The 57671-nt window shown below is 72.8% G+C and carries 55 protein-coding genes and 1 pseudogene (2 of these 56 only partly in view); 41 read left to right on the top strand and 15 right to left on the bottom strand.

Annotated features, from left to right (window positions below; all coding sequences use genetic code 11):
* The 3 genes in view from WHN02_RS03165 to WHN02_RS03155 are tightly spaced (at most 53 nt apart) and all read left to right on the top strand, a layout consistent with a single transcriptional unit that may run on beyond the window.
* Positions 1–705, top strand: partial view of an ABC transporter permease gene (locus WHN02_RS03165; RefSeq protein ID WP_434741974.1) — the 3' portion only. 492 nt of this gene lie to the left of the window's left edge; only the last 705 of its 1197 coding nucleotides appear in the window; the start codon falls outside the window, past its left edge; the stop codon is at positions 703–705.
* A 53-nt stretch (positions 706–758) separates the two neighbouring features.
* Positions 759–1067: a hypothetical protein gene (locus tag WHN02_RS03160; RefSeq protein ID WP_350900072.1), complete on the top strand. Its 309-nt coding sequence runs from the start codon at positions 759–761 to the stop codon at positions 1065–1067.
* 45 nt (positions 1068–1112) lie between these two features.
* Entirely contained in the window at positions 1113–1610 is a 498-nt protein-coding gene (locus WHN02_RS03155) for a hypothetical protein (protein ID WP_434741973.1), read from the top strand.
* Between the two features lie 113 nt (positions 1611–1723).
* Here WHN02_RS03155 and WHN02_RS03150 read toward each other — a convergent pair whose 3' ends face one another.
* Complete coding sequence (locus WHN02_RS03150; RefSeq protein WP_434743798.1) at positions 1724–2737, bottom strand: ABC transporter ATP-binding protein; 1014 nt, start codon at positions 2735–2737, stop codon at positions 1724–1726.
* 14 nt (positions 2738–2751) lie between these two features.
* Here WHN02_RS03150 and WHN02_RS03145 point away from each other — a divergent pair, with 14 nt between their 5' ends.
* The 4 genes from WHN02_RS03145 (at position 2752) to WHN02_RS03130 (ending at position 7806) form a co-directional block, all read left to right on the top strand.
* Positions 2752–3438: an ABC transporter permease gene (locus WHN02_RS03145; RefSeq protein WP_434741972.1), complete on the top strand. Its 687-nt coding sequence runs from the start codon at positions 2752–2754 to the stop codon at positions 3436–3438.
* Between the two features lie 52 nt (positions 3439–3490).
* On the top strand, positions 3491–4213 hold the full coding sequence (locus tag WHN02_RS03140) for an ABC transporter permease (RefSeq protein WP_434741971.1): 723 nt from the start codon (positions 3491–3493) through the stop codon (positions 4211–4213).
* 222 nt (positions 4214–4435) lie between these two features.
* A complete protein-coding gene (locus WHN02_RS03135; protein ID WP_434741970.1) occupies positions 4436–5440 on the top strand; it encodes a glycine betaine ABC transporter substrate-binding protein in 1005 nt (334 codons plus the stop codon).
* A gap of 218 nt (positions 5441–5658) precedes the next feature.
* Entirely contained in the window at positions 5659–7806 is a 2148-nt protein-coding gene (locus WHN02_RS03130; RefSeq protein WP_434741969.1) for a hypothetical protein, read from the top strand.
* A 19-nt stretch (positions 7807–7825) separates the two neighbouring features.
* On the opposite strand, the gene WHN02_RS03125 is transcribed toward WHN02_RS03130, so the two are convergent.
* Positions 7826–8995, bottom strand: coding sequence for an NADH-quinone oxidoreductase subunit D (locus WHN02_RS03125; protein ID WP_434741968.1), 1170 nt, complete (start codon positions 8993–8995; stop codon positions 7826–7828).
* Positions 8992–10032, bottom strand: a complete 1041-nt coding sequence (locus tag WHN02_RS03120) for an SAM-dependent methyltransferase (protein WP_434743797.1) — start codon at positions 10030–10032, stop codon at positions 8992–8994. Before WHN02_RS03120 ends, WHN02_RS03125 begins: the two co-directional genes overlap by 4 nt.
* 154 nt (positions 10033–10186) lie before the next feature.
* Between WHN02_RS03120 and WHN02_RS03115 the strand changes: the two genes are divergently transcribed.
* The 10 genes from WHN02_RS03115 (at position 10187) to WHN02_RS03070 (ending at position 22222) form a co-directional block, all read left to right on the top strand.
* Positions 10187–11143 (top strand): Rossmann-like and DUF2520 domain-containing protein, encoded by a 957-nt coding sequence (locus tag WHN02_RS03115; RefSeq protein WP_434741967.1) that lies wholly within the window; start codon positions 10187–10189, stop codon positions 11141–11143.
* A 67-nt stretch (positions 11144–11210) separates the two neighbouring features.
* Positions 11211–12059: a pantoate--beta-alanine ligase gene (panC, locus tag WHN02_RS03110; RefSeq protein ID WP_434741966.1), complete on the top strand. Its 849-nt coding sequence runs from the start codon at positions 11211–11213 to the stop codon at positions 12057–12059.
* A 33-nt stretch (positions 12060–12092) separates the two neighbouring features.
* Positions 12093–12518 carry an aspartate 1-decarboxylase gene (gene panD, locus WHN02_RS03105; protein ID WP_434741965.1) on the top strand — a complete coding sequence of 142 codons (426 nt, stop codon included), beginning with the start codon at positions 12093–12095 and terminating at the stop codon, positions 12516–12518.
* A 112-nt stretch (positions 12519–12630) separates the two neighbouring features.
* The gene (locus WHN02_RS03100; RefSeq protein ID WP_434741964.1) at positions 12631–13524 is read left to right on the top strand and encodes a septum formation family protein; all 894 of its coding nucleotides are present in this window, start codon (positions 12631–12633) and stop codon (positions 13522–13524) included.
* 124 nt (positions 13525–13648) lie between these two features.
* Positions 13649–15343 (top strand): L-aspartate oxidase, encoded by a 1695-nt coding sequence (locus tag WHN02_RS03095; protein ID WP_434743796.1) that lies wholly within the window; start codon positions 13649–13651, stop codon positions 15341–15343.
* Between the two features lie 82 nt (positions 15344–15425).
* A complete protein-coding gene (nadC, locus tag WHN02_RS03090; RefSeq protein ID WP_434743795.1) occupies positions 15426–16316 on the top strand; it encodes a carboxylating nicotinate-nucleotide diphosphorylase in 891 nt (296 codons plus the stop codon).
* Between the two features lie 29 nt (positions 16317–16345).
* On the top strand, positions 16346–17104 hold the full coding sequence (locus WHN02_RS03085) for a type III pantothenate kinase (protein WP_350898570.1): 759 nt from the start codon (positions 16346–16348) through the stop codon (positions 17102–17104).
* An 82-nt stretch (positions 17105–17186) separates the two neighbouring features.
* Complete coding sequence (gene lysS / locus WHN02_RS03080) at positions 17187–18695, top strand: lysine--tRNA ligase (RefSeq protein WP_434741963.1); 1509 nt, start codon at positions 17187–17189, stop codon at positions 18693–18695.
* A 108-nt stretch (positions 18696–18803) separates the two neighbouring features.
* The gene (locus WHN02_RS03075; RefSeq protein ID WP_350898566.1) at positions 18804–19148 is read left to right on the top strand and encodes a histone-like nucleoid-structuring protein Lsr2; all 345 of its coding nucleotides are present in this window, start codon (positions 18804–18806) and stop codon (positions 19146–19148) included.
* Between the two features lie 542 nt (positions 19149–19690).
* Positions 19691–22222, top strand: a complete 2532-nt coding sequence (locus WHN02_RS03070) for an ATP-dependent Clp protease ATP-binding subunit (RefSeq protein ID WP_350898564.1) — start codon at positions 19691–19693, stop codon at positions 22220–22222.
* Between the two features lie 194 nt (positions 22223–22416).
* On the opposite strand, the gene WHN02_RS03065 is transcribed toward WHN02_RS03070, so the two are convergent.
* Complete coding sequence (locus tag WHN02_RS03065; protein WP_434741962.1) at positions 22417–23322, bottom strand: A/G-specific adenine glycosylase; 906 nt, start codon at positions 23320–23322, stop codon at positions 22417–22419.
* Positions 23323–23443: 121 nt separating this feature from the next.
* On the opposite strand from WHN02_RS03065, the gene WHN02_RS03060 reads away from it, so the two are divergent.
* From WHN02_RS03060 to WHN02_RS03050, 3 genes are all read left to right on the top strand, one after another.
* Entirely contained in the window at positions 23444–23956 is a 513-nt protein-coding gene (locus WHN02_RS03060; RefSeq protein WP_434741961.1) for a glycine cleavage system protein R, read from the top strand.
* A complete protein-coding gene (locus WHN02_RS03055) occupies positions 23953–24501 on the top strand; it encodes a peptide deformylase (protein ID WP_434741960.1) in 549 nt (182 codons plus the stop codon). The genes WHN02_RS03060 and WHN02_RS03055 overlap by 4 nt, the downstream gene beginning before the upstream one ends.
* Positions 24502–25050: 549 nt before the next feature.
* Entirely contained in the window at positions 25051–25473 is a 423-nt protein-coding gene (locus WHN02_RS03050) for a hypothetical protein (protein WP_434741959.1), read from the top strand.
* A gap of 36 nt (positions 25474–25509) precedes the next feature.
* Here the strand turns inward: WHN02_RS03050 and disA are convergent, their stop codons facing one another.
* The 4 genes from disA to WHN02_RS03030 all read right to left on the bottom strand — a co-directional run bounded on the left by disA (position 25510) and on the right by WHN02_RS03030 (position 30076).
* Positions 25510–26691, bottom strand: coding sequence for a DNA integrity scanning diadenylate cyclase DisA (gene disA / locus WHN02_RS03045; RefSeq protein ID WP_350898554.1), 1182 nt, complete (start codon positions 26689–26691; stop codon positions 25510–25512).
* Positions 26692–26764: 73 nt separating this feature from the next.
* A complete protein-coding gene (radA, locus tag WHN02_RS03040) occupies positions 26765–28234 on the bottom strand; it encodes a DNA repair protein RadA (RefSeq protein ID WP_434741958.1) in 1470 nt (489 codons plus the stop codon).
* A 92-nt stretch (positions 28235–28326) separates the two neighbouring features.
* On the bottom strand, positions 28327–29073 hold the full coding sequence (locus WHN02_RS03035; RefSeq protein ID WP_434741957.1) for a hypothetical protein: 747 nt from the start codon (positions 29071–29073) through the stop codon (positions 28327–28329).
* A 163-nt stretch (positions 29074–29236) separates the two neighbouring features.
* Entirely contained in the window at positions 29237–30076 is an 840-nt protein-coding gene (locus tag WHN02_RS03030) for a UbiA family prenyltransferase (protein WP_434741956.1), read from the bottom strand.
* 45 nt (positions 30077–30121) lie between these two features.
* Between WHN02_RS03030 and WHN02_RS03025 the strand changes: the two genes are divergently transcribed.
* The 4 genes from WHN02_RS03025 (at position 30122) to WHN02_RS03010 (ending at position 33984) form a co-directional block, all read left to right on the top strand.
* Positions 30122–30877 carry a methyltransferase domain-containing protein gene (locus WHN02_RS03025; RefSeq protein WP_434741955.1) on the top strand — a complete coding sequence of 252 codons (756 nt, stop codon included), beginning with the start codon at positions 30122–30124 and terminating at the stop codon, positions 30875–30877.
* A gap of 69 nt (positions 30878–30946) precedes the next feature.
* Positions 30947–32113: an acyl-CoA dehydrogenase family protein gene (locus tag WHN02_RS03020; RefSeq protein WP_434741954.1), complete on the top strand. Its 1167-nt coding sequence runs from the start codon at positions 30947–30949 to the stop codon at positions 32111–32113.
* Between the two features lie 55 nt (positions 32114–32168).
* Positions 32169–33227: a type III polyketide synthase gene (locus WHN02_RS03015; protein WP_434741953.1), complete on the top strand. Its 1059-nt coding sequence runs from the start codon at positions 32169–32171 to the stop codon at positions 33225–33227.
* A gap of 160 nt (positions 33228–33387) precedes the next feature.
* On the top strand, positions 33388–33984 hold the full coding sequence (locus tag WHN02_RS03010; RefSeq protein ID WP_434741952.1) for a hypothetical protein: 597 nt from the start codon (positions 33388–33390) through the stop codon (positions 33982–33984).
* On the opposite strand, the gene WHN02_RS03005 is transcribed toward WHN02_RS03010, so the two are convergent.
* Positions 33951–34694 carry a hypothetical protein gene (locus WHN02_RS03005; RefSeq protein ID WP_434741951.1) on the bottom strand — a complete coding sequence of 248 codons (744 nt, stop codon included), beginning with the start codon at positions 34692–34694 and terminating at the stop codon, positions 33951–33953. The two genes, WHN02_RS03010 and WHN02_RS03005, sit on opposite strands and share 34 nt — an antisense overlap.
* Positions 34695–35009: 315 nt before the next feature.
* On the opposite strand from WHN02_RS03005, the gene WHN02_RS03000 reads away from it, so the two are divergent.
* From WHN02_RS03000 to WHN02_RS02985, 4 genes are read left to right on the top strand one after another with little or no spacing between them, the layout of a single operon-like run.
* A complete protein-coding gene (locus WHN02_RS03000; protein ID WP_007073334.1) occupies positions 35010–35495 on the top strand; it encodes a CarD family transcriptional regulator in 486 nt (161 codons plus the stop codon).
* A 54-nt stretch (positions 35496–35549) separates the two neighbouring features.
* Entirely contained in the window at positions 35550–36245 is a 696-nt protein-coding gene (gene ispD, locus WHN02_RS02995) for a 2-C-methyl-D-erythritol 4-phosphate cytidylyltransferase (RefSeq protein WP_434741950.1), read from the top strand.
* 21 nt (positions 36246–36266) lie between these two features.
* Entirely contained in the window at positions 36267–36749 is a 483-nt protein-coding gene (ispF, locus tag WHN02_RS02990) for a 2-C-methyl-D-erythritol 2,4-cyclodiphosphate synthase (protein WP_434741949.1), read from the top strand.
* A gap of 10 nt (positions 36750–36759) precedes the next feature.
* Positions 36760–37785, top strand: a complete 1026-nt coding sequence (locus tag WHN02_RS02985; protein WP_434741948.1) for a tetratricopeptide repeat protein — start codon at positions 36760–36762, stop codon at positions 37783–37785.
* Between the two features lie 45 nt (positions 37786–37830).
* On the opposite strand, the gene WHN02_RS02980 is transcribed toward WHN02_RS02985, so the two are convergent.
* A complete protein-coding gene (locus tag WHN02_RS02980) occupies positions 37831–39000 on the bottom strand; it encodes a homogentisate 1,2-dioxygenase (RefSeq protein ID WP_434741947.1) in 1170 nt (389 codons plus the stop codon).
* Between the two features lie 84 nt (positions 39001–39084).
* Between WHN02_RS02980 and WHN02_RS02975 the strand changes: the two genes are divergently transcribed.
* The 7 genes from WHN02_RS02975 (at position 39085) to WHN02_RS02945 (ending at position 45404) form a co-directional block, all read left to right on the top strand.
* Complete coding sequence (locus WHN02_RS02975; protein WP_434741946.1) at positions 39085–40020, top strand: hypothetical protein; 936 nt, start codon at positions 39085–39087, stop codon at positions 40018–40020.
* A complete protein-coding gene (gene fahA, locus WHN02_RS02970; protein ID WP_434741945.1) occupies positions 40017–41213 on the top strand; it encodes a fumarylacetoacetase in 1197 nt (398 codons plus the stop codon). Before WHN02_RS02975 ends, fahA begins: the two co-directional genes overlap by 4 nt.
* 210 nt (positions 41214–41423) lie before the next feature.
* Positions 41424–41633, top strand: coding sequence for a DUF397 domain-containing protein (locus tag WHN02_RS02965; protein WP_350898762.1), 210 nt, complete (start codon positions 41424–41426; stop codon positions 41631–41633).
* A gap of 198 nt (positions 41634–41831) precedes the next feature.
* On the top strand, positions 41832–43085 hold the full coding sequence (locus tag WHN02_RS02960) for a PQQ-binding-like beta-propeller repeat protein (RefSeq protein ID WP_434741944.1): 1254 nt from the start codon (positions 41832–41834) through the stop codon (positions 43083–43085).
* A gap of 48 nt (positions 43086–43133) precedes the next feature.
* The gene (locus tag WHN02_RS02955) at positions 43134–43667 is read left to right on the top strand and encodes a hypothetical protein (protein ID WP_434741943.1); all 534 of its coding nucleotides are present in this window, start codon (positions 43134–43136) and stop codon (positions 43665–43667) included.
* A gap of 59 nt (positions 43668–43726) precedes the next feature.
* Complete coding sequence (locus WHN02_RS02950) at positions 43727–44266, top strand: hypothetical protein (RefSeq protein WP_434741942.1); 540 nt, start codon at positions 43727–43729, stop codon at positions 44264–44266.
* Between the two features lie 31 nt (positions 44267–44297).
* A complete protein-coding gene (locus WHN02_RS02945) occupies positions 44298–45404 on the top strand; it encodes a hypothetical protein (protein WP_434741941.1) in 1107 nt (368 codons plus the stop codon).
* Between the two features lie 65 nt (positions 45405–45469).
* On the opposite strand, the gene hisC is transcribed toward WHN02_RS02945, so the two are convergent.
* From hisC to hppD, 4 genes and pseudogenes are all read right to left on the bottom strand, one after another.
* A complete protein-coding gene (gene hisC / locus WHN02_RS02940) occupies positions 45470–46573 on the bottom strand; it encodes a histidinol-phosphate transaminase (RefSeq protein WP_434741940.1) in 1104 nt (367 codons plus the stop codon).
* Positions 46570–47652, bottom strand: coding sequence for an RDD family protein (locus WHN02_RS02935; protein WP_434741939.1), 1083 nt, complete (start codon positions 47650–47652; stop codon positions 46570–46572). The genes hisC and WHN02_RS02935 overlap by 4 nt, the downstream gene beginning before the upstream one ends.
* A gap of 8 nt (positions 47653–47660) precedes the next feature.
* Positions 47661–47723, bottom strand: a pseudogene (locus WHN02_RS02930) (DUF2510 domain-containing protein); the annotation flags it as partial.
* 138 nt (positions 47724–47861) lie between these two features.
* Positions 47862–49067 carry a 4-hydroxyphenylpyruvate dioxygenase gene (hppD, locus tag WHN02_RS02925; RefSeq protein WP_434741938.1) on the bottom strand — a complete coding sequence of 402 codons (1206 nt, stop codon included), beginning with the start codon at positions 49065–49067 and terminating at the stop codon, positions 47862–47864.
* 131 nt (positions 49068–49198) lie between these two features.
* Between hppD and WHN02_RS02920 the strand changes: the two genes are divergently transcribed.
* The 4 genes from WHN02_RS02920 (at position 49199) to WHN02_RS02905 (ending at position 55514) form a co-directional block, all read left to right on the top strand.
* Complete coding sequence (locus WHN02_RS02920) at positions 49199–49681, top strand: Lrp/AsnC family transcriptional regulator (protein WP_434741937.1); 483 nt, start codon at positions 49199–49201, stop codon at positions 49679–49681.
* 79 nt (positions 49682–49760) lie between these two features.
* Positions 49761–51221, top strand: coding sequence for a hypothetical protein (locus WHN02_RS02915; protein WP_434741936.1), 1461 nt, complete (start codon positions 49761–49763; stop codon positions 51219–51221).
* 169 nt (positions 51222–51390) lie between these two features.
* Positions 51391–53061 (top strand): fumarate hydratase, encoded by a 1671-nt coding sequence (locus tag WHN02_RS02910; RefSeq protein WP_434741935.1) that lies wholly within the window; start codon positions 51391–51393, stop codon positions 53059–53061.
* Between the two features lie 1052 nt (positions 53062–54113).
* Positions 54114–55514, top strand: coding sequence for a class II fumarate hydratase (locus WHN02_RS02905; protein WP_434741934.1), 1401 nt, complete (start codon positions 54114–54116; stop codon positions 55512–55514).
* Between the two features lie 83 nt (positions 55515–55597).
* Here WHN02_RS02905 and WHN02_RS02900 read toward each other — a convergent pair whose 3' ends face one another.
* Positions 55598–56143, bottom strand: coding sequence for a CGNR zinc finger domain-containing protein (locus WHN02_RS02900; RefSeq protein ID WP_434741933.1), 546 nt, complete (start codon positions 56141–56143; stop codon positions 55598–55600).
* Between the two features lie 83 nt (positions 56144–56226).
* Here WHN02_RS02900 and WHN02_RS02895 point away from each other — a divergent pair, with 83 nt between their 5' ends.
* Entirely contained in the window at positions 56227–57204 is a 978-nt protein-coding gene (locus tag WHN02_RS02895) for an EamA family transporter (RefSeq protein WP_434741932.1), read from the top strand.
* 42 nt (positions 57205–57246) lie between these two features.
* Positions 57247–57671, top strand: partial view of an HAD family hydrolase gene (locus tag WHN02_RS02890; RefSeq protein ID WP_434741931.1) — the 5' portion only. 256 nt of this gene lie beyond the right edge of the window; only the first 425 of its 681 coding nucleotides appear in the window; it begins with the start codon at positions 57247–57249; the stop codon falls past the right edge of the window.

Below are 57671 nucleotides of genomic sequence, written 5' to 3'. Positions count from 1 at the left end.
CCCGTCGTCGCGCAGGGTGACCACGACCCGCGCCGGGCCGCACTGCACCTGTTCGCCGCGTTCGCCGCGCTCGCCGTCCTGGGTGGGCTGTTCGGGGCGATCCGGACGGTCCGGCGGCTCGTCGGTCGGGCCCGACCGACTGTCGACCCGGTGCTGCGGGGTGGTGCCGTGGCGGGTGTCCTGACCGCCCTCGCCCTGGTCGTCTCCACCACGCTCGCGATGCTCGGAGGGACGCTGCTGGCCACCGGTGCCACCGCCACCGTCGCCCCCACCACCGGCCTGGACGGCACCGTCCTGGCGGTCGGCACCGCGCTGCTCGCCGGGACGAGCGCGTACGGACGCCGGGGTGGGATCTTCGGGACCTTCCTCGCGGTCTGCCTGGTCGCCCTCTTCCTGGCCTGGGTGCAGGCCCGGGGATGGGCGGTCAGCTGGTGGGCGGTCGGTGCGGTGGCGCTCGGGGTGGGGCTGCTGGTCACCCGGATGGTGGAGACGTTCGGCGGGCCGAGGCCGGGGACGGTGGACCACCCGGACGGGGGTACGTCGGGGGACCTGGGCAGCAGCGGAGGATGGTCGGTCGCCCGGTCCCGGCCGGTACAGACCTGGTCACCCGCTCCGCCCGAGGGACCCCGGTCCCGGCCGGTCGACCCCTGGGCCCGCCCGGACTGGCAGGTCGGCCCGCGCCGGTGGGACGACGGCGACGGCTGAGCCTCGGCCACGTCCGACGGGCGCGCCGTGATCTCGCCGGTTAGGCTCGGCAGATGACCGAGACATCAGCAGCCGGCACCGGAGGTCGGTCCTTCGACGAGCTCGACGCGCTCTCCACTGAGGAGCTGCGGGAGCAGGCCTTCGCGGTGGCCCGGGACCGGGGGGACGTGGGGTTCTTCTGGTCCATCCTGCGACGTCTGCCCAACGCCGACGAGATCGCGATGCTGGACGGCGCCCCCAACTCGGTGGGGCCGACAGTCGACGAGGCGGTGGCCCTGTGGCGGGAGCTGACCGGTCACGGGTACGAGGAGACCGCGCCGCTGCTGCGGGCCAAGTTCATCGACTACCTGATGAGCCACTAGACGGTTTGGTTTGCCCCCCTCGGCGGAGCGGGAACTGATCACGTCATGGCAGTCACGAACGCTTCCGGCACCGCCCGGCGTCACGGGACCGCGGCGGGGACCGGCGCGGTGGCCGCGCTCGTCCTGGTCGGAGTCTGCGGCAGCCCGGCGTACGTGAGTTGGGCCGAGGCCAACACCGACCCGGCCGGTGCGGGCGGTTGGTTCCTGCGTCTGCTCGCCTGGCCGGCGTGGCAGCTCGGGTTCGACGACGTACCGGGACTGTCCCCGGCCGACCTGCGGGCGCTCCTGCTGGTGGTGCTCGCCGCCGGGTTCCTCTACCTGCTGCCCACCACCGGTGCCGCCCGGGTGCCCGGTGGACTCAGCCAGTTCTTCACCGGCTGGGCGGGGTACGTCCTCGCCGGTGGGTTCACCGCGTTCCTCAGCTCGTTCCTGGAGGCCGACGCCTCGCTGGCGACCGCCTTCCAGTCCACCGGGATGGGCGTCACGTACGGCTTCTTCGCCGGCTGGATCGTCGGGGTGGCCAGCCTCGGCGGCCGGGCCTGACGCCCACCGCCGACCCCTCCCCGACCCCGGTCGGCCGGTGGGTCGCTCCCGGCCGCGTCCCCGGCCCTGGTTCAGTCGGTGGTCGCTCCGCGGGCCGCGCCCCCGGGGCTCGGTCAGCCGGTGGGCTGGTCGGGTCCGGTGGTGAGGAGCCGGTGCCGGGTGAGGACGCCGACCGGGGTGTCGCCCTCGCTGACCAGCACCCGGTCCACCGAGGCGGCGAGCATCGCGGCCAGTGCGTCGTACGCCGGGCTGCCCACGGCCACGGTGGGCAGGTCGACGCCGCCGGCGGGCAGCGGATCGAGGTCGTCCCGGGTGACCGGGGTGACGGCGAGCCGCCTGATGCCCCGGTCGGCGCCGACGAACTCCCTGACGAAGGGGGTCGCGGGCGCACCGAGCAGCACGGCCGGGGTGTCGTACTGCTCCAGGTGACCGCCCTCGGAGAGCACCGCGATCCGGTCGCCGAGCCGGACCGCCTCGTCGAGGTCGTGGGTGACCAGGACGATGGTCTTGCGCACCTCGGCCTGCAACCGGAGGAACTCCTCCTGCAACCGGGTCCGCACGATGGGGTCGACGGCGGAGAACGGCTCGTCCATCAGGAGCACCACGGGGTCGGCGGCCAGCGCCCGGGCCACCCCGACCCGCTGCCGCTGCCCGCCGGAGAGTTCGTGCGGGTACCGGCGACCGAACTGGGCCGGGTCCAGACCCACCACGTCGAGCAGCTCGTCGACCCGACGTCGGGTCCGATCCCGGGGCCAGCCGAGCAGCCGGGGTACGGTCCCGACGTTCGTGGCGACGGTCTGGTGGGGGAAGAGCCCCACGTTCTGGATCACGTAGCCGATCCGGCGGCGCAGCTCGACCGGGTCGACGTGGGTGACGTCGGTGTCGTCGAGCAGGATCCGGCCCTCGCTCGGCTCGATCAGCCTGTTGATCATGCGAAGCACCGTCGACTTGCCGCACCCGGAGGGGCCGATCAGCACCACCAGCTCACCGGCGGCGACGTCGAGGCTCAACTCCCGGACGGCCTCGGTCCCGTCCGGGTAGCGCTTACGGATACCGCGCAGGCTGATCGAGGCGGCACGCGGGCCGTCGGTGCCCCCATCGGGGGCGGTGCCGGCGACGTCGTCCAAGGTACGGTCCACGTATGTCCCTCCGCCTGAGCTTCCGGGCCGACCCGGGCAACCCGTGGTTCTCCTGGCACTATGTGCGGGACAACTCTGACACGATCCTGTCGGCGTTGGGGGACCACACCTGGCTGACCGTACGGGCGGTGGTGATCGCCGCTCTGGTCGGCCTGCCGCTGGCGGTCCTCGCGTACTGGGTCCGCCCGCTGTCCGGGCCGATCGTCGCCGTCACCGGCGTGCTCTACACCGTCCCGTCGCTGGCGCTCTTCGCGTTCCTCGGGCCGTACCTCGGCATCGGCGCCGTCACGGTGCTCAGCGTGGTGGTCCTGTACGCGTTGCTGGTGATCGTCCGAAACGCGGTGGCCGGGCTCAACCAGGTGCCGGCGGAGATCCGGGAGGCGGCCGAGGGGATGGGGTACGGCCGGTGGGGCCGGTTGTGGCGCATCGAGCTGCCGCTGGCCCTCCCGGGCATCGTCACCGGGCTGCGGCTGGCCACCGTCTCCACGGTGGCGCTGGTCACGGTGGGGGTGGTGGTGGGCCGGGGCGGGCTCGGGCAGCTCATCTTCGCCGGGTTCCAGAACAACTTCTACAAGGCGCAGATCATGACCGCCACGCTGCTCTGCGTCCTGCTGGCCCTCCTGGCCGACCTGCTCCTGGCCGGGGCGAGCCGACTGCTCACCCCGTGGCTCGCGCGGCGGTCCGGATGAGGGGCCGGCGGCACCACTGTCGGGTGGCACGGGCGGAGTGGGAGGACGGCAGGTGAGCGCTGTCGAGCAGGCGGTGGTGTGGCTCAACGACCCGCTGAACTGGACCAACCCGGGCGGGATCCTCGACCGGCTCGGTGAGCACCTGAGCATGTCGGCCATGGCGGTGGCGTTGGGCTGCCTGGTGGCCTGGCCGCTCGGGCTCTGGCTCGGGCACACCGGCCGGGGCGGGGGCCTGGTCCTGCTGGTCTCCAACGTCACGCTCGCCGTACCGACGTTGGCGTTGTTGACCATCCTGCCGTTGACCTTCCTCGGTTTCGGTCGACCGGCGGTGGTGGTGGCGTTGGCGGTGTTCGCCGTGCCGCCGCTGTTGGCCAACGCCTACACGGGCGTACGGCAGGTCGACCCCCAGACCCGGGAGGCGGCCCGGGGGATGGGGCTCTCCGGTGGGCAGGTGCTGCGCCGGGTGGAGTTGCCGCTGGCGGTGCCGTACCTGGCCGCCGGGTTCCGGACCGCGGCGGTCCAGGTGATCGCCACCGCGGCGCTGGCCACCTTCGTCAACGGCGGAGGGTTGGGCGAGATCATCCGTTCCGGGTTCGGGCTGACCATCGCCGCCGGGGGTGGGCAGATCCTGGCCGGCGGGCTCCTGGTGGCCGGGCTGGCCCTCCTGGCCGAGCTGGTCCTGGCCGGGGTCGAGCGGCTGGTCACCCCGCGTCCGCTGCGGCCGGTACGCCGTCGAGCCGCCCGACGGGCGAGCAGCGCCGTCGTCGGGGGCTGAGCCGTCCGGACCGGCGGCACGGAAGTGCTCCCCTCCCGCCTGGCGGGCTGGTCGTCCCGGGGGTTGGACTCGGTGACGATCCGGTGACAACTTCGGGTCCCGGTTTGTCGAAAGACCGGCTCAGGTTGTTGGGTGGAGTCACGGGCGCCGCACGAGCGGTTCCGCCCGTCGGACACGCGGCCGACCCGGCAGGGGCGCGCCGGGACACGGAAGGCGGGCCGAATGCGCGCGCGTACACGTCTGGCGATCGGGGCGGCCTCCGCGGTCGCGGCGGCGGGGTTCCTCACCGGATGCGGGGACGCCGGCTCCTCGGGCACCGAGGCCCCCCAGCAGCAGGCTTCGGGGGAGGGCTGCGCGCCGGTGGCCGGTGAGCAGCTGGTCGCCCTCACCGACGACAAGAACCTCCAGAACGCGGACAACGTGATCCCCGCGATCCAGACCAAGGTGGCCGACCCCCAGCTCGTGGCCGCCCTGGACAAGGTCTCCGCCGCGCTGGACACCGAGAAGCTGATCCAGCTCAACAAGGCTGTCGACGTCGACCGCAAGACGTCCAAGGTCGCCGCCGACGAGTTCGCCGCCGCCAACGACCTCACCGCCGGACTGACCAGGGGGTCGGGCGGCCGGATCGTGGTCGGGGCCGGCAACTTCGCCGAGAGTCAGACCCTCGGCGAGCTGTACCGGATCACGCTCACCGCGGCCGGGTACGAGGTGACGGTCCAGACGGTCGGCAACCGGGAACTCTACGAGCCCGCCCTGGAGCGGGGGGAGATCCAGGTCGTCCCGGAGTACGCGGCCACCATGGCCGAGTTCCTCAACACCAAGGTCAACGGGGAGAACGCGGACCCGGTCTCCTCGCCGGACGTCGACGCCACCGTGGAGGCGCTCAAGGGGCTCGGTGAGAAGGCGGGCATCTCCTTCGGGGCCCCGTCCACGGCCCAGAACCAGAACGCCTTCGCCGTCACCCAGGCCTTCGCCGACCAGCACGGGGTTCGTACCCTCTCGGAGTTGGCCGAGAAGTGCTCGGGTCAGGCGACGGTCCTGGGCGGCCCGCCGGAGTGCCAGGAACGGCCCTTCTGCAAGCCGGGACTGGAGAAGACCTACGGGCTCTCGCTGGGTTCCTTCTCCTCCCTGGACCAGGGCGGCCCGTTGACCAAGACCGGTCTGCGTACCGGGACGATCAGTGTGGGCCTGATCTTCTCCTCGGACAGCGCGTACGCGGCGGGCTGACCCGTCCGACCTTCTGCGATGGGGTGCCGGGCGGAGTCCGGGCACCCCATCGCCGCGTCGCCGGGCACTCATCGTCGCCCTTTCGACTGCGTACGGTGATCGAGGCTGGTGGGCAAGGGAACGCCTGTCCGCCGCTGACCTCGGACGCCTGAGAGTTTTCGACGGGGATGTCCGCCGCCGTTCCATCACCGGGGGTCACCTCGGTAGGCTGTGGACCCATGCCGGCACCGGTTTCCGCCCCCGAACGGCGGCCCCCGTCCCTGTTGACAGTGCTCTTCTGGACCGGTGTGGCGTTGGCGCCGGTCGCAGCGGTGATCCTGCTGGTGGCGGAGAGCAACGGGCCGCTGCGGGTGGCCGCGGTCCTGGCCATCGGGGCGGTGGTGCTGATCGGACTCTCGATCACGCTGCGGGCCGGCGGTGGCGACGCCGGAGTCGACCCCGAGCAGGTGCAGGAGCAGCTCGACGACCTGCGCCGGGAACTGCGGTCCGAGATCGTCGCCGCGGCCCAGCGGGGCAACCAGGCACTGGACCAGGCGCACCGGGCCCAGGAGGCGGTGGCCGCGCTGCGCCGTCGGCTCGACGACGTGCCCGCTTCGGTCGCCGCCGCTCCCGTCGTCGCGGCCTCGGCGGCCGCCCCGGTGGCAGCGGCCTCGGCCGCGGTTCCGGTTCCGCCCGTCGGGGAGGCGGATCCGCACGGTGCCGGTCGGGCCCGGGTGGTGAGCCCGGAGCCGGCCGGAGACGTGCTCGTGGCGAAGGCGGTGCCCCCGACCGGTACGGCCCGGCCGCCGGCCGTCCGTGAACCGGAGCCCGGTCCCGAGGAGGGCTGGGAGCAACGGCCGCGTGCGGCGGCCCGGAACCCGGGCGGCTGGGGTCGTACACCTGTCGACGTGGCCCCGGACGAGCCGGAGGGCTGGGGGCGGTCCGCGCGCCCCGTCGAGCCGGCGGAACCGGCCGCGCGGACCGCCGGACCGGTGGACCGGGGCGCGCCGGTGGACCATGGCGGCCCGGTGGACCATGGCGGCCCGGTGGGAGCCGGGCGCCGACGGGCCGCCGACGACGAGGCGGAGCCGGACTGGGACCGTGCTTCCGAGGGTCGGGAGGCGGCCTGGGAGGCCCAGCCCCGCCCGCAGTACCCCGGGCGGTCCCACCCGGCCCCCGGCCCCGAGTACCCGGGTGCGGGTCGGCCCGGCCCGCACCAGCGACCCGAGCCCCGGGGCGGCGGCCACGACTCCCGGGCCTGGCCTCCGGCTGGCGGGCCGGAGGCGGGACCCCGGCCTCCGCTGGTACGGCACACCGAGACCGTGCACGTCACCCGGCACACGGTGGTGGACGGATCCCGAAGCGACGACCGGTACGGCGACGACCGGTACGGCGACGCCTGGTCCGCTGCGGATCCGCGTGCCGGCGGCACCACCCCCGCCGACGAACGCCAGTGGTCCGGGTACGCCAGGCCGGCCGAGCACGGCTCCGAGGCGGGCGGCCGACGGGGGTGGCCCGAGTCCGATCGGCACGTCGGCCCCGGCGGCGACGACCGGGGCTGGGGCGACCCGGGGCCGGACGGCCGGTACGACGAGCGGGGTCGACAGCGCGGCGAATCGCCCCGGTCCGACCAGTGGAGCGGGTACGACGAGCCGGTCCGGTCGGACCGGTGGCACCCGGACGCGCAGCGACAGCACGGGGAACCCGCCCCGGCCCGACCGAGGCACCACGGCGAGCCGGTCGACGAGTGGTCGGCCGCGCGGGGCGAACCGACGCCCGACCGGTCGGCCCACCGAGGGGGACAGACCTGGCCCGAGCAGCGGGACCGGCGTGGCGCCGACCGGGGTGAGGCCCCCGGGGGCGGCTGGTCCGGGAACCCCGACGAGGCACCCCGTCCCGAACAGGCGGCCCGGCCCGGCCCGGGCGCACCGTACCGGGCCGACGCGGAGCCGCACCCGGAGCGGGTGGAGTCGTACCCGGACCGGGAGCCCGCCGGTCAGTGGTCCGAGGCACGGGCCGGGGACCGGTGGGCCGAGGTCCGCGACGACGAGCGGGGCCGGGAGGTCCGGGTCGGTCAGCGGCACGCCCGGATGCACGCCGACGCCGACGGCGGCGGGTTCCGGGTGGAGGACCGCTGGTCCGAGGTGCGTCACGGCGAACCGCCCCGTCAGGCCGGGCACCGGGACCCGTCCGGCCCGCCGGGGCGTCCGGCGCTGCCCGCCGGTGGGGTGCCGGTGCCCGACGAGTGGCGGCCGACCGGACCAGGTGGCGACAGGTCGGCAGGGGGTCGGCCCGCCGGGGAGCCCGACGCGGGCCGCCGCAACCGGCATCAGCGTTCCGCCGACACCTACGGCCCGCCCGGGCCGGACGACGCCGGCCGCTGGTGATCCGACCCGATGTGGTCGGTCACTTGTCGATGTCGCCGACCACGAAGAACATCGATCCGAGGATGGCGATCAGGTCCGGCACCAGGCAGCCGGGCAGGAGGGTGGCGAGGGCCTGGACGTTCGCGTACGACGCGGTGCGCAGCTTCAGCCGCCAGGGGGTCTTCTCCCCGCGTGAGACCAGGTAGTACCCGTTGATCCCGAGCGGGTTCTCGGTCCACGCGTAGGTGTGCCCCTCGGGTGCCTTCACCACCTTCGGCAGCCGGGTGTTGATCGGCCCGGTGAGCCGGTCCACCCGGTCCAGGCACTGATCGGCGAGGTCCAGCGAGGCGTACACCTGGTCGAGGAGGACCTCGAAGCGGGCGTGGCAGTCCCCGGCGGTCCGGGTCACCACCGGGACGTCCAGCTCGTCGTAGGCCAGGTACGGCTCGTCCCGGCGCAGGTCGAGGTCGAGCCCGCTGGCTCGGGCCACCGGTCCGGACGCACCGAACGCGGCCGCCTCGGCGGCGGTGAGGACCCCCACCCCGACCGTACGGGCCAGGAAGATGTCGTTGCGTCGGATCAGGTCGTCCAGGTCGGGCAGGCTGCGGCGGACCTCCCCGATGGCGGCGCGGGCCCGGCCGGTCCACCCGGCGGGGACCTCCTCCTTGAGCCCACCGACCCGGTTGAACATGTAGTGGATCCGCCCACCGGAGACCTCCTCCATCACCGCCTGGATGGTCTCCCGTTCCCGGAACGCGTAGAACATCGGGGTGATGGCCCCGATCTCCAGCGGGTACGACCCGAGGAACATCAGGTGGTTGAGCACCCGGTTCAGCTCGGCGAGGAGCATCCGCAGCCAGGTGGCCCGCTCGGGCACCTCCATGCCCATCAGCCGTTCGACGGCGAGCACCACACCCAGTTCGTTGGAGAACGCGGAGAGCCAGTCGTGCCGGTTGGCCAACACGATGATCTGCCGGTAGTCGCGGACCTCGAAGAGCTTCTCGGCACCCCGGTGCATGTACCCGACGACCGGCTCGGCGGAGAGCACCCGCTCGCCGTCGAGCACCAGCCTCAGCCGGAGCACGCCGTGGGTGGAGGGGTGCTGGGGGCCGATGTTGAGCACCATGTCGGCGCCGAGCTGTTCTCCGCCCGCACCGGTGCCGACTGTCAGCTCGCGGAGGTCACCGGCGTCCGTGGTCATGCCCGTCATCGTGCCACGAACCGATCACCGTCGACGCCGACCGGTTGCCGGAGCCACCAGTGGCCGCCGAGCCCGGACGGGTCGGTCAGTTCGGCAGCCGCCCCGGCTGCGGCGAGGGCGCGGACGTACCCGGTGGGGTCGGTCGAGGCCAGGGCGAGGGGTGGGCGGCGGCCGTCGACCCCGAGCGACCGCAGCGCCTCCTCCTGGGTGACCAGGGAGTACGGCATCCCGGCGACAGTCGCCCCGGCCGCCGCGACGGAGTCGACAGCGACGTGCGCGGTGACGTCGCAGGACCCGTCGGGCACCGGGGGCACCTGCCGGCCGTCGCGGTACCCGGTGAGGCTGCCCTGCCCGGGTCGGGTGTCGGCCAGGTGGCCGTAGTCGACGGCCAGGGCGATCCCCCGGTCGAGGCGGCGTACCGCGTCGGCCCAGGCCTCGTCGCGGCTGCGGCCGATCTCGGCCCGCTCGCCGACCACCCGGCGGGGCCACCACGCGTCCAGCCACTCGGCGTCCGGTGGGTCGACCGGCCCGCCGAGGGTGTCCTCCCCGGTCACCGGATCGACGAGCAGGTACCGCCAACCGTCGTCGGTCCACCCGGCCACGTCCAGCGCGACGTTGTCCAGCCACTCGGTGGAGACGAGGAGCCCGGTGACCCCGTCGGGGATCGTGTCCACCCAGCCGATCTCGGACGGCAGGCCCGCGGGTCGGGGAGCCAGTTCCACGGCGGTGAACCGGATCCGGTCCGCCGGTGGCGGGCGTCGGCCGAGCAGTGCGACGAGCAGCTCGCCCCGCCCGGCGCCGACGTCGACCACGTCCAGCCGTTCGGGACGGCCCAACGCCGCGTCGACCTCGTCGAGCAGGCGCGCCAGGGCGGTCGCGAGGACGGGGGAGGCGTTGACGCTGGTCCGGAAGTGGTCGGCCGGTCCGCCACCTGCGACGAAGAACCCGCCGGGCCCGTAGAGCGCCTGGGTCGTCGCCGCCCGCCACCGCGTCGGCGTCGGGGTCGTCTCCTCGTACGCGGGCCGCCGGTCCGCGTCGGGGAACAGTCGGTAAGTGGGGGCCCCTTCGGGGGCGTAGGACGATGACAAGGGGCCCTTCCTGACAGCGGTGAAGGTTTTCACATGTACTTGGTCGGGGTCGGTGACGGCGGAGCATACTGGCGATTGACCGGTACCCCTTCGAGAGGACTGGATCATCGCTATGAGCGCTCCGTCGCGCCCGCGTACGGCCGCCCCGCAGCGGGCCGTCGTGTCCCCGGGTTCCCCATCCTCCCCCACCGCACGGCTCACCGTCGGCGTCGTCGGGGCCGGTCGGGTCGGTGCCGTCCTGGGGGCCGCACTGGCCGCCGCCGGGCACCGGGTGGCCGCCGTCTCCGGGACGTCGGGGGCGAGCCGGGCCCGCGCCGCACTGCTGTTGCCGCAGACCCCGCACCGGTCACCGTACGCGGTGGCCCGGGACGCCGCCGACCTGTTGCTGGTCGCGGTACCCGACGACGCGCTGGCCGGGGCGGTCGCCGACCTCGCCGCCGCCGGGGCGCTGCACCCGGGCCAGGTGGTCGCACACACCTCCGGTGCCCACGGCCTGGACGTGCTGGCTGCGGCCACCGCCGTCGGTGCCCGGCCGCTCGCCCTGCACCCGGCGATGACGTTCACCGGATCCCCCGACGACCTGGGTCGTCTTCCCGGCATCTCGTACGGGGTCACCGCCGACGTGGGGTTGCGGCCGCTGGCAGTCAGGCTCGTCGCCGACCTCGGTGGTGTGCCGGAGTGGGTCGCCGAGGTGGATCGGGCGCTCTACCACGCGGCGCTCGCCCACGGGGCCAACCATCTGGTGACCCTCGTCAACGAGGCCGCCGACGGGCTCCGTCACGCCGGGGTGGCCCACCCGGAGAAGGTGTTGGGCCCCCTGCTGGGGGCAGCCCTGACGAACGCCCTGCGCCTCGGTGACGACGCGCTGACCGGCCCGGTCTCCCGGGGCGACGCGGGTACGGTCCGTCGGCACCTGGACCGGCTGGGGGCGACCGCCCCGGATTCCGTACCGGCGTATCTGGCGTTGGCCCGGCGCACCGCGGACCGGGCCATCGCCGCCGGTCGGCTGCGCCCCCGGGACGCCGAGCCCCTGCTCGACGTGCTGTCCCCGAACGAGGTGGCGGCGTGAGCGAGCGGAGCGAGCGAATCGTCGGCGCTGATGTCCACGGCGGTGCCGAGCGGAGCGAGGTGACGGTGTGAGCGAGTTGGCGCACACCCGGGCGGAGTTGGCGGCGGCCCGGGGCCGGTTGACCGGGCGGGTCGGCGTGGTGATGACCATGGGGGCCCTGCACGAGGGGCACGAGGCCCTGATCCGGGCGGCCCGGGAACAGGCCGACCGGGTGCTGGTGACGATCTTCGTCAACCCGCTCCAGTTCGGTCCGGGTGAGGACTTCGACAGGTACCCGCGGACCATCGAGACGGACCTGGAGATCTGCCGCCGGGCCGGGGCGGACCTGGTCTTCGCCCCGTCGGCCGCGCAGATGTATCCCGGGGGTGAGCCGGGTGTCAGGGTGTCGCCGGGTCCGCTCGGTGACGACCTGGAGGGGTCGAGTCGGCCGGGGTTCTTCCACGGTGTGCTGACAGTGGTGCTGAAGCTGCTCCACCTCACCCGGCCGGACCTGGCGTTCTTCGGGGAGAAGGACTTCCAGCAGTTGGCTCTGATCCGGCAGATGGTCGCCGACCTCGACGTACCTGTCGAGATCGTCGGCGTGCCCACCGTCCGGGAGCCGGACGGGCTGGCCCTGTCCAGCCGGAACCGGTACCTCGCGTCCGATCAGCGGGTGGCCGCCCTGAGCCTCTCCGCCGCCCTGCGGGCCGGTGCCGAGGCGGCCGAGGCGGGCAGCGACGGCGGGGCGGTGCTCGCCGCCGCCCACCGGGCCTTCGCCGCCGGTGACCCGGCGACGAAGCTGGACTACCTGGTCCTCACCGATCCCGCCCTGGAGCCGGGGCCGGTCGTCGGCCCGGCCCGGTTGCTGGTGGCGGCCTGGGTGGGCGACGTCCGACTGATCGACAACGCGGCGATCCGGCTCGACCCGCGTCCCTGACCCTCGTCACACGATCTCGTGGAAGGCACCCTGATGTTTCGCACCATGCTCAAGTCGAAGATCCACCGTGCCACCGTGACCCAGGCCGACCTGCACTACGTCGGCTCGGTGACGGTGGACCAGGACCTGCTCGACGCGGCCGACCTGCTGCCGGGCGAGCAGGTGGCGATCGTGGACGTCACCAACGGCGCCCGGCTGGAGACGTACGTGATCCCGGGGGAGCGGGGCACCGGCGTGATCGGGATCAACGGTGCCGCCGCCCACCTGGTGCACCCCGGTGACCTGGTCATCCTCATCTCGTACGGGCAGATGGACGACGCGCAGGCGCGCTCCTACCAGCCCCGGGTGGTGCACGTCGACGCGGAGAACCGGGTGATCGAGTTGGGCGGGGACCCGTCGGCAGCGGTGCCCGGGCTGGTCGGCGATCCGGTCCGTCCCGAACACGCTGTCGCCGTCTGACCTGGGCATGTCCGATGCCGGGTAGCGGCCCGCGAATCCGCTCTGTCACCGGGTGCACATCTGCGGTTACCCTGGACCCTCTCGTGGGGGCTGGTGGCTGGGGGAGGCCGCGGTGCGCAGTGCGAGGAGGGCTGTACTGGCGACGGTGGTCGCGACGGTCGTCCTGACCGGGTGCGCCGCCACCGTCGGCGACGGCGACCTGGTCGACGACTGGGGTGCGCTGCCCGCCCCGACCCCGTTCACCCCGGCGGCCGAGGTCTGCCATCCGGGGGACTTCACCGACGTGGTCGGGCCGGCGACCTACCAGCCGGTCGACTGTGCCGTTCCGCACCGCCTGGAGACCGTGCACGTGGGCACCTTCACCGCGAACCGCCCGGAGCCGCCGACGGTGGGCTCGGTCGAGCTGCGCGGGGCCTTCGCCGAGTGTGACGTCCGGGCCACCGGCTACCTGGGTGACGAGTGGCGGGGTGCCCGGCTCCGGCTCGGGGTGGCGTTGCCCTCGGCGGTCGGGTGGGGCGTTGGGGCCCGGTGGTTCCGGTGTGACCTCACCGAGTTGACCACGGTGGAGGCGGCCGGTGATCCGGTGACCCGGACCACGAGCCTGCGGGGTGCCCTCCGGGGCCCGTCGCCGCTGCGGCTGGGCTGCCAGCAGGCGAGCACGATCCGAGGCGGCCGGGTCACCGGGCTGACCCCGGTGACCTGCGACAAGCGGCACAACGCGGAGTACGCGGGGGTGTTCCGGGCACCGGAGACGCCGTACCCGACCCGGGATCGGGACTGGGCCCCCGTCTACACCGGGTGCCGGTCTGTGCTCGCGCGGTACGCGGGCGTACCCGAGGATCGTCTGCTGCCGTTGCGCACCGACGTGGTGGTGCGTCCGCCGTCGGCGGGGCGGTGGCGGGCGGGCGACCGGGGTGTCCGCTGCTACCTCTGGCTGAGTCAGCGATCGGTGTCCGGTTCGTTGAAGGGGGTGGGGACAGCGGGCCTCCCGCCCCGGACCCGGTAGCGCCCCACCGCAGGGACGAAGCACGTGACCCCTGCCAGAGGTACCTGTGGCGGACATCGTTGCCGGGAACACTCACCTCGGCCCCGGCTGCCCGGCCGCCGGTTCGGCGGGGTTGACTGTGCTCATGGACTCCTCGCCCCTGGACCTGCCGAGACTCCCCGGACTGCTGGCGGCGCCCGCTCCCGGTTGGGTGGAGACGACCGACGTGATCGTGGTCGGTTCGGGGGTCGCCGGTCTCACCGCCGCGCTGCATCTGCGCGAGGCGGGGCTGCACGTCACAGTGGTGACGAAGGTCGACATCGACGAGGGGTCGACCCGCTGGGCGCAGGGCGGCATCGCAGCGGTCCTGGACCCCCACGACACCCCTGCGGCGCACGCCTCGGACACCGAGGTCGCCGGGGTGGGGCTCTGCGACCCGGCGGCGGTGGGGGTCCTGGTGGAGGAGGGGCCGACCCGGCTGCGGGAGTTGATGCGGATCGGCGCGGAGTTCGACCGCCACCCGGACGGTTCGCTGATGCTCACCCGGGAGGGGGGCCACCGGGCTGATCGGATCGTGCACGCGGGCGGGGACGCCACCGGCGCCGAGGTGCAGCGGGCCCTGCACGCCGCGGTCCGGCGCGATCCGTGGATCCGCCTGTTCGAGCACGCCCTCGTGCTGGACCTGCTCCGGGCTCCCGGGGACGGCCCGGACGGTCTCGGCCCCGCGTGTGGGGTCACCCTGCACGTGCTCGGTGAGGGCAGCGAGGACGGGGTGGGTGCCATCCTGTCCCGGGCGGTGGTGCTGGCCACCGGCGGGATGGGACAGATCTTCGCCGCCACCACCAACCCGGCGGTGTCGACCGGGGACGGGGTGGCGTTGGCGATGCGCGCCGGGGCGGCCGTGACCGACGTGGAGTTCGTCCAGTTCCACCCGACGGCGTTGATCGTCCCGCCGCAGGCCCGGGTGGCCGGGGCCGCCCTGGCCCAGCAGCCGCTGGTCTCCGAGGCGCTGCGGGGGGAGGGCGCCCACCTGGTCGACGCCGGGGGCCGGCGGTTCATGCTCGGCCAGCACGAACTGGCCGAGCTGGCCCCCCGGGACGTGGTCGCCAAGGGCATCCACCAGGTCCTGCTGGCCGACGGCGTCGACCACGTCTACCTCGACGCCCGTCACCTGGGCGGCGACTACCTGGCCAAGCGGTTCCCCACGATCGTCGCATCCTGCCTGGCCATCGGGGTGGACCCGGCGGCCGACCTGATCCCGGTCGCCCCGGCCGCCCACTACGCCTCCGGCGGGGTCCGGACGGACCTGCGCGGCCGGACCTCCATTCCCGGCCTGTACGCCTGCGGCGAGGTCGCCTGCACCGGCGTGCACGGGGCGAACCGGCTGGCCAGCAACTCGTTGCTGGAGGGCCTGGTCTTCTCCCGGCGGATCGCCGAGGAGATCGCCACCGGTCTGCCCGACCAGGTGCAACCGGCCCCGACGGGGGCCTGGACCGGCGGGGCCGGTTGGGTGGTGCCAGCTGAGGTGACAGCACCCCTGCAACGGGCGATGACCAGGGGCGCCGGGGTGCTCCGCTCGGCGGACACCCTCACCGGGACCGCCGCCGTCCTGACCGAACTGGGGACGGGGCGGGGCCGACCCCGTACCGCCGACTGGGAGGCGACGAACCTGATCACCGTGGGTTCCGCGCTGGTCGCCGCCGCGTACCTGCGCCAGGAGACCCGAGGGTGCCACTGGCGTGAGGACTTCCCGGCGGCCCGGGACCGGTGGCTCGGCCATCTGGTCGGCGCGATCGACCCGCAGGGGCGGTTGACGCAACGGTGGGAGGGGTCCGCATGATCACGGGGCGGGGACGGTACCGGTGGCGGGCACCGCAGCGACGAACCGAGACGGAGGCACGGTGAGGCAGTCGACGGAGCAGATGTTGCGGTCCGGCGGGTTGGACCCGGACCGGGTGCGTCGGGTGATCGAGGACGCGTTGACCGAGGATCTCGGCCCGGAGGTGCTCGACGTCACCAGCGTCGCCACGATCGCGGCCGACCAGACCGACACCGCAGACCTGGTGGCCCGGGCGGGCGGGGTGGTGGCCGGCCTGGCCGTGGCGGCTGCGGTCTTCGAGACGGTGGCCGAGGTGGCGGTCGGGGCGCCCGAGGACGGGGCCGGGGCGGTCGAGGTGTCGGTGCTGGCCGCCGACGGTGAGCGGGTCGCCCGGGGTGACGTCCTGGCCACTGTGACCGGGCCGACCCGGTTGTTGCTCACCGCCGAGCGGACCGCCCTCAACCTGCTCTGCCGGATGTCCGGGGTGGCGACCCACACCCGGGCCTGGGCCGACGCGTTGGCCGGCACCAAGGCGATGGTGCTCGACACCCGCAAGACCACCCCCGGCCTGCGGACCCTGGAGAAGTACGCGGTCCGCGCCGGTGGCGGCACCAACAAGCGGATGGGCCTGTACGACGTCGCGATGATCAAGGACAACCACAAGCTCGCCGCCGGTGGGGTCGCCGCCGCCTACCGTCGGGTCCGGGAGGCGTTCCCGCTGGTGCCGGTGCAGGTCGAGGTGACCACGGTGGCCGAGGCGGTGGAGGCGGTGGAGGCCGGGGCGGACTTCCTGCTCTGCGACAACATGACCCCGGCCGTGCTGACCGAGGTGGTGGCCGCCGTCGGGGACCGGGCCGAGTTGGAGGCCACCGGCGGTCTGACCCTGGAGGTGGCCGGCGAGTACGCGGCGACCGGGGTGGACTACCTGTCGGTCGGCGCGCTGACCCACTCGTCGCCGGTCCTGGACGTCGCGATGGACCTGCGACGGCGGTGACGGCGGGCGCGTTGTCTAGGCTTCGCAACGTGCTGCTCTGCATCGACATCGGAAACACCAACACCGTGCTGGCGACCTTCGCCGGTGACAAGCTGGTGCACTCCTGGCGGATCAAGACCGACGCCCGGTCCACCGCCGACGAACTGGGCCTGATGTTCCGGGGCCTGCTCGCGGGGGATGCCGTCGAGATCACCGGGGTCGCCGCGTGCTCCACCGTCCCGGCCGCCTTGCGGTCGCTGCGGAACATGCTGGAGCGCTACTACGGCGACCTGCCCAGCGTCATCGTCGAGCCGGGGGTCCGTACCGGGGTGCAGCTGGCCATCGACAACCCCAAGGAGGTGGGCGCGGACCGGGTGGTGAACACCCTCGCCGCGTACACCCTCTACGGGGGGCCGTCGATCGTGGTCGACTTCGGCACCACCACCAACTTCGACGTGGTGAGCGGTCGGGGGGAGTTCCTCGGCGGTGCGTTCGCCCCGGGGATCGAGATCTCCTTCGACGCCCTCGCCGCCCGCGCCGCCCAGCTGCGCAAGGTCGAGGCGACCCGGCCCCGTTCGGTGATCGGCAAGAACACCGTCGAGTGTCTGCAGTCCGGGCTGTACTTCGGGTTCGCCGGGCAGGTGGACCGGATCGTCGAGCGGATGGCCGAGGAGTTGGGCGGGGTCCAGGCGGTCATCGCCACCGGCGGACTGGCCTCCCTGGTGATGGGGGAGTGTCGGAGCATCACCCACCACGAGCCGATGATCACTCTGATCGGCCTGCGCATGGTCTACGAGCGCAACACCTGAAACGGTGTGCGCGAAGGCCCCGTCGGTGCTTGAGTACGCTCGGGGGCTGACCCCCTGGAATCCGTAGCTGAGGAAGCGTGCCGTGACCGAGCAGAAGCCCGTGCCAGTCGATCCCGCCGACGACCTTCCCGAGCAGATGAAGGTCCGCCGGGAGAAGCGGGACCGGATGCTCGCCGAGGGCGTCGAGCCCTACCCGCTCGGGTATCCCCGGACCAGCACCCTGGCCCGGGTCCGGGCGGAATACGCCGAGCTCGAAACCGACACCGCCACCGGGGACCGGGTCTCGGTCACCGGCCGGGTGATCTTCGTACGGAACACCGGGAAGCTCTGTTTCGCCACCCTGCGGGACGGCGACGGCACCGAGTTGCAGGCGATGCTCTCCCTGGACCGGGTCGGTGCCGACCGGCTGGAGGACTGGAAGCGCCTGGTCGACCTGGGCGACCACGTGGGCGTCACCGGCGAGGTGATCACCAGCCGTCGGGGTGAGCTGTCGGTGCTCGTCGAGCAGTGGGCGATCACCGCGAAGGCGCTGCGTCCGCTGCCGGTGGCGCACAAGCCGCTGAGCGAGGAGGCCCGGGTCCGGCAGCGCTACGTCGACCTGGTCGTCCGCTCGCAGGCGCGGCAGATGGTCCGTACCCGGGCCACCACCGTACGGAGCCTCCGCGACACTCTGCACGGGGACGGCTACATCGAGGTGGAGACCCCGATGCTGCAGTTGCTGCACGGCGGCGCGGCGGCCCGGCCATTCGTGACCCACAGCAATGCTTTGGGTACTGATCTGTATCTCCGAATCGCCCCGGAACTGTTTCTCAAGCGCGTCGTGGTGGGCGGCGTCGACCGGGCGTTCGAGATCAACCGCAACTTCCGTAATGAAGGTGTCGACTCTTCGCACTCGCCCGAGTTCGCGATGCTGGAGGCATACCAGGCGTACGGCGACTACGACACCATGGCCGAGCTGACGCAGAATCTGGTGCAGCAGGCGGCGATCGCCGTGGGCGGGTCGACGGTGGTGACCCACGCCGACGGCCAGGAGTTGGACCTGGGTGGGCAGTGGCGGTCGGTCACCCTGTTCGGGGTGCTCTCCGAGGCGCTCGGCGAGGAGGTCACCGTCCGGACCGAACGGTCCCGCCTGGTCGAGTACGCCGACAAGGTCGGGCTGGCCGTGGACCCGAAGTGGAGTGCGGGCAAGCTGGCCGAGGAGCTGTTCGAGGAGCTTGTCGTGCCCGGCCTGCGGGAGCCGACCTTCATCCGCGACTACCCGGAGGAGACCAGCCCGCTGACCCGGGCGCACCGCAGTGAGCCGGGACTGGCCGAGAAATGGGACCTGTACGTACTCGGATTCGAGCTGGGTACTGCGTACTCCGAGCTCGTCGACCCGGTCGTGCAGCGTGAGCGGCTGATGGCGCAGGCCCAGCTGGCGGCCCGTGGGGACGACGAGGCGATGCGGCTGGACGAGGACTTTCTCCGGGCCATGGAGTACGGAATGCCGCCGGCCGGGGGTATGGGAATGGGAATCGACAGGCTGTTGATGGCGCTCACCGGCCTCGGAATTCGGGAAACGATCCTCTTCCCGTTGGTGCGGCCGGAGTAGTTCGACGGTGGTCCGGCCGACTTTTCTGCCCGTCCTATTGACGGGGGAAGCATCGAACGGGCTATTGTGCTTCCTGCAGGAGACCCTGCTGGAAAGGATTGTTGCGACGTGGCCAAGCAGATCATTCACAAGCTGGTCGATGACCTGGACGGCGGGGACGCCGAAGAGACCGTCAAGTTCGCCCTGGATGGCGTTCAGTACGAGATCGACCTGTCGAAATCCAATGCCGAACAATTGCGTGACGCATTCGCCCGGTACGTTGCCGCCGGCACGAAGGTGGGCCGGGGCGGCGTGGTGGTCGGAGGTCGGGCTGCCCGTGGTCGGGGCGGGGCGACCGCCGACCGCGAGCAGAACCGGGCGATCCGGGACTGGGCCAAGAAGGCGGGCAAGGACATCTCCGACCGGGGGCGCATCCCGCAGGAGATCGTCGACGAGTACCACGCGAAGCGCTGACGCGGGCGGCACGACGCCCAGCGCCGACCTCACCACGCCGAGCGTCGTTCGGACGTGGCGGGCGAGACCGACGCCGGACCGGAGACCTCTCCGGGCCGGCGTCGGTCTCGTAGGTCCCACCCGGCCTGGCGTCGGCCCGCTCCGGTCTCGTCGGCCGGCTCCCGTCTCGTCGGCCCGATCTGCGGGCGGGGTCGCCGCCGGTCGGGACGGATGGGAAGAACCAGGGCCGGACGGATGTTGTCCACAGCCGGTGGAGAGTCTGTCCACAGCCTGTGGACGACGCCCTCCGGCCGGATCGGTCCCGCTCTGCGGGCGGACGGAATTTCGCTCTCCGCGTAGCGGGGGAGTCCCCGGAACACCGTCTGAGCGTGGACGGTTGGATGAAACGACGCGTACCTGGGCGCTGGCGGTGGCACACGACCTCAGCGGAGTCGGTCCGCGGCGATAGAGTAATGAGGCAAGGACGCCCGTCCGGACGTCCGCGCACCGGCCCCGCCGAGATCTGACCATCAAGGCGCACGGCACGTGAGGAGCACGAGGGCATGTTCGAGCGGTTCACCGACCGAGCGCGACGGGTTGTCGTCCTGGCCCAAGAAGAGGCCCGGATGCTCAACCACAACTACATCGGTACGGAGCACATCCTGCTGGGCCTGATCCACGAGGGTGAGGGCGTCGCGGCCAAGGCTCTGGAGAGCCTGGGCATCTCCCTGGAGGGCGTCCGCCAGCAGGTCGAGGAGATCATCGGCCAGGGCCAGCAGGCACCGAGCGGGCACATCCCGTTCACGCCGCGGGCGAAGAAGGTGCTGGAGCTGTCGCTGCGCGAGGCGCTGCAGCTCGGCCACAACTACATCGGTACGGAGCACATCCTGCTCGGCCTGATCCGCGAGGGCGAGGGCGTGGCCGCCCAGGTGCTGGTGAAGCTCGGTGCCGACCTCAACCGGGTCCGCCAGCAGGTGATCCAGCTGCTCTCCGGCTACCAGGGCAAGGAGCCGGCCGCCGCCGGTGCCGCCCCGGGGGAGGCCGCTCCCTCGACCAGCCTGGTGCTGGACCAGTTCGGCCGGAACCTGACCCAGGCCGCCCGCGAGGGCAAGCTCGACCCGGTGATCGGGCGCGAGAAGGAAATCGAGCGGGTCATGCAGGTGCTCTCCCGCCGTACCAAGAACAACCCGGTCCTGATCGGTGAGCCCGGCGTCGGTAAGACCGCCGTGGTGGAGGGGCTCTCCCAGAAGATCATCAAAGGCGAGGTCCCCGAGACCCTCAAGGACAAGCAGCTCTACACCCTCGACCTCGGTGCCCTGGTCGCCGGGTCCCGCTACCGGGGTGACTTCGAGGAACGCCTGAAGAAGGTCCTCAAGGAGATCCGCACCCGGGGCGACATCATCCTCTTCATCGACGAGATCCACACCCTGGTGGGTGCGGGTGCCGCGGAGGGCGCGATCGACGCGGCCAGCATCCTCAAGCCGATGCTGGCTCGGGGCGAGCTCCAGACCATCGGAGCGACCACCCTCGACGAGTACCGCAAGCACCTGGAGAAGGACGCCGCGCTGGAGCGCCGGTTCCAGCCCATCCAGGTGGGCGAGCCGTCGCTGGCGCACACAATCGAGATCCTCAAGGGCCTGCGCGACCGGTACGAGGCACACCACCGGGTGAGCATCACCGACGCCGCGCTGGTGGCGGCGGCGACGCTGGCCGACCGGTACATCTCCGACCGCTTCCTGCCGGACAAGGCGATCGACCTGATCGACGAGGCCGGGGCCCGGATGCGGATCCGCCGGATGACCGCGCCGCCGGACCTGCGGGACTTCGACGAGCGGATCGCCCAGGTCCGCCGGGACAAGGAGTCCGCGATCGACGCGCAGGACTTCGAGCGGGCCGCCCAGCTGCGGGACAAGGAGAAGCAGCTGCTCGGCCAGAAGGCCCAGCGGGAGAAGGAGTGGAAGGCCGGTGACCTGGACGTCGTCAGCGAGGTCGACGACGAGCAGATCGCCGAGGTCCTCGGCAACTGGACCGGTATCCCGGTCTACAAGCTGACCGAGGAGGAGACCTCCCGTCTCCTGCGCATGGAGGACGAGCTGCACAAGCGCGTCATCGGCCAGGAGGACGCCGTCAAGGCGGTCTCGAAGGCGATCCGGCGTACCCGGGCCGGTCTGAAGGACCCGAAGCGTCCGTCCGGGTCGTTCATCTTCGCCGGTCCGTCCGGCGTCGGTAAGACCGAGCTCTCCAAGGCCCTCGCCGAGTTCCTGTTCGGCAGCGAGGACGCCCTGATCCAGCTGGACATGTCCGAGTTCCACGACCGGTACACGGTCTCCCGGCTGGTCGGTGCCCCGCCCGGATACGTCGGCTACGACGAGGGTGGTCAGCTCACCGAGAAGGTGCGGCGTCGGCCGTTCTCGGTGGTCCTCTTCGACGAGATCGAGAAGGCCCACCCGGACGTCTTCAACACCCTCCTGCAGATCCTGGAGGACGGGCGGCTCACCGACGGTCAGGGCCGGATCGTGGACTTCAAGAACACGGTCATCATCCTGACCACCAACCTGGGCACCCGGGACGTGGCCAAGGCCGTCTCGCTCGGCTTCCAGGCGTCGGAGGACTCCGACTCCAACTACGACCGGATGAAGCAGAAGGTCAACGACGAGCTCAAGCAGCACTTCCGGCCGGAGTTCCTCAACCGGATCGACGACACCATCGTCTTCCACCAGCTCCGCCAGAACGAGATCCTCTCGATCGTGGACATCATGATCCAGCGGATCGAGGGCCAGCTCCGCAACAAGGACATGGGTCTGGAGTTGACCGACAACGCCAAGAAGTACCTGGCGAAGAAGGGCTTCGACCCGGTCCTCGGGGCCCGTCCCCTGCGTCGCACGATCCAGCGCGACATCGAGGACAACCTCTCCGAGCGGATCCTGTTCAACGAGCTGACCCCGGGTCAGATCGTGGTGGTGGACTGCGAGGGCGACCCGGAGGACATCGACAAGTCCAAGCTCGTCTTCAAGGGCGCGGAGAAGCCGGTCGAGGTGCCGGACGCGGTCCCCGCCGACCTGGGCGGCACCGCCGCCGCAGGTGCCGACGAGTGACCAGTACGCACGCCTGATCGCAGGCACCGACGACGGGATCGGCCCGGCGGGTACTCCACCGCCGGGCCGATCCCGTTCTCCCGCTCCGGAGAGCGGACGTCCGGCAGCGGACAGCGGACAAGATGTCCGGCAGCGGTGTCGGAGAGCGGGTGTCCGGGTGGTGGGCGTCCGACGGGGGGTGTCGGGCGGCGAGGTCAGACGACAGTGGGGGCGGCCGGGCCGCCGTCACCGGCCAGCCGGAACGAGGTCTCGTCGACGGGTTCGACCAGACCGTCGGTGACCAGCCCGGCGAGGGCCCGAGCCCGCTGGACGTCGTCCCCCCAGACCTGGTCCAGGCGTTGGCGGGGTACCGGTCCGACGGTCTCCCGCAGTACGCCGAGCAGGAGTCCGCGTACCTGCCGGTCGGTGCCGGCGTACTGCTGGGGGCGGCGGGTCGGCCCGGTTGGGGCCGGGCGGCCGGCGGCCAGCCAGGCGCAGGTCGACGCCACCGGACACCTGTCGCAACGGGGTGACCGGGCCACGCAGAGCACCGCCCCCAGTTCCATGATCGCGGCGCTGGCCAGGGCGGCGTCGGCCGGCGCGACCGGGAGGAGTTCCTCGGTGGCGACCAGGTCGGCGGGACGGGTGGCGGGACCGGCGTCCGGCTCCCCGGCGATCGCTCGGCAGACCACCCGTCGGACGTTGGTGTCCACCACCGGGTGTCGCTGCCCGAAGGCGAAGGCGGCGACGGCCCGTGCCGTGTACGTCCCCACCCCCGGCAGGGCCAGGAGCTGGTCCAGCCGTTGCGGGACCTCGCCACCGTGCCGTTCGACGATCGCCACGGCGCAGTCCCGTAACCGGATCGCCCGGCGAGGGTAGCCGAGCCGCCCCCACATCCGGATCGCCTCGGCGGGGGTGTCGGCGGCGAGCGCGGCCGGAGTCGGCCACCGGGCCAGCCACTCCTGCCAGGCGGGCACCACCCGGACGACCGGGGTCTGCTGAAGCATGACCTCGCTGACCAGGATGGCCCAGGGGGTGACCCCGGGACGGCGCCACGGCAGGTCCCGGGCGTGCTCTTCGTACCACCGACTGACCAGGGTGGCGAACGTTTGCTCAGACATCGCGTCAGTGATGATGTCACGCGCTCCGCGGAGGGCGACGGGACCGGTTCCTCCCCGGCAGGTGTGCTGGTCGGGCGGGGGTCGTCGCCGGGTCGCCGGGCGGTTCGGGGAGAATGCCCGGATGAACCAGCTCGCGATCACCGTCATCGGCCGGGACCGGCCCGGCATCGTGGCCGACGTCGCCGAGGTGCTCGCCCGCCTCGGTGCGAACCTCACCGACTCCACCATGACCCGTCTGCGCGGACAGTTCGCGATGACCCTCATCTGTGTCGGTCCGACCGCCGCCGAGGCCGAGGCCGCGCTGGGTCCGATCGCCGCCGACGGACACCTGCTGGCCACCGTCCGCGCGGTCGTCGGGGAGGGTGAGGTGGCACCGACCGGTGAGCCGTACGTGCTGACGGTGCACGGCGCCGACCGGATGGGCATCGTGGCCGCCACGACCAGGGTGCTCGCCGACGTCGGCGGCAACGTCACCGATCTGAGCACCCGGCTGTCCGGGTCCCTCTACGTGGTGGTGGCCGAGGTGGACCTCCCACCGGGTGCCGCCGACGAGGTGGCCGGGGAGCTGGGTCGGACCGCCGCCGAGCTGGGTGTCGAGGCCACCCTCCGACCGGTCGACACGGATCTGCTGTGAGCGGGCTCGGCGACTGGACACCGGAGACGCTGGGGGTCCCGGGTGAGGTACGCCCGGTGGTGACCGCTCCCGAATCGGTGCTGAGCCGGGCCGGTACCGAGGTCGACCCGACCGCCCCGGAGACGGTACGCCTCGCTGCGGACCTGATCGCCACGATGCGGGTCTCCCCGGGGTGCGTCGGGCTGGCGGCCCCGCAGATCGGGGTCTCCGCGCAGGTCTTCGCGGTGGACGTGACCGGTCACGCCAAGGCGGTCACCCTGCACGGTGTCTTCGTCCTGTGCAACGCCCGGGTCGTCGAGGCCACCCGGTGGAAGGCCGCCCGGGAGGGCTGCATGTCGGTGCCCGACCTGACCGGTGACGTCAAGCGGGCCAGCCGTCTCGTGGTGGAGGGTGAACTGCCGGGGACCGGCCGTACGGTCCGGCTGACCACCGACGCGTTCGAGGCCCGTGCGTTGCAACACGAGATCGACCACTGCGCGGGGAAGCTCTTCCTGGACCGGGTCGCCGGGGCACACGCCGTCCACCAGCGCAAGGTCTACCTGTGACGGGTTCGGCCCGACCTGGTGACTCGCCGCCCGGCACGGTCGTGAGTGGAAGGTCGGCGCGGTGAGGGGCGGCCGGTCCGGCGCGTCGTGTCGGACGCGGGTGCAGCGCGCCGTTACGGTGGGGACATCATGCGTCTGACGGTCGGTCCCCTGCCATCCGCCGTTTACTGGCGGCGTCGCGCCGTCGTGCTCGGCGCGGTCATCCTGCTCCTGGTTGTCCTGCTGTACTCCTGTAGCCGGTCGGACAACACTGCCGGCCCGGACGGTGGCGCGTCTCCGTCCGCCCCTGCCCCGGGGGAGTCGGTGCCGACTCCGCAGACCGGCTCGCCCTCCGACGGTCCGGACGGCGGGGCGCCGGGCGGACCCGGTGGCGGGCAGGACGACGGTGGCTCCGGTGGCCCAGACGGTGGTGCCGGTGCTCCGGGCGGCCCGGGTGCCCCGGGCGGTGCGGGTGACCCCGGCGCGGGGAATCCGGGGGGTGGGGGTGACCAGGGCGGCTCCGGCGACTCGGGCTCGGGTGGACCGGGCACCACGCCGGGAGGTTCGGGGGTGCCTGCGGTCGCACCCGGAGGCGCGGAGGCCTGCACCGACCAGGAGATCCAGGTGACGCCGGTGGCGGCCCCGGAGCGGCCCCAGCGGGGCACTGTGGTCAACCTCCAGATCAAGATCAAGAACGTCTCGGGTCGGACCTGCACCCGGGACGTCGGTGCCGACGCCCAGGAGCTGTACCTCAAGTCAGGTGCCGAGAAGATCTGGTCCTCCGACACCTGCGGCACCGCCAAGGGGGTCGACGTGCAGTCCTTCACCCCCGGCTTCGAACGCTCCTACCAGGTGGCGTGGAACGGCCGGGAGGCCAGCCGCTGCGGCGAGGGCTCGGCCGCCGGGGAGTTCGCTGCCGCCGGCACGTACCAGCTCTTCGGCCGGCTCTCCACGAAGCTCAGTGAGCCGGTCAAGCTGACAGTCGTCAGCTGACGCCGTCGGATCCCGGGGCGGAGACTCCCGCCCCGGTCAGACGTACCGCTCCAGGATCGAGGCCTCGGCCAGCCGGGACAGCCCCTCGCGGACCCCTCGGGCCCGGGCGTCACCGACCCCCTCGACGGCCTGGAGGTCCTCGACTGTCGCCCCGAGCAGCCGTTGCAGGCTGCCGAAGTGCAGGACCAGCCGGTCGACGATCGCCACCGGCAGCCGTGGCACCTTCGCCAGCAGCCGGAAACCACGCGGGCTGACGGCGGCGTCCAGGGCGTCCGAGGCGGACGGGTAGCCGATCGCCTTCGCCACCGCCACCAGGTCGATCAGCTCGGTCGCACCGAGCAGGTCCAGCTCGACCAGAGCCTCGTCCAGGGTCCGCGACCGGCGGCCGGTGGGCAGGTAGTCCCGGATGACCAGGGTGCGGTCGGCGTCCACACCCGCCATCAGCTCGTCCAGCTGGAGCGCGAGCAACCGGCCGTCGGTGCCCAGTTCGACGACGTACCCGGCGATCTCGTCGGCGATCCGACGGACCATCTCCAGCCGCTGGACCACCGCGACCGCGTCCCGGACGGTGACCAGGTCCTCGATCTCCAGGGCGGAGAGGGTCCCGGAGACCTCGTCGAGACGGAGTTTGTACCGCTCCAGGGTGGCCAGGGCCTGGTTCGCCCGGGACAGGATCGCCGCCGAGTCGTCGAGCACGTGCCGCTGACCGTTGACGTAGAGGCTGATGATCCGCATCGACTGGCTCACCGAGATGACCGGGTATCCGGCCTGCCGGGCGACCCGCTCGGCCGTACGGTGCCGGGTGCCGGACTCCTCGGTCGGGATGGACGGGTCGGGCATCAGGTGCACGGCGGCCCGCACGATCCGGGTGCCGTCGCTGGAGAGCACCACAGCGCCGTCCATCTTGCACAGCTCCCGGACCCGGGTGGCGGAGAACTCCACGTCCAGCGGGAATCCGCCGGTGCAGATCCCCTCCACCACCTTGTCGTAGCCGAGCACGATCAGCGCACCGGTCCGGCCGCGCAGGATGCGTTCCAGCCCGTCCCGGAGCGCGGTGCCGGGAGCCATCAGGGCGAGGTTGGCCCGCAGCGGGTCGCCGGCACCGCCGGCCGCCCCGGTCACGCTGACGCTGATCGGGCGGGCGGGCGTCCCCACGGCACCCGTGCGGACGTGGGTTGTCGCGCCGGCAGGCTTGGTGGCATCGCGGTCGATCGGCACGGGCACAGTCTACGGACTGCCCTGCGTTCGGTGCTGTCGCGGTTACTGTGATGTGTCCCCTGACCGGCGGAGATCACCCGGCGGACGCCCGGGCGGCGGCCTGCAACGCGGACCGGAGATCGGCGGCCTCGACCACGCGCATGTTCGCCGGGCCCGCTCCGGCCGAGTCGGGTCCGCACCCGGGCGGCACGATGGCGAACCGGAATCCGAGTCGGGCCGCCTCCGCCAGCCGACGGGGCACCGCCCCGACCCGGCGTACCTCACCGGTCAGGCCGACCTCGCCGATCGCCACCAGGTGCGGGTCGACGGCCAGGTTGAGCCCTCCGGACGCGACGGCGAGGGCGACAGCCAGGTCGGCGGCCGGTTCCACCACCCGGATCCCGCCCACCGTGGCGGCGAAGACCTCCCGGTCGTGCAGGGTCAACCGCTCGGTACGCCGTTGCAGCACCGCCAGCACCATCGCCAGCCGGGCCCCGTCGAGCCCGGAGACGGTCCGGCGGGGTGAACCGGCCACCGTCGCCCCGATCAGCGCCTGGACCTCGGTGACGAGGGCCCGGCGGCCCTCCATCGCCACCGTCACGCAGGTCCCCGGCACCGGCTCGGAGTAGCGGGTCAGGAACAGCCCGGACGGGTCGGCCAGACTGCTGATCCCCCCCTCGTGCATCTCGAAGCAGCCCACCTCGTCGGCGGCGCCGAACCGGTTCTTCACCCCGCGCACCATCCGCAGCGAGGAGTGCTTGTCCCCCTCGAAGTGCAGCACCACGTCGACCAGGTGTTCCAGCACCCGGGGACCGGCCACCTGACCGTCCTTGGTCACGTGGCCGACGAGGACCGTGGCGATCCCGCGTTCCTTGGCCACAGCGACCAGCGCGGCGGTGACCGCCCGCACCTGGGTCACCCCACCCGGCACCCCCTCGGTGCCGGTGGTGGAGATGGTCTGTACGGAGTCGAGTACCAGCAGTCCCGGCTCGACCGCGTCCAGGTGGCCGAGGACGGCGCTCAGGTCGCTCTCGGCGGCCAGGTAGAGCTGCTCGTGCAGGGCACCCATCCGCTCGGCCCGCAGGCGTACCTGGCTGACCGACTCCTCGCCGCTGACCACCAGGGACGGGCTGCCCGCCCCGGCCGCCCACTGCTGGGCCACGTCGAGCAGGAGGGTCGACTTGCCGACGCCCGGCTCGCCCGCCAACAGGACCACCGCGCCGGGGACCAGGCCGCCACCGAGCACCCGGTCCAGCTCGCTGACTCCGGTGGGCCGGGCGCGGGCCGGGGCGGCGCTGATCTCGGCGATCGGCCGGGCCGGCTCGGCGGGCATCCGGGAGCTGACCACCCGGCCCGCCACGGTGGGGCCGGTGACCGTGGACTCGATCACCGAGCCCCACTCACCACACTCCGGGCAGCGTCCCACCCATTTAGGCGGCTGGTGGCCGCAGGCGTCGCACTCGTACGCGGGGCGGGGTTCACGTCCGGCCCGACCCCGGCCGGTGGCGCCACCGGCGCGTCCCCGGCCGGCGCCGGCTTGCAGGTTCGATCGGGAGGTCGTCACACCAGGACGCTAACCGCCCCCTGCGACGAAAACACCGCCGGCGTGGTGGTCGCCACGGCGGCGGTGTCGTCGATCGACGGGGAGGAGCGGGATCAGTGCCCGTCGCCCTCGATGCCGAACTCGCGCTCGATGATCGGGGTGGGCGGTGCGGCCGGGCTGAGCGGCACGGCGACCGGTGCCGGCGTCGACAGGGTCTGCCCGTTGCCCAGGTCGAAGACCAGGTTCACCTGCTGGCCGACGAGGAGCGCCTCGTTCAGGCCGATCAGCTGGAGCTGACCGGTGTCGCCGCCGGTGAGCTGCACGTAGCCCTGGGCCGGCACCTCGATCCGGGCCGGCTCGCCGGCCGGCGCCGACTCCTCCGGCGAGGGGGAGGCGTCGGGCGACGGGGAGGCGTCGGGCGAGGGGGAGGCGTCCGGTCCGGGGGAGTCGGACTCGGAGGGCTGGGGGCCGCCGGGGCCGGCCGGCGAGGAGGGGCTGCCCGGCGACTCGGACGGAGCGGGGCTGCCCTCGGTGCCGCCGGCACCGCTCAACAGCACCTCGCTGGCGCTGTCGGTGGTGACGGTCACGGTGATCGCCTGCTGGGTGTCGTTGTAGAAGAACACGCTCAGCGGGGCGTCGTCACCCGCCTGGTAGCCCTCGACACCGGGGTAGTCGACCTGGAGGCCCCGCACCTTGAACCCGTTGTCCGGGGTCTGGATGTTGACGCTCTGGACCGACGGCACCTTCTGGGCGGTCTCCGACACCTGGCCGGTTCCGCAGCCGGCCACCATGCCGGTCACCGCGGCCATTCCGGCCAGCACCACGGCCGCCCGTCGGGGTGCCCTGATCGAGCGCGTCACGTCGGTCCTCCTCGTCACGATCCCCACCCGGGCGTACGCCGGGCGCGGTGGCCATACCCGCGCAGACCGCGTTCAGGGTAGTGGGGCCGCGACGACCGCCGCACGGCGACCCGGGAATGCCGCCTTCCCGGGGCTGCCGGTACCGGCGGTCGGGGCCGCCCCGTCAGACCAGCCGCCCGCTGGCCACGAGCAGTGCGACATCGATCAACGCCACCAGTAGGACCGCCCGGAAGGCGGCTGTTCCCCGTCCCGACGGGCGGGCCGAGATCCGGGCGGCGTACCAGCTCAGCGGCGGGACCACGGCGGCGGTGAGCACCGCCGCGAGGCCGAGGGTGGACGGCGGGCCGGGTGGCCCGAGCACCAGCCAGACGGTGGCGGCCAGGAGCAGCCCGGCGGCGGCGACCCGACTGCCTGTCGCTCCGACCCGGTGGGGCAGTCCGCGTACCCCGGTCCGGGCGTCGTCGTCGAGGTCGGGCAGCACGTTGGCGAAGTGTGCCCCGGCCCCCAGGCAGGCGGCCGCCCCGACCAGCCAGAGGGGTGGGGCGGGTGCCCCGGGCAGGGCCAGCACCACGAAGGCGGGAAGGGTGCCGAAGGAGAACGCGTACGGCAGTACGGAGAACGGCGTCGACTTCAACGGCCAGTCGTAGAGCAGCGCCGAGACCAGCCCGGCGGTGGCCCAGAGCGCCGCGACGGGGTTGGTGGTCAGCGCCAGCAGCGGGGTGGCCAGGGCGGCGGCCACCCCGGCCAGCGCGACGGTCCGCCGACCGACGAGGCCCCGGGCCACCGGTTTGTCGGTACGCCCCACGGTGGCGTCGCGCCGGGCGTCGAGGGCGTCGTTCGCCCACCCGGTGGCGAGCTGGCTCGCCGCCACGGTGCCCGCCACCGCCGCCACCGAGGCCGGTGGGTGCCCCACCCCCCAGGCGAGGAGTCCGGCGACCGCGGTGACCGCTATGGTCGGTTCCGGATGACTCGCTGTAACCAGCCCTAACACCCATCGCGACATAAGGGAAGTCTGGTCGTTACCGTCCAGTCGTGCCACGCTCTGTCCATGCGAGACGTGGGATCGATCCCGTCGTCCGGTCGACTGCTGCCTCCCAACGACCCGAGGCAGTACGACGACCTCGCCGGTGAGTGGTGGCGACCCGACGGCGCGTTCGCGATGTTGCACTGGCTGGCGCGGGCCCGGGCGGCACTGGTGCCTCCGGCGACCCGTTCCGGTGCCCTCCTGGTCGACCTGGGCTGTGGTGCCGGGCTCCTCGCCCCGCACCTGACGGGCAAGGGTTACCGGCACGTCGGGGTGGATCTCACCCGCTCGGCACTGGAACAGGCCGCAGCCCACGGGGTGAGTGTGGTCCACGCCGACGCGACGGCGGTTCCGCTCGCCGACGGGTGCGCCGACGTGGTCGCCGCCGGGGAGCTGCTCGAACACGTACCCGACTGGCGGCGGGTGGTCGCCGAGGCGTGTCGGCTGCTGCGCCCGGGGGGCCTGCTGGTCCTGGACACCCTGAACGACACCGCCCTGAGCCGCCTGGTCGCGGTGCACGTCGGGGAGCGGCTGCCCACCGTCCCTCGGGGAATCCACGACCCCCGCCTGTTCGTGGACCATCGCGAGCTGCTCGCCGAGTGCCGCCGACACGGCGTGGACCTGCGCGTACGCGGGGTCCGGCCGGAGGTCGCCGGGCTGGTCGGCTGGCTGACCCGGCGGATGCTCCCCGGGGTCGGCCCGGCCGGTCGCCCGCCCCGGATCGTGCCCACCTGGTCCACGGCGGTGTTGTACCAGGGGCGGGGGGTCCGGCGGGGGTAGCGGAGAGCGCCGCCGGACGCGGGTGACGGCGTCGCGGCGGGGTAGTGGATGTCGGGAAGGGAGGCGAGGATGACGGTGCACGCGCTGGAGGCGGCCCGACGGTTGGCGCCACGGTTCGCCGCCCGGGCGGCCGGGCACGACCGCGACGGTTCTTTTCCGGTCGACGACTTCGAGGATCTGCGCGAGGCCGGTCTGTTCGGGCTGATGGTCCCTACCGAGCTGGGTGGTCTGGGGGCCACCTTCGCCGAGTACGCGGCGGTCGCCGGTGAGCTGGCACGGGGCAACGGGGCCACGGCCCTGGTGTTCAACATGCACGCCTCGGTCACCGGTGCCCTCGGTGCGGTGACCGAGGAACTGGCCGAGTCGTTGGGCGTACCCGACGAGGCGTTGGCCGCCCGGGACGTCCTGCTCCGGGCCGCCGCCGAGGGCTCCTGGTACGCGGTGGCGATGAGTGAACGGGGGGCGGGGGCCCGGCTCTCCCGGCTGAGCACCGTCTACGAGCCGGTCGAGGGGGGCTGGCACCTCAAGGGCAGCAAGACCTTCTGCTCGGGTGCCGGGCACGCCGACGGCTACCTGGTGGCCGCGCGCAGTGCCACCGACCCGTCGGTGGTGTCCCAGTTCCTGGTCCCGGCCGGGAGCGGGCTGGAGGTGGAGTCGACGTGGGACTCGCTCGGCATGCGGGCCACCTCCTCGCACGACCTGCACCTTGACGTGACGGTGCCGACGGACCGGTTGCTCGGTGGGGTGGAGGGGCTGGCCCTGGTGGTCGCCCAGCTGATGCCGCACTGGTTGGTGGCCAGTTACGCGGCCGTCTACACGGGTGTGGCCAGGGCGGCGATCGACGCGGCGACCGAGCACCTCGTCGCCCGGGACCTGACCGGCCTGCCAGCGGTACGGGCGAGGGTGGGGCGGGCCGACGCCGCTGTGGCGGCCGCGCAGCTCGCCGTGGCCGAGGCGGCCCGTCGGGTCGACGAAGCCCCTGGTGACCAGGAGACCAACCGCTGGGTGTGGCGGGCGAAGCTGCTCGCCGGAACGACGGCGGCAGAGGTGGCGGCCTCCATGGTGGAGGCGGCCGGCACGTCGGCGACCCGGCGTGGGCACCCGTCGGAGCGGCTGTACCGCGACGCCCGGTGCGGTTCGCTGCACCCGGCGACCTCCGACGTCTGCGCCGACTGGCTCGGCATCGCGACGCTGGGCGGGGACCCGGACCGCGACGGATCGACCCCGCGGTGGTGACCGGCCCGGCGGTGGGAAGCGGTGGGGACCTCCGCTGCGGGGACGTGGACGAGAGGTGGGTGCTGTGGCCGTACCGGTGATCGCGGGACTGGGGACGGCGCACCCGCCCTCGGCCGAGCAGGACGAGCTGTGGGCCGGGTTCTTCTCCGGGTTCTTCTCCGGGGCGCCCCGGGCGTTGGCCCAGCGGATCTTCGCCAACTCCGGCGTACGGCGGCGGCAGGCGGTGGTGAGCCCGCTGCTGGAGGACGTGTCGCAGTGGCCGACCGAGCGTCGGATGCGGCGGTACCAGGTGGAGGCGTTGCCGTTGGGTCGGGAGGCGGTGGCCCGGGCGCTTGCCGACGCCGGCCTGGCCGCCGATCGGGTGGGGCTGTTCGTGGTCTGCTCCTGCACCGGGTACGCCACTCCCGGGCTGGACATCATGCTGGCCCGGGATCTCGGCATGGCCGTCGACACCCAGCGGATGTTCGTCGGGCACATGGGGTGTTACGCGGCGCTGCCCGGGCTGGGGGCGGCGAGCGACTTCGTGACCGCCCGGGGCCGGCCCGCGGTGCTGCTCTGCGCGGAGTTGACCAGCCTGCACCTGCAACCGGCGGGCAGCCGGATGGACACCCAGCAGATCGTCTCCCATGCGCTCTTCTCGGACGCCGCCGTCGCCGCCGTGCTCGTTCCCGGCGGCCCCGGGTACGCGCTGCGCGAGGTCGCCTCGGTCACCGACACCAGCACCGCCGACCACATGACCTGGGACGTCACCGACACCGGCTTCCGGATGGGCCTGTCGTCGAAGGTGCCCCAGGTGTTGTCGGTGCACGTCCGGGGACTGGTGGAGGATCTGCTCACCCGACACGGGACGAAGGTGTCCGAGGTGGACGGCTGGGCGGTGCATCCGGGGGGTCCCCGCATCCTCAACGTGGTGGAGCAGGAGTTGGGTCTGCCGCCGGACGGGCTGACCGCCTCCCGGGCGACCCTGGCTGAGCACGGCAACTGCTCGTCGCCCACCGTCCTGCTGATCCTGGACCGGCTGCGCGGTGCCCCACGGCCGCCGGACCGGATCGTCATGCTGGCCTTCGGTCCCGGGCTCACCCTCTACGCCGCCCTGCTCGACCGACGGGCCTGAGCCGCCCCGCCCCACCGCCGCCGTGGTCGGCCGCTCCACCGCCAGAGCGGCCGACTGCTCCGCCGCCATTGCGGTCGTCCGCCCCATCGCCGCCGTCGAGGGGGCGGTGGGGCGCGTTCGCGCAGGTGCGGGGGGTTCGAACGCTCGTTACCCTCGACGGGTGAGTGGCGAGGCGGCTGGCCGGTTCCGTGGTGCCCTGCTGTTCGGGGTGGTCCTGGTGACCCTCCTCGGTGGTGGTCTCTGGTGGCGGGCGAGCGCCCCGGAGGCGACCGGTGCCCCACCGGTCGCGGTCCCGCCCGAACTGGTCCGCTGGCCTGCTGACGGTTCCGGCTCGGTCACCGTCGATCCCCGTTCGGGGCGGGCGGGGGCGAGTGCGGGTCGACCGTCGACGTACGGCGGCTTCGCGGCGGGCGGGTATCCCTGGATCAGGCCGGTCCTGCAGGACCAGGCGACCATCACCTCCGGGCAGACGGTCAGGTGGGAGTTCTCCCCCGGCGTGCGCAGCCGGTACGTCCTGGAGTACCGGTGCATCGGGTCCCGGGCACTGCTCGTGTGGGTCTGGGCGGGACGGGGTCGGGTCGCCGAGGCGGACCGGTCGGCGTGTGACGGGTCGGTGGTCCGGATCGAGATCCCGGGGGACAGCGGGCAGGTCCGGATCAGGATGGGGACCTACCGCCGGGGGTCGGCCGAGGTCCGGATCCAACTGGTCGCCCTACCGGCGGGTCAGCGGGCGAGTGAGGCCAGTTCGGCGCGGTAGTCGTCGACCGCCCGGACCTCCGGGTGCACCCGCTGCACGGTGCCGGACCGGTGCACCAGCAGCACCGTGGTGCTGTCGGGGCGGGCCGGTAGGTGGAGGAAGGCCCGCAGCCCGCCGGCGGGGTCGGCCAGGGCCCGGATCGTCTGTGGGCGTATCGGGTGGGCGTCGTCGAGGGTGGGCGTGGGGGCGGGAACCGGGGCGGTGCCGCCGGTCACCGTGACGACGGTGACCCCCTCGGGCACGGCTCTGGCCGCGTCGGCGACCTGTGCGGCGCAGACGCACCCGTCGACCAGGACGATCACGGCGGGCAGGAGGCCGCGGATCGACACCGGGTCCTGGTCGGAGTCGACCAGGTCCAGCGCCGGCAGGGAGTGACCGGCCAGTCCGGTGGCCGTCGGGTACGGCACCACGGTGGGGCGGTCACCGCCGCGTGGCGGCCGGGGCCAGGCCCCGGAGAGCAGGGCGGTGGTGGCGGTGACGGCGATGACCAGCAGGATCATCAGTGGTAGTCCCACCACTCGGCTGCCGGTCCCGCCGAGTCGTCGTTGCCACCGTCGGCGGCTGGCCTCGGCGCGTAGCTCCCGGCGGACGAGGGTGACTTCGTCGGCGAGGGCGGAGAGGTCGTCGGGGACGACGATCCGGCCCCACTCGGGGGGAAGGTCGGGGAGGCCGTCGGTGGGACCCTGGTCCTCTGCGTCCGGTATGCCCATCGGACCCCCTGAAACCGTCTCGGCCGGGTGGCGTGTCCTCCAGGGTCCCCCACCTCGGTGGTCTGGCGCTACACCTGGGCGCGGCGGGAATCCGCCGGATATCATGGGGTCGACTGCCCTGCCGGGCTCGCGAGTGCCCTGACCAGGGCGCCACCCGGCGATTACGGAGAGTGTTCAATCCACCCGTTTGGCTCCATGTCAAGCGGAAGAAATACCTCTCACATGGCCCCTGAGCTGCGCCAACGGTCAGGACAGCGGTGAGACATCGGTGCCTGAGCGTGTTACCCTAGACACAGCGAAAGGGGTTTCGAACCTATGGTTTTCAGTGTCGGCGAGACCGTTGTTTACCCCCACCACGGGGCCGCACTCATCGAGGCAATCGAGACTCGGGTCATCAAGGGCGAGCCTAAGCAGTACCTCGTCCTGAGGGTCGCACAGGGTGACCTGACCGTCCGGGTGCCCGCTGAGAACGCCGAGATCGTGGGCGTGCGTGAGGTGGTCGGCGAAGAGGGCCTGGGCAAGGTCTTCGACGTTCTCCGGGCTCCGCACACCGAGGAGCCGACCAACTGGTCGCGGCGTTACAAGGCAAATCTGGAGAAGTTGGCCTCCGGGAACCCGCTGAAGGTCGCCGAGGTGGTTCGTGACCTGTGGCGCCGGGAGCGGGAGCGGGGCCTGTCGGCCGGCGAGAAGCGGATGCTCGCCAAGGCCCGCGACATCCTCGTCGGTGAGGTCGCGTTGGCGGAGAAGAGCACCAAGGACGAGGCGGAGACGCTGCTCGACAAGGTCCTGACCGAGGCCTAGTCTCCGCAGCATCCTCATACCCACCCCGCAGCAAGCGAATCCGAGGACCGCGACGTGACCGCGCAGCTCAACCCGCGCGGTGACGTCGCGGTCCTCGTGCCTGCGGCAGGTGCGGGAGTACGCCTCGGACCGGGCGGCCCCAAGGCGCTGCGGACCCTGGCCGGTGAGCCGCTGCTGGTCCACGCGGTGCGCCGGCTCGCCGCCGCCGATTCGGTGCACACTGTCGTGGTGGCCGCTCCCGCCGCCGAGGTCGACCTCGTCAGGCGGCTGCTCGCTCCGGTGGCTCCGGTGACCGTGGTGCCCGGCGGTGCCGAACGACAGGCGTCGGTCGCCGCCGCCCTGGCCGTGGTGCCGGCCGGGCCGGAGATCGTCCTGGTGCACGACGCCGCCCGGGCGCTGACCCCACCCGACCTGATCGAGTCGGTGGCCGCCGCCGTCCGGGCCGGTCACGACGCGGTGATCCCGGTCCTGCCGGTGGTCGACACCATCAGGAGGGTCGACGCCGGGGAGCAGGCCCTCGGAACGGTCGACAGGTCGACGTTGCGGTCGGTGCAGACCCCGCAGGGTTTCCGCCGGTCGGTGTTGGCCGCCGCCCACGCCGCAGCCGCCGACTCCCTCACCGACGACGCGGGTCTGGTCGAACGGCAGGGCGTGCCGGTGCGATGCGTACCCGGCTCGGATTACGCCATCAAGATCACCCGACCGTTCGACCTGACGCTCGCCGAGCACCTGCTCGCCGCCGGGGCCTGAGTCGCCGCGTACCCTCGTCTCATGATCGTTCCCCGGGTGGCCATCGGCACCGACGTCCATGCCTTCGAGGCGGGACGACCCTGTTGGGTGGCGGGCCTGCACTGGCCGGACCAGGACGGCCTGGCCGGTCACTCGGACGCCGACGTCGGCGCCCACGCGGTCTGCAACGCGCTGCTCTCCGCCGCCGGTCTCGGTGACCTCGGGTCCAACTTCGGGGTGGCCGAGCCGGAGTGGGCCGGTGCCCCCGGCGCGGCCCTGCTCGTCGAGACCGCCCGCCGGGTCCGGGCCGCCGGGTTCGAGATCGGCAACGTCTCGGTCCAGATCGTCGGGGTACGCCCGAAGATCGGACCGCGTCGGGCGGAGGCGGAGCGGGCGCTCTCCGAGGCCGTCGGTGCCCCGGTGACCGTCTCCGCCGCCACCACCGACGGGCTCGGTTTCACCGGCCGGGCCGAAGGGCTCGCCGGGATCGCCGTCGCCCTGGTCTATCCGGCCGCCCCGGCCTAGGCTCACCGCGATGTCGAACGACGCCTCACCCGACCGGTCCTCGGCCGACGGCTACCTCCAGCGGGCACAGCTGCTCGCCGAACTCGGCCGGTACGACGAGGCCGCCGCCGAACTCGGGTACGCCGTCTCCCTCGACCCGGCCGACCCGCTGGCGCTGACCATGCTGGCCCAGGTCCACCTGGCTGCCGACCGGCCGGGTGAGGCGCGTACCGCTGCCGAGTCGGCGATCGCCGCCGCACCGCAGTTCCTCCCGCCGCTGGTGGTGCGGGCACTGGCCCTGGTCGACCTGCGGGAGTACGCCGAGGCGGCCCGGACCGCCGACGAGATCCTGAGGATGGGGCCGGACGACGCGTACGCCCAGCGGAGCGCGGCGGCGATCCTGGCCGGCGCCCGCAACGGGCAGCCCGCGTTGAACGCGGCCTGGCGTGGGGTGGAACTGGCCCCCGAGGACCCCCAGGCCCACCTGGTCCTCGGCCTGGTCGCGGCCCGGATGGAGCTGTTCGACCTGGCGGAACGGGCCTACCGGGAGGCGCTTCGGCTCGACCCCCAGTTGGCCGAGGCCCGGCACGACATCGGGGTGCTCCGGTTGGAGCAGCGACGGTACGCCGAGGCGCTGGAGGACCTGGCCGAGGCGGCGGCGATGAGCCCGGGGCGGGTGGACTCCCGGCGGACCATCTCCACCGGGGTGCGCCGCCTGGTGCTGTACGGAGCCGGGTGGTCCCTGGTCGCCACGGTCCTGGTGGCCTGCGTGGCGGCCGGGAACGGCGCGCTGTCCCGGCTCTTCGCCGTGGCGGCGGCGCTCGGCGGTGGCCTGCTGGTCTGGCGCTTCGCGGCCGGGCTGCCCGGGCTCACCGACACCATCCTGCCCGGGCTGCTGCGCTCCGACCGGCTGCTCGCCGCGGCAGTGTTCGCGGTGGCCGCCGGCCCCGTGCTGATCCTGCTCTACGCCGTCTTCGGCACGCCCTGGCCGCTGGTGCTGGCGATCGCCGTCACCGCCGTCGCCCAGGTCGCGATCTACCACCGACCGGTGGCCTGACCCCGACCCGCGTCGGGCCGGGGCGGCACCTGCCCCTGTCGACGGTTACCCCCGGGGGCCGGCCCAGGTGAAGGCGTAGGCGTCGTCCTCGCAGGTGCGGGCGGCGGCGCAGAGGTCCAGGGGTCGGAAGGTGTCGACCATGACGGCCAGCTCGTCGAAGTAGTCGACGCCGATGGACCGTTCGGCGGCCCCGGGCTGCGGGCCGTGGGTGAAACCGGACGGGTGCAGGGAGATCGAACCCTGTCCGATGCCGGAGCCGCGCCGGGCCTCGTAGTTTCCGCCGGTGTAGAAGAGCATCTCGTCGGAATCGACGTTGTGGTGGTTGTACGGCACCGGGATGGCGTCCGGGTGGTAGTCGACCTTGCGGGGCACGAAGGAGCAGATCACGAAGTTGGGGCCGGCGAAGGTCTGGTGCACCGGTGGGGGCTGGTGGATCCGGCCGGTGATCGGCTCGAAGTCGTGGATGGAGAAGGCCCACGGGTAGAGGTGACCGTCCCAACCGACCACGTCGAACGGGTGGTGGGCGTAGACGTACCGGGTCCAGCCGTTGCGGTGGCGGACCAGCACCTCGACGTCGGTGTCGTCGACCTGCCACGGCGCGTCCGGTCCCCGGACGTCCCGCTCGCAGTACGGGGAGTGCTCCAGGAACTGCCCGCGTACGGAGAGGTAGCGCTTGGGCGGGCCGATGTGCCCTGTCGCCTCGATGGTGAGCAGCCGGGCCGGTTCTCCTCCGGTGGGGACGAGCCGGTGGATGGTGGAGGTGGGGATGACGACGTAGTCCCCGGCGACGGCTTCCAGGACCCCGAACGGCGACTCCACCCGCAACCCCCCGGCCTCCACGTAGAGGCACTCGTCGCCGGTGGCGTTGCGGTACAGGGGGCCGGGCCGGTCGGCGAGCACGTACCCGATCCGGACGTCGTCGTTGGCGAGCAGGTACGCCCGGCCGAGCACCGGGTCGGCGCCGGTCCCGTCGAGCTGGTGGGTCCGCAGGTGCCGGGGCTTGAGCGGGAGGTTGGGCACCCGTTCCACGGCGGGCGGGCGGAACTCCTCGGCGGCGACGACGGCGGTCGGGGCGTACCGGTGGTAGAGCAGGGACGAGTCGGCGGAGAAACCCTCCTGGCCCATCAGCTCCTCGGCGTAGAGGCTGCCGTCGGGCTGGCGGAACTGGGTGTGCCGCTTGCGGGGCACCTCACCGACGCGGCGGTAGTACGGCATGTCCCCTCCCGGGTGCCACCTCGACGCGTCCGATAATCGGACGCTGTTGTCCGTTCCTCGTAGCGTCCCGTAGATTCTTGTCTCGTGTCAACGCAGGTGCCCCGCCTCCTGGCCGGACTGGTGGACGACGCGGCCGTCTTCCCGCCGGGCAGCGCGACACTGCCCGACGCGGTCGCCGGTCACCGTCGACACCGCACCCGGTGGTACGCCGACCTGGTCGGCCCGCTGCTGTTGCCGGCCACCGCCCTGACCGACCTGGCCGGGCTGCTCGCCCCCGACGAGCGGATCGAGGTCGGGGTGATCGCCGACGTCCCGCTCGACCGGCTCGACGCCGCACTCGCCGGGGTCGACCCCCGCGTCACGGTCCGGCAGGTGGAGGCGGCTGTGGGTCGGCGCAGCGAGGACCCGCAACCCGGCCTGGCCGAGCTGCTCGCCTTCGCCGCCCGCCACGACGGGCTCGCCGTCCACGCCGAGATCCCGCTGACCTTCGGCCTGATGGGTGCCCTGGACACCCTCGCCGAGACGCGCAGCGTCCAACCCCCGCCCGTCCAGTCTGCGTCTGGTTCGTCGGTGGCACAGTCGAGCGGACCCCGGACCGGTGCCGCCCACCGAGGGCTGCCGGTGGCGGCGAAGTTCCGCACCGGCGGGCTCGCCGCCGAACTCTTCCCCACCCCGACGGAGCTGGCGGCGGTGATCTGCGCCTGCCGGGACCGGGGACTTGCGTTCAAGCTGACCGCCGGGCTGCACCACGCCGTCCGCCACCGCGACCCGGAGACCGGTTTCACCCATCACGGCTTCGGCAACGTGCTGGCCGCCGTCCTCGCCGCCGACGGCGGGGCCGACGTGTCGAGGGTGGCGGCGCTGCTCGCCACCACCGACCCGGTCCCCCTCGTCGAACCGGCCCGCGCCGCCCGCGACCGGGTTCGTCCGCTCTGGGTCGGGTACGGCTCGTGCAGCATCCTGGAACCACTGACCGATCTGATCCGGCTGGGGCTGGTGAACGGGGGGTACGACGTATGACCTGGGTGACGGGCGCGAACGGGTCGCCGTACGGGGTGACCAACCTGCCGTACGGGGTGTTCCGGCGGTCCGGGGACCAGCCCCGCATCGGCGTACGGATCGGGGACCTGGTCCTCGACCTGGCCGGGGCGGAGGCCGCCGGTCTGGTGCTGGCCGGTGGGGCGCTGTCCCGCCCGACGCTCAACGAGTTCATGGCGCTCGGTCGACCGCAGTGGACGGCGGTCCGGCAGCGGGTGACCGAGCTGTTGACCGACTCCGCACATCAGGACGCGGTGCGCCCCCTGCTGATCGGCCTGGCGGAGGTGGAGTTGCTGCTCCCCTTCGACGTGGCCGACTACGTCGACTTCTACTCCTCGGAACACCACGCCGCCAACATCGGGCAGATCTTCCGCCCCGGCCAGCCTCCGCTGCTGCCCAACTGGAAGCACCTGCCGATCGGCTACCACGGGCGGGCCGGCACCGTCGTGGTCTCCGGCACCCCTGTGGTGCGGCCCCGTGGGCAGCGGGCCACGCCCGAGGGGCCGGTCACCGGCCCGTCGGCGAGGCTCGACATAGAGGCGGAGATCGGCTTCGTCGTCGGGGTTCCCAGTCCGCTCGGGAGCCCGGTGGACGTGGCCGACTTCGCCGACCACGTCTTCGGGGTGGTGCTGGTCAACGACTGGTCCGCCCGGGACATCCAGGCCTGGGAGTACCAGCCCCTCGGCCCCTTCCTGGGCAAGTCCTTCGCCACCTCGGTGTCGGCCTGGGTGACTCCGCTGGAGGCGCTCGGCGCGGCGTTCGTACCCGCACCGGAGCAGGACCCGGTGGTCGCCGAATACCTGCGCGACGTCCCCCACCTGGGGCTGGACCTGCGGATCGCCGTCGACTGGAACGGCGAGCGGGTCACCGAACCCCCCTTCGCCACCATGTACTGGACCCCGGCCCAGCAGCTTGCCCACCTGACGGTCAACGGTGCCTCCCTGCGCACCGGCGACCTCTACGCCTCCGGCACCGTCTCCGGGCCCGACCGGGGGCAGGTCGGTTCGTTCCTGGAGTTGACCTGGGGTGGGACCGAGCCGGTCACGATCGCGGGGGAGAGCCGCACCTTCCTCGCCGACGGGGACACCGTGACGCTCACCGCCACCGCGCCCGGGGTGGACGGCACCGTCGTCGCCCTCGGCGAGGTGACCGGGACCATCAGTTCGGCCCGCTGACCGAAATTGGTCGGTGTCGGTCTCGCTCCGACACCTCCGCCGAGTTCTCCTCCGGCTTCTCCGTCGCACCCTCTGTCCGATCGGGACGGGTCGCTGCCGCGTTGATCGAGCCGGGTCCCGACGTCGGGGCGTACGCCGGGACCCGGTCGGCGCCGTGACTCGACGGCGCCGACGTCGTGACACGTCCGAGCCGACAGGAGAAGAAGGATCATGATCGACCTTACCGGCGCCCAGTGGCGCACCAGCAGCCGCTCCAACGACCAGGGGCTCTGCGTCGAGGTGGCGGACAACCTCGTCGGCACCGTCGGCGTGGTGGCGGTCCGGGACTCCAAGGACCCGTCCGGCCCGGCGCTGGCGGTGAGCCCGCAGGGCTGGAGCGCGTTCGTCGGGGCGCTGCGCACCGGGCAGCTGCCGGCCTGACCGTACCGGGCGGATCCGGCGACCCGACCGGGTTCCGCCTGGATGGCCACCAGCGGCGGACACCTCCGCCGCTGGGGCCACGTCGGTGGCGCACGGCCCGTACGGTGACCGTGGCCTCGACCGTCCCCGTCCCGGCGCGGGCGGCCTGACCGGGGCGGCGGCGACCCTCCTCGGTAGGGTGCCCGGCGGAGGTGGGGTATGGGTTTCCCGAAGGGACGAAGGCTCGTCGCAGCGGTCGTCGCGGCGCTGACCTGCGTCGGGCTGGTCGGTGTCGTCGTGTACCGGGTACTCGCACCCGCCGAGGTGGTCACCCCGGCCACCGCCGCCCTGCCCCCGGTGGCCGATCCGGAGCCGAAGGTCGTGGCCCGACTGCCGGTGGCCCCGTTGATCGTCGACGGCCGGTTCCGCGTCTACGCGGCCACCCGTCAGGTGTACGCGGACAGCCCCGTCGACGGTCGGTCCCGCAACACCCCGTACTGGTCGTACCGGCGGTGGCCGGCCCAGGTCAGCGGGGTGGTGGCGAACGGCACCACTGTCCTGAGTCGCTGGTCGGACGGGAAGCTGGTGGCGCTGGACGCGCTGACCGGTGAGGTGGCCTGGCAGGCCGACGGGCCGGAGCCGACCGAGGGCTGGACCTCCCGGCGGACCGGGGCCGATGCGGTCTGGGATCCGCCCGGACTCCTCACGGCCCGCGACGCGGCGGGCAGCACGGTCGTCGTCGTCTCCGGTGCCGAGCGGTTGAACGCCTTCGCCCTCGCCGACGGCCGGGAACTCTGGACCGTCGCGGTGGACTCGTCCTGCCGTTCCGACGTGGGCACCACGTCGGCCGGGCAGTTCGTCGCCGTCGACAGGTGCGCCGAGCCGGTGGTCGAGTTCCGCGACCTCGCCACCGGGGAGCCCGCCGACCGGTGGCGGCCCCCGGGTGCCACGGCCGAACTCGGTGCCACCCTCGTCGGGTGTGCCGCCGTCCGGACGAACTGCCGGGGCCTGCGTACGACGGGTGCGGACGGGGACGCGACCCGGGGATGGTTGGTCGGCGGGAAGGCACCACGGCCGGCCCCGGCACTTGACCCGGTCGGCGCCGAGCTGGACGGGGAACGGGTGGTGACGGTGACCGACAACGGGGCGGTCGCCCGATCGGTGCGGACCGGGGAGGAGCTGTGGCGTCGGGGGGACCTGCCCACGGGGACCCGGATCCTCGCCGTCCAGCCCGGCCGGGTCCACCTGCTTACGCCGATGCGGGGGCTGATCACGCTGGATCCGAGCACCGGCGCGGAACACTCCCGGTTCGCGCTCGCGGCGGGTCGGGACGGGGTCGGTTGGGCGCCGGGCCGGGCATACGCCCAGGACGGCTACCTGGCGGTCGAGCGGTTGAAGGAGCCGGTCGCGCCGGACGCCGACGACTCGCGGTACTTCCTCACCCCCGAAGCGGTGGTCCTCGCGGCGACGTGAACGTCCATCGAATTGGACATAGCGTCAGATAACTCCTAAAATTCCCCCGTGCGAGTCCTGTCAGCCGTACTCGGTGCCGTTCTGGTGCTGGCCGTCCCGGGAGTGCCGGAGCGTCAGGGGTCGGCCCAGGCCGTCGTCCTCGCCCGCACGGTCGGGGTGGACATCACCGTTCCCGCCGCCGTCAACCTGGGGACCGGGTTCGTCGGGGGAGTCCTGACCGGGCAGCTCGGCACTGTCTCGGTCCGCGACCAGCGGGGACCGGTCAACCCGAACACCTGGATCGCCACCGTCTCGGCGACCGCCTTCGTCACCGGCGTCGGGGGAGCGGGTCGGACCATCGCCGCCGGTCAGGTGTCGTACTGGTCGGGGCCGGCGGTCCGGAGCGCCGGCGGCGGGATCCTGCTGCCGGGGCAGTTGACCTCGCTTCAGGCGGTCTCCCTGGGTGCCACCCGGGAGGCGTTCCGCAAGACGGCGGGAAGCGGCAACAACACTGTGGAGTGGGTGCCGACCGTCCGGATCTCCATCCCGGCCGGAGTGGTGGCCGGCACCTATCGGGGGACCATCACGCACTCCGTAGCCTGATCGGGCGACATGCTCCCTTGTTGGCTCTTTGGGGCTTTTGTCGGTTTAGCCTGGTCGTCATGAGGAAGCCACTTCTTGCCCTGGCCGCCGGGGCTGCGGTGCTCGCGATGGCGACACCGGCCGCCGCCGCGCCATCGGGGGACACCATCGTCACCTTCACCGTGTCCACCGCCAACCTGGACATCTCCGTACCGCCGTCGGTGAACCTCGGTGCCGTCTTCGCCGGGTCGACAGCCAGCGGTCAACTCGGCAACGTCACGGTCACCGACAGCCGGGCCGCCCTCTCGGCGACCTGGACGGCGACGGTCAGCAGCTCCGCCTTCACCACCGGCGGCGGCACCGGACCGGAGACCATCCTGCCCAACCTGGTCGAGTACTGGTCCGGACCGGCGACCAACACCACCGGGACCGGCACCTTCGTCCCCGGCCAGACCACCTCCGCCGACGCGGTGACCCTGAGCCTCCCCCGGGTCGCGTTCTCCAAGACCTCGGGCTCGGGCAACAACACCGCCACCTGGAACCCGAGCATCCGGATCACCGTTCCGGCCGGCGCGGTCGGCGGCAGCTACACGGGGGTGATAACCCATTCGGTGGCCTGAGCGCACCCTGATCGGCACCCTCGCCCTGGCCGTGGCCCTCGTGGTCACCGCCGGGGCGCCGGTGCGCCCGGCCGACGGAGCTGCCCCCACGTCGGCCCGACAGCCCGTCGCCGCAGTGGCCCACCCGGTCGCGGCGGCGCAGCCCGACTGGCCGGAGGACGAGCAACCCGGCGTCCGGCCTGTCGACCGGGATCGGCCGAGGACCCCGACCGCCGGGCCGAGCCGGACACCGACCGGCCCCGCCGCCGAGGTCGGCATCCGGCTGCTCGACGCCCCGGTGAACCGTCGGGACGACAGCCGCGCCCACAAGTACGTCGTCGACCACGTCAAGCCCGGCACGACGATCACACGGCGGGTGGTGGTGAAGAACCCGTCGACGATCCGCCGGGACGTCGCCGTCTACGCCGCCGCCGCCGACGTGGACGAGGGCGGGTTCCGGTTCGCACCGGAGCGGTCCGAGAACGAGCTGAGCAGCTGGATCGACGTCGACCGGACCGAGGCGGACCTCGCCCCGGACGAGGAGGAGACCGTCCAGGTCACCATCACGGTGCCCCGACAGGCCTCTGCCGGTGAGCGGTACGCCGTCGTCTGGGCCGAGGTCTCCGGGGTCGACGAGGAGAACGTCCGCAACATCGGGCGGACCGGGATCCGGGTCTACCTGTCGGTCGGGCCGGGCGGCGAACCGCCGTCCAGCTTCGAGATCGGGGGTCTGACCGGCTCCCGTCCCCCCGACGGCAACCCGGTGGTGACCGCAGACGTCCGCAACACCGGCCGCCGTGCCCTGGACCTCGCCGGTCAGCTCTGGCTCACCGACGGGCCGGGGGGCCTCGCCGTCGGGCCGGTACGCGCCGAGGCGAAGACCCTCGCCCCCGGCGCGAGCACCACTGTCCACGTCGTGCTGGACAGCCGACTACCCGACGGACGGTGGACTGCCAAGCTCGACCTCGCCAGTGGCTGGACGAAGGGAACCGTCACCGCCACGGTGACCTTCGGGGCCACGCCGGCGCTGGTCGCTGACGACGAGCCGGCACCCTGGGTGCTCACCGGCGGGCTGATCGCCTCAGCCCTGGTGCTCACCCTCCTGGGCGGGTACGCGTACCGCCGGCGGACCCGGAGCGTCACAGTCGCCCCGGCGTAGCCGACGCCTCCCCGTCCCGAGGAGGACGACGCCTCCCCGCCCGGCGTGGCCGGTGCCTCCTCCCGTCAGCCGAGGGCGACCTCGGCGGCGGCGAGGAAGGCGTCGTTCTCCTCAGGGGTGCCGATGGTGACCCGGACACCGTCACCGGCGAACGGGCGGACGATCACCCCCCGGGACTCGCACGACCGGCCGAACTCCACCGCCCGGTCGCCGAGCGGCAGCCAGACGAAGTTCGCCTGGCTGGCGGGCACGTCCGGGACGAGTTTGCGCAGCGACTCGGTGACCCGCTCCCGCTCGGCGACCACCAGGGCGCAGCGTCGGCGTACCTCGTCGGCCTCGGCGAGCGCGGCGAGCGCGGCGGCCTGGGCGGCCATGCTGGTGGAGAAGGGGGTGACCACCTTGCGGACCGCCGCCGCCACCGCCGGGGCGGCGACCAGGAAACCGATCCGCAGACCGGCCAGCCCCCACGCCTTGGACATCGTGCGCAACACCACCACGTTCGGGCGGTCCAGGTAGCTCAGGCCGTCGGGCACGTGCGGGTCGGTGACGAACTCCCGGTACGCCTCGTCGATGACGACCAGGACGTCCTCGCCCACCGAGTCGAGGAACCGGTCCAACTCGGCCTTGCGGACCGCCGTACCCGTGGGGTTGTTCGGGTTGCAGACCAGGACCATCCGGGTCCGGTCGGTCACCGCCGCCGCCATCGCGGTGGGGTCGTGACCGTGCCCCGCGTCGTTGGGCACCCGCACGCTCGTCGCGCCGCTGGTCGCCGCGATGATCGGGTACGCCTCGAAGGAGCGCCACGAGTAGAGCAGCTCGTCCCCGGGCAGGCAGGTGGTCCGGACCAGGTGCTCGGCCAGCGCCACCGAACCGCAGCCGGTGGCGACCTGGTCGACATCGACCCCGTACCGCTCGGCGAGGGCCTCGCGCAGCGCCACCACACCCATGTCCGGGTACCGGTGGGAACCGGCCACCGCCTCGGTCACCGCCGCCACCACACCGGGCAGCGGGCCGTACGGCACCTCGTTGCTGGCCAGCTTGATCGCCTCGGGGAGTCCCAGCTCGCGGGCCAGGTCCGCCGGGCTGCGACCCGGCACGTAGTTGGGTAGCGCGTCGAGGTCGGCGCGGGTCAACCGCAGCGGCTGCTGAGGCCCAGGGGTCTGCGTCATGACGTCTCCTTCTCCGGTTGGGGGTTCTCGGAGCCGGGGGTGGGGGTGCCCGCCGTCCGGGGGACCTGGATCATCACGGTCTGGGCGCGTTTGTCGTGCAGGGCCTGCCGCAGCGGGTGGTCGAACAGCGGCGACAGGGCGTCGATGAGCTGGAGTATCAGACCCAGCCCACAGCAGTACCAGAGCAGGGTGGGCAGGCCGAGGGTGTTCCACCGGCGCAGCGACCGGCCGAACCCGAGCGGGGCGTCCTCGGCCATCGGGACGGCCCGGATCCGCATCACCCGCTTGCCGAACGTCTGACCGCTCGACGCCATCGCCGGGACCTCGTAGGCGAACCAGAGGGCGGTGGCGATCAGGAGGATGGCGACCTGGAGGCCACCGGCCTGGTCGCCGGGCGGGGGAAGCCCGTCGGTGGAGGAGTCACCGGCCATCGCCCGGCGCATCACCTCCCGCCAGTACGGCGTCATCTCGTCGACGTAGCGCCAGACGAACCAGCCGTTGACCACCGCGTTGAGGGCGAACACGATGCCGAAGTCGATCAGCCGGGCGACCAGCCGGGCACCGTACGAGGCGAGCGGGAAGCCGTGCGGTCGCGGGGCGGGCGGCCGGATCGCCCAGGCCTGCTGGGGCCAGCCGGGCGGTGCCCCGTACCCGGGGGGCCAGGGGGGCTGCCCGGGCGTGCCCGGCGGCGGTCCCGACCAGCCGGGTGGGGGCGGGGTGCCCGGCTGCTGGGCCTCGGGGCCACCGGGCGTGCCAGGGCTTCCAGGGCCGCCGGGGGTGCCGGGGCCTCCAAGGCCGCCGGGGGTCCCAGGGCCGCCGGAGGTGCCGGGGCCGCCGGGGGTGCCGGGGCCGCCGGGGGTGCCGGGGCCGCCGGGGGTGCCGGGGCCGGGGGGTGTGCCGGGTGGGGGCCACCTGTCGGACCGCCCGTCGGCGTGCCGGTCGGCTGTGATCCGGCGGTGGCGGGCGACCCGGTGCCGCCCGCCGCCGGGGTCTCCGGCGGGGTGGGCGGCGGGGTCGGTTCGGGCTCCGGCGGGCCGTCCGGCACGGGGGCGTCGACTCCGATGGCGGCACCGATCCAACCCCCGCCGTCCCAGTACCGTCGGGTCTGCGGGTCGGCCGGATCGACGTACCAGCCGGGGGCGACGCTCACCGCGCCACCTGCGGGCTCCGGACGGGGCCGGTCGGCCCGATGCCGGCTCGGACGGGACCTTCGCTCTGCTCGCTCACCTGGACACCTTAACGACGCCGCCGTCGTACCAGCCTGGCACCGGGACCGGACTCCATCCGCTCACAGGTTCCCGCGTCGCTCCTGCTCCCGTTCGATCGCCTCGAACAGGGCCTTGAAGTTGCCCTTGCCGAAGCCGAGCGAACCGTGTCGTTCGATCAGCTCGAAGAAGACGGTGGGTCGGTCCTGCACCGGCTTGGTGAAGATCTGGAGCAGGTAGCCGTCCTCGTCCCGGTCGACCAGGATGCGGCGGGCCTTCAACTCCTCGATCGACACCCGGACCTCACCGATGCGGGCGCGCAGCTCCGGGTCGTCGTAGTACGAGTCGGGGGTGGCCAGGAACTCCACCCCGGCCGCCCGCATGGCGTCCACGCTGGCCAGGATGTCGTTGGTGGCCACCGCGATGTGCTGGGCACCCGGCCCCTGGTAGAAGTCGAGATACTCGTCGATCTGCGACTTCCGGCGGGCCACCGCCGGCTCGTTGAGCGGGAACTTGACCTTGCGGGTGCCGTTGGCGACCACCTTGCTCATCAGCGCCGAGTAGTCGGTGGCGATGTCGTCACCGACGAACTCGGCCATGTTGGTGAAGCCCATCACCCGCCGGTAGAACTCCACCCACTCGTCCATCCGGCCCAGCTCCACGTTGCCGACCACGTGGTCGACGGCCTGGAAGAAACGCTTGGGCTGGAGGCCCGCGTCGATCATCGGCTGCCGGTCCACGATCGGCTCCCGGGCCACGAAACCGGGCAGGAAGGGGCCGGTGTAGCGGGACCTGTCGACGAGGGTGTGCCGGGTGTCGCCGTACGTGGCGACGGCGGCCAGCCGGACGGTGCCGTGGGCGTCGGTGACGTCGTGCGGGTCGAGCAGCCCGGTCGCACCCTGGCCGGTGGCGTGGGCGTACGCGGCGTCGACGTCGGGGACCTCCAACGCGATGTCGGACACGCCGTCGCTGTGCCGGGCGACGAAGTCGACCTCGGGGGCGTCCGGGCGGACCGCCCCCCGCAGCACGAACCGGGCCGAACCGCTGGTCAGCACGTACTCCGCGTGGTCGCGGTAGCCCTGTTCCGGACCCCGGTACGCCACGCAGGTCATCCCGAAGGCCGTCGAGTAGTAGTGCGCCGCCTGTTTGGCGTTGCCCACCACGAAGGTCAGGTGGTCGAGCCCGCGTACCGGGAACGGGTCGCGGCTGATGTCGTGGTCCACGGCGCCGACGAGTTCGTCGACGTCGACCTCTCCGCTCGACTGCTGTCGATCGATCGCCTGGGTCATCGCGGGCTCCCTCCTGCGCCGGCCGCCTCGTGGGCGACCATCCTGTGTGGCGAGGATCGCGGGCGGCAGCGGGTTGGGCAACTGTCAGCGTCGTACCTGGTCAGGTTGTGCATTCGGTATGGTCCACGGGCATGGCAGCTGAACATTCTGTACAGCTCGACGGGCTCGACGTCAGCCTGGTCGAACTGCTCACCGAGGAGCCCCGGATCGGGGTGCTGGAGTGCTCCCGCCGGCTCGGGGTGGCCCGGGGCACCGTCCAGGCCCGGCTGGACAAGCTGGTCGGGCGCGGGGCGATCGACTTCGGCCCCGACGTCGCCCCGGCCGCGATCGGATTCGGGGTGACCAGCTTCGTCACCCTGGAGATCAGTCAACGGCACGGCCACGACCCGGTCACCGCCCACCTCGCGGCGATCCCCGAGGTGTTGGAGGCGCACACCATCACCGGCACCAGCGACCTGCTCTGCCGGATCGTGGCCCGCTCCAACGCCGACCTCCAACGGGTGATCGACCAGATCGTCGCCAACGAGGCGATCCGCCGGGCGTCCACCACCATCGCGCTGGCCGAGCAGATCCCGTACCGGACCCTTCCCCTCGTCCGCTCCACCGTCCAATAGCACGCCGTCCGCGAGAAAGCGGTACGACACGGGTTCACGACCGTTCGACCTGACGGAGATCGTGGCTACCGTGTCCGATGTGGCGAACCAGAAGGGCCTCGGCGTCAAGAGCTTCCTCGCGCTCGCCCTGGTCGCGGTCGTGGCCCTGGCCGCCACCGGCGTCTGGAACCCCTTCCCCGGGATGTGGGACTGGGTCAAACGGAGCAAGCCGATCTCCGAGCCCGACGTGGTCTGGCAGGAACGCATCGGGGGCACCCCGCGCAGCGTCACCATCGCCGGGGACGCCGTCGTGGTCGAGCAGCGGACCCGGGTCGAGGCCCGCAGCCTCGCCACCGGCGTACAACTGTGGGAACGCAAGGCGGACTGGGCGGCGGTGGCCGGGGGCGACCGGGACTCCGTCGTCGCCGTGGGCAAGCTCCTGGTCAAGGGGTACGAACTCCTCGACCCGAGCACCGGGGCGACCCGTCGCCGGGTCGACGACGCGGTGGCCGTGTGGACGTACCGGAACATGCTCCTGGACGCCCGGTGCGCCGGACCGACCGACTGCACCCTGAGCGCGTGGGACCCGCGCGGCAACGCGCCGATCTGGACCGCCTTCCTCCCCGGGGTCAGCACGTCCTGGCTGGCCGACAACCCCGACCTGCTCGACACCCGTCGGCTCACCGCCCTGCGGGTCGACGACCAGGTGGCCGGGCCGGAGCCGGTGCCACCGCTGCTCGGCTTCCCGGTCGACGGGCGGGTGCACGTCGTGGACACCGCCACCGGCCGGGTCCTCCAGGACGTCCAGCCGGCCCGCGACGAGCGACTCTCGGTGGTCGGTGGCCGACTCCTCCGGCTCACCGCCCGGTCCGGCGACGGTGCCTGCCTGTTCGGCATCTCCGCCGTCGACCCGGCCACCGGGCAGCAGGTCTGGCAGCGTTCGGGGGTGAACCTGCGGACCGCCGACAGCGCCGGCTGTGCCCAGCGGGAGAACCCCCAGGGCGCCCGCAACGTCCTGATCGGGGTGACCCCGGACGGCCGGGAGGCGGTCCTCGACGGGTACGACGGACGGGTGTTGCAGCTGGGCGCGGAGGGGGAGAGCCTGCTCGCCGTGGACGACCGGTACGCAGTGGTCCGCACCCCCGACAAACGGTCGCTCGTCGGCCGGGAACTCGGCGTCGACAAGCCCGGCTGGGACCGACCGGCCGGTGAGAAGAGCACCGCCGCGCTCACCCCGTACGCCGCAGTGCTCTCCGACGAGAAACCGACCCGACTGGTGGCTGTGCACCCGCGTACCGGCCGGGAGTTGGTGAGCCTGCGGACCGCAGCGAACGCCCTCGCTGTCGGTCCCGCCGGGATGGTGATCGGCGAGGGCCGCGAGATCGGGTACGTCCTGTTCGGCGCGGGCGGGTCGAGGCCCCCGGGTGACTCCGGGGCGGGCGCCCCGGGCTCCGGGGACGCCCCGGGTGGTCCCGGCGCTCCGGGAGCCCCCGACGGATCGGGGCGGTGCGGCCCGAAGGGGGAGGGCTGCCCCGAGACGGGTGCCGACAAGGACGGGTGAGCCCTCGACCGGCGTGCCCCCGGGGCCGGTCCGGTCCGCGACGGGGCGTGCCCCCGGGGCCGGTCGGGTCTGCCGTCGGGCGTCCGGCGGGGCCGGTCGAGCACGGAAAGTACCGGGACTCACCCGGCGGTTGGGACGGATTGATTCGACTGGCCTAGGCTTTCGCCTCATGAGCAGTGCCGCCGCCTTCTCGTACGCACCCCTGCTGCCGACCGGCCCGGACCAGACCGAGTACCGCCTGGTCACCGACGAGGGCGTCGACGTCGTCCACGGCCCCGGGGGTCGACGGTTCCTCACCGTGGATCCGGCGGCCCTGACCGCCCTGACCGCCGAGGCCATGCACGACATCGCGCACTTCCTGCGCCCGGCCCACCTGGCGCAGCTGAGGGCGATCATCGACGATCCGGCGGCCTCGCCGAACGACAGGTTCGTCGCCATGGACCTGCTGCGCAACGCGAACATCGCGGCCGGTGGGGTGCTGCCGATGTGCCAGGACACCGGCACCGCGATCGTGATGGGCAAGCGCGGCCGGCACGTGCTCACCGACGGCACCGACGCCGAGGCGATCTCCCGGGGCGTCTACCAGGCGTACACCAGACTCAACCTGCGCTACTCCCAGCTCGCCCCGCTGACCATGTGGGACGAGCGCAACACCGGCAGCAACCTGCCCGCCCAGGTGGAGCTCTACGCCGAGGACCCGGACGGGCACCCGGACGCGTACAAGTTCCTCTTCATGGCCAAGGGGGGCGGCTCGGCCAACAAGTCGTACCTCTACCAGGAGACCAAGGCGCTGCTGAACCCGACCCGGATGATGCAGTTCCTGGAGGAGAAGCTGCGGCTGATCGGCACCTCGGCCTGCCCGCCGTACCACCTGGCGATCGTCATCGGCGGCACCTCCGCCGAGTACGCCCTCAAGACCGCCAAGTACGCCTCGGCCAAGTACCTCGACGCGCTGCCCACCGAGGGAACGATGAGCGCGCACGGGTTCCGGGACCTGGAGCTGGAGGCGGAGGTGCTGGAGTTGACCCGCAACTTCGGCATCGGGGCGCAGTTCGGCGGCAGGTACTTCTGCCACGACGTACGGGTGGTCCGGCTGCCCCGACACGGCGCCTCCTGCCCGGTGGCGATCGCCGTCTCCTGCTCGGCGGACCGGCAGGCGGTTGCCAAGATCACCCCGTCGGGCGTGTGGCTGGAACGACTGGAGACCGACCCGGCCCGGTACCTGCCCGAGGTGACCGACGAGACCCTGGACACCGAGGAGGTCGTCCGGGTCGACCTCAACCGGCCGATGGACGAGATCCGGGCCGAGCTGTCGCGGTACCCCGTGAAGACCCGGCTCTCCCTGACCGGTCCCCTGGTGGTGGCCAGGGACATCGCCCACGCCAAGATCGCCGAGCGGCTGGACGCCGGTGAGCCGATGCCGCAGTACCTCCGGGACCATGCGGTCTACTACGCCGGCCCGGCCAAGACCCCCGAGGGGTACGCATCCGGCTCGTTCGGCCCGACCACCGCCGGTCGGATGGACGCCTACGTCGAGCGGTTCCAGGCCGCCGGTGGCTCTCAGGTGATGCTCGCCAAGGGCAACCGCTCAGGTCAGGTCACCCGCTCCTGCCAGGAACACGGCGGCTTCTACCTCGGCTCGATCGGCGGCCCGGCCGCCCGACTGGCCCAGGACTGCATCAAGCACGTCGAGGTCCTGGAGTACCCGGAGCTGGGCATGGAGGCGGTCTGGAAGATCGAGGTGGAGGACTTCCCGGCCTTCATCGTGGTCGACGACAAGGGCAACGACTTCTTCGCCGAGGTCACCAAGCCCGTCCTCACCATCACCCCCCGCCCCTGACCCCTCCCCTGACCCCTGCTCCCGCCGGACGCCCACGTTGATCAAGGGATTTGCGTCATCTCCGGGCTGTCCGGTGACGCAAATCCCTTGATCAACACGCCTTGATCTACGCGCCTTGGGCACCGTGCCGTCGGGGGTGAGCCCGATGTCTCGGGATTCGGACCTGGCCAGCCGGTGGTCGGCCGATCGGTGGGTCGGTGGGTCGGTTGAGATGCTGCCGTCGACATGCGTCGGGTCGACATCTGGCGGCCATCAGTTACTGCTGAACGCAGTACGGCAGATCGTCCGGAACGTGGAGGGCTGACTCGGCGGCGGGCTCGGCCTGACCGGCTTCTACCGGCCGCCGCGGGCCCAGTGCGGCAACGGGCCAAGTGAGGCCGGCGGGGTGAGGCTGGCAGGCTTGGGGTGATGCAGGCGGCCCGGCGGGGTGAGGCTGGCGGGCGGCAGGCGATGCAGGCCGTCCTGCCTGGCGGGGGTGACGTGGGGCATCGACTGTGGAGCTGGTCCTACGAACGGGGCGGCCCGGGACTCGCGGGATTCTGGTCTCGGGGCCAGTCCTGCTGGGGCGGGGTGGCTCCGGATGGCTGGATGCCAGCCTTAAGCCGGTCCTACGGATGGGGCAGCTCCACAGTCAATCCGACCGACGTCCCCGGCTGGCATTTCGGTAGCCGAACCGGGCGACATCCTCGGCCGGCACCCGGCACCCGGCACCCCGGCACCCCGGCACCCCGGCACCCCGGCACCCCGGCACCCCGGCACCCCGGCACCTTGGCACTCCGGCACCTGGCGCCTGGCGCGCTGGCGCCCTGACGCGGCGCGCTGGCGCCCTGCGGGCTGATGCCCTGACGCCCTGGCGCGCTGGCGGCCGGGTCGGCCGACAGTCCCGGGTGGGATTCCGGTAGTGAGCTGAGCGGTGTCCCGACGTCGACAGCGCGGGTCCAGTGAGCAGGGGGCGGGCGGACGGGGGCCGCTCGGCGTCGGCGAGGGTGAGGCCGTAGGGGTGATCTCCTGAGCCGCTGCGAGCCGTCGCCGGGCGCGGCAGGATGGAACGCGTGACGACTCCAGAGGCAGTGGGCTACCGGATCGAACGCGACTCGATGGGTGAGGTGGAGGTGCCCGCCGACGCGCTGTGGCGGGCGCAGACGCAGCGGGCGGTGCAGAACTTCCCGATCTCCGGGCGGGGCATCGAACCGGCCCAGATCCGGGCGCTTGCCCAGATCAAGGGGGCGGCGGCCGAGGTCAACGGAGAGCTGGGGGTGATCGGCGCTGACGTGGCGGCGGCGATCGCCACCGCCGCCGCGCACGTGGCCGACGGGGGGTACGACGACCAGTTTCCTGTCGACGTGTTCCAGACCGGGTCGGGGACCTCGTCGAACATGAACACCAACGAGGTGATCGCCACCCTCGCCGGTCGGGAACTGGGCCGGGACGTGCACCCCAACGACGACGTCAACGCCTCCCAGTCGAGCAACGACGTGTTCCCCTCCTCGATCCACCTGGCCGCCACCGAGGCGGTGACCGGGGACCTGCTGCCGGCCCTGGCCCACCTGGCCGAGGCGTTGGAGGCGAAGGCGGCCGAGTTCGAGACGGTGGTGAAGGCGGGGCGGACCCATCTGATGGACGCCACCCCGGTCACCCTCGGCCAGGAGTTCGGTGGGTACGCCGCCCAGGTCCGGTACGGCATCGAACGGCTGGAGTCGGCCCTGCCCCGGTTGGCGGAGCTGCCGCTGGGCGGGACCGCCGTCGGCACCGGCATCAACACCCCGCTGGGCTTCGCCGCGGCGGTGATCGAGAAGCTTCGCGCCTCGACCGGCCTGCCGGTCACCGAGGCCCGCAACCACTTCGAGGCCCAGGGTGCCCGGGATGCGCTGGTGGAGACGTCCGGGCAGCTGCGTACCGTGGCGGTGGGTCTCTACAAGGTCGCCAACGACATCCGGTGGATGGGCTCCGGTCCTCGCGCCGGCCTGCGGGAGCTGCGGATCCCCGACCTCCAGCCGGGGTCCTCGATCATGCCGGGGAAGGTGAACCCGGTGGTCTGCGAGGCGGTCCGGCAGGTCAGCGCCCAGGTGGTCGGCAACGACGCCACGATCGCCTTCGCCGGGTCCCAGGGCGACTTCGAGCTGAACGTGATGCTGCCGGTGATGGCCCGCAACCTCCTGGAGTCGATCCGACTGCTCTCGGCCGCCAGCCGGTTGCTCGCCGACCGGTGCGTGGTCGACCTGGTCGCGGACGTCGAGGTCTGTCTTGCGTACGCCGAGGGGTCGCCCTCGATCGTCACCCCGCTCAACCGGCACCTCGGGTACGACGAGGCGGCCTCGATCGCCAAGGAGGCGCTGGCCAAGCAGGTCTCCATCCGCGAGGTGGTCGTCTCCCGTGGTCACCTGCGGAGCGGGAAGCTCACCGACGAGCAGCTCGACGAGGCGCTGGACCTGCTCCGGATGACCCACCCCTGATCTGTTTCGGTCCGTTCGTGGCGGCCCCGGCCGACAGGTCGGGCCGCCCCAGGCCCCGTGGTGGACGCGGTGGTGCCCCGTCGTCAGCCCTTCTCGGAGGCGGCCTTGCGGGCCCGGTAGGCGCTGACCGCCGCCCGGTTGCCGCACCCTGCGTCACAGAACCGTCGGGACCGGTTCCTGGACAGGTCGACCAGGACGTTGTCGCACTCCGGGTGGGCGCACCTGCGCAGGCGGGTCAACTCGCCGCTGCGGACCACGTCGGCCAGGGCCATCGCGGCCTCGACCGCCATCCGTCGGGCCAACGGCGCGTCGCGGGGCACGGCGTGCAGGTGGTACGGCTCGTCGTCGTGCCGGATGAGCTGCGGCAGCGCCTTCGTCTCCCGCAGGAGCCCGTTGACGACGGCGACCGTCTCGTCCTCGTCGGCGTACCAGACACGGCGCAACTGGGGACGTAGTTCGCGTACGGCGCGTAACTCCGCCTCGGTCCGGTCGTGTCGACCGGTGAAGCCCTGCGCCGCGACGAAGGCTGCCAACGTGGTGACGTCGGGTAGTCCCTCGTTTCGGCCGGCGGTGTTGACCAGGGCGGCGGCGGTGACCAGCGCGCACTCTGTGTCATGGGCGAACAGCAACTTGACTCCCGTCGTGGGGGACACCTAGCGTCATCGCCGAATCGTAGATCGCTCATGACGGCTCGCCGAGTCGAGGAGATTCGATGCATTCCCGTCCGGTGGTCGGTCTCGGTCTCGTCCTGGTGCTGCTCTCCGCCCTGACCTTCGCCACCTCCCCCATTTTCGCCCGGTCCCTCATCGATGCCGGATGGTCGCCGGAGGCGGCGGTGATCGCCCGGGTCAGCGTCGGCGCCCTGGTGCTCGCCGTCCCGTCGGCGATCGCGTTGCGTGGTCGGTGGTCGGTGTTGCGTCGCAACCTGGCCGCCATCGGACTCTTCGGGGTGCTCGGGGTGGCGACGGCGCAGGTCTGCTTCTTCTACGCGATCAGGTACCTGCCGATCGGGGTGGCGTTGCTGGTGGAGCACCTCGCCGTCGTCCCGGTGGTCCTCTGGATGTGGCTGGCGTACGGTCAGCGTCCACGTCGTCTGACGGTGGCCGGTTCGGTGGTCGCCGTGCTCGGCCTGGTGTTCGTCCTGGACCTGACCGGCGCGACCCGGATGGACCCGGTCGGGGTGCTCTGGGCGTTGGCGGCGGCGGTCGGCCTGGCGGGCTACTTCGTGCTCTCCGAACGGATCGACGGCGAACTGCCGGCGGTGGCCCTGGCCACCGGTGGAATGGCTGTCGCGGCCGTCGTGCTGGGGCTGCTCGGGGCCATCGGGTTGGTGCCGCTGAACGTCAACTTCGGAGAGGTCTCCTTCCTCGGGGAGCCGACCAGTTGGCTGGTGCCGGTCGCCGGGTTGTCGCTGGTCACTGCGGTCGTGTCGTACCTCACCGGGATCGCCGGTACCCGGATCCTCGGTGCCCGACTGGCCTCCTTCGTCGGGCTGATCGAGGTGGTGTTCGCGGTTCTCATCGCCTGGCTGGTCCTCGCCGAGTTGCCCACTCTCGTCCAGCTCTTCGGTGGTGTCCTGATCGTCGGCGGGGTGGTCCTGGTCCGGCTGGACGAGCTGCGGGGCGTACCGACCGTCGGTGGGGTCGACCTTCCGTCGCCGGAGACCGCGACCACCCGTAGCGGTTCCTGACCGTCGTCGGGGCCGTCCGGCCCGGGTGGCACCCTTGCCTGCATGCTGACGCACATCGTGTTCGACGCCGACGAGACCCTGCTCGACCTGCGCTCGGCGGTCACCGGCGGGCTGGAAGCCGTACTGGGTCGGATGCGGCAGCTCGACCCGGCGGCCGCGGTGACCCTGGGGGACCTGGAGTCGGACTGGGATGCGGTCTTCGACGGGATGAGCGCCGCCCCGGTCGCCGAGATCAGACGGGCCGCGCTGACCCGGTCGGTGGCCCGGGCCGGACTCGACGAACACCTCGACGCGATCGCGGACCTCTTCTTCGAGCGACGCTACGCGCTCACCCGTCCGTTCCCGGACGTGCTGCCCGCCCTCGCCACCCTGCGGCGGCACCACACGCTCGGCTTCGCCACCAACGGCAACAGCCGGGCAGAGCGGTGCGGCCTGGCGGGTGAGTTCGCGTTCGAGGTCTACGCCCA

It is taken from the genome of Micromonospora sp. SH-82 (genome assembly GCF_051132485.1).
Classification (GTDB): domain Bacteria; phylum Actinomycetota; class Actinomycetes; order Mycobacteriales; family Micromonosporaceae; genus Micromonospora.
The sequence above is the reverse complement of the archived record's forward strand: the minus strand, read 5'-3'. Positions and strand labels throughout refer to the sequence as shown.

Bases quoted from the DNA above. Each gene is read 5' to 3' on its own strand.
- WHN02_RS03160 (WP_350900072.1), top strand. From the start codon at position 759: ATGACCGAGACATCAGCAGCCGGCACCGGAGGTCGGTCCTTCGACGAG.
- WHN02_RS03155 (WP_434741973.1), top strand. From the start codon at position 1,113: ATGGCAGTCACGAACGCTTCCGGCACCGCCCGGCGTCACGGGACCGCG.
- WHN02_RS03145 (WP_434741972.1), top strand. From the start codon at position 2,752: ATGTCCCTCCGCCTGAGCTTCCGGGCCGACCCGGGCAACCCGTGGTTC.
- WHN02_RS03135 (WP_434741970.1), top strand. From the start codon at position 4,436: ATGCGCGCGCGTACACGTCTGGCGATCGGGGCGGCCTCCGCGGTCGCG.
- WHN02_RS03130 (WP_434741969.1), top strand. From the start codon at position 5,659: ATGCCGGCACCGGTTTCCGCCCCCGAACGGCGGCCCCCGTCCCTGTTG.
- WHN02_RS03125 (WP_434741968.1), bottom strand. From the start codon at position 8,995: ATGACGGGCATGACCACGGACGCCGGTGACCTCCGCGAGCTGACAGTC.
- WHN02_RS03115 (WP_434741967.1), top strand. From the start codon at position 10,187: ATGAGCGCTCCGTCGCGCCCGCGTACGGCCGCCCCGCAGCGGGCCGTC.
- panD (WP_434741965.1), top strand. From the start codon at position 12,093: ATGTTTCGCACCATGCTCAAGTCGAAGATCCACCGTGCCACCGTGACC.
- WHN02_RS03095 (WP_434743796.1), top strand. From the start codon at position 13,649: ATGGACTCCTCGCCCCTGGACCTGCCGAGACTCCCCGGACTGCTGGCG.
- nadC (WP_434743795.1), top strand. From the start codon at position 15,426: ATGTTGCGGTCCGGCGGGTTGGACCCGGACCGGGTGCGTCGGGTGATC.
- WHN02_RS03070 (WP_350898564.1), top strand. From the start codon at position 19,691: ATGTTCGAGCGGTTCACCGACCGAGCGCGACGGGTTGTCGTCCTGGCC.
- WHN02_RS03065 (WP_434741962.1), bottom strand. From the start codon at position 23,322: ATGTCTGAGCAAACGTTCGCCACCCTGGTCAGTCGGTGGTACGAAGAG.
- WHN02_RS03060 (WP_434741961.1), top strand. From the start codon at position 23,444: ATGAACCAGCTCGCGATCACCGTCATCGGCCGGGACCGGCCCGGCATC.
- WHN02_RS03030 (WP_434741956.1), bottom strand. From the start codon at position 30,076: ATGTCGCGATGGGTGTTAGGGCTGGTTACAGCGAGTCATCCGGAACCG.
- WHN02_RS03025 (WP_434741955.1), top strand. From the start codon at position 30,122: ATGCGAGACGTGGGATCGATCCCGTCGTCCGGTCGACTGCTGCCTCCC.
- WHN02_RS03020 (WP_434741954.1), top strand. From the start codon at position 30,947: ATGACGGTGCACGCGCTGGAGGCGGCCCGACGGTTGGCGCCACGGTTC.
- WHN02_RS03005 (WP_434741951.1), bottom strand. From the start codon at position 34,694: ATGGGCATACCGGACGCAGAGGACCAGGGTCCCACCGACGGCCTCCCC.
- WHN02_RS03000 (WP_007073334.1), top strand. From the start codon at position 35,010: ATGGTTTTCAGTGTCGGCGAGACCGTTGTTTACCCCCACCACGGGGCC.
- ispF (WP_434741949.1), top strand. From the start codon at position 36,267: ATGATCGTTCCCCGGGTGGCCATCGGCACCGACGTCCATGCCTTCGAG.
- WHN02_RS02985 (WP_434741948.1), top strand. From the start codon at position 36,760: ATGTCGAACGACGCCTCACCCGACCGGTCCTCGGCCGACGGCTACCTC.
- WHN02_RS02980 (WP_434741947.1), bottom strand. From the start codon at position 39,000: ATGCCGTACTACCGCCGCGTCGGTGAGGTGCCCCGCAAGCGGCACACC.
- fahA (WP_434741945.1), top strand. From the start codon at position 40,017: ATGACCTGGGTGACGGGCGCGAACGGGTCGCCGTACGGGGTGACCAAC.
- WHN02_RS02965 (WP_350898762.1), top strand. From the start codon at position 41,424: ATGATCGACCTTACCGGCGCCCAGTGGCGCACCAGCAGCCGCTCCAAC.
- WHN02_RS02960 (WP_434741944.1), top strand. From the start codon at position 41,832: ATGGGTTTCCCGAAGGGACGAAGGCTCGTCGCAGCGGTCGTCGCGGCG.
- WHN02_RS02950 (WP_434741942.1), top strand. From the start codon at position 43,727: ATGAGGAAGCCACTTCTTGCCCTGGCCGCCGGGGCTGCGGTGCTCGCG.
- hisC (WP_434741940.1), bottom strand. From the start codon at position 46,573: ATGACGCAGACCCCTGGGCCTCAGCAGCCGCTGCGGTTGACCCGCGCC.
- hppD (WP_434741938.1), bottom strand. From the start codon at position 49,067: ATGACCCAGGCGATCGATCGACAGCAGTCGAGCGGAGAGGTCGACGTC.
- WHN02_RS02920 (WP_434741937.1), top strand. From the start codon at position 49,199: ATGGCAGCTGAACATTCTGTACAGCTCGACGGGCTCGACGTCAGCCTG.
- WHN02_RS02910 (WP_434741935.1), top strand. From the start codon at position 51,391: ATGAGCAGTGCCGCCGCCTTCTCGTACGCACCCCTGCTGCCGACCGGC.
- WHN02_RS02895 (WP_434741932.1), top strand. From the start codon at position 56,227: ATGCATTCCCGTCCGGTGGTCGGTCTCGGTCTCGTCCTGGTGCTGCTC.